Source organism: Arthrobacter sp. 10N418 (genome assembly GCF_056394725.1).
Genome location: NZ_JBFTIK010000008.1, coordinates 1 through 57,263 on the forward strand (window position 1 = coordinate 1; position 57,263 = coordinate 57,263).

The 57,263-nt window shown below is 66.3% G+C and carries 54 protein-coding genes, 1 other RNA gene and 1 riboswitch (1 of these 56 running past the window's edge); of the genes, 28 read left to right on the top strand and 27 right to left on the bottom strand.

The features are described 5' to 3' along the window. Positions 1-410, top strand: a 410-nt coding sequence (locus tag AC1DCZ_RS08125) for an HNH endonuclease (protein WP_476974131.1), incomplete at its 5' end; no start/stop codon positions are given. Here the strand turns inward: AC1DCZ_RS08125 and AC1DCZ_RS08130 are convergent. Next, positions 384-1,256, bottom strand: coding sequence for a sulfurtransferase (locus tag AC1DCZ_RS08130; RefSeq protein WP_476974132.1), 873 nt, complete (start codon positions 1,254-1,256; stop codon positions 384-386). The genes AC1DCZ_RS08125 and AC1DCZ_RS08130 overlap by 27 nt on opposite strands. A gap of 47 nt (positions 1,257-1,303) precedes the next feature. Here AC1DCZ_RS08130 and AC1DCZ_RS08135 point away from each other — a divergent pair, with 47 nt between their 5' ends. Further along, positions 1,304-2,404, top strand: coding sequence for a PLP-dependent cysteine synthase family protein (locus AC1DCZ_RS08135; protein WP_476974133.1), 1,101 nt, complete (start codon positions 1,304-1,306; stop codon positions 2,402-2,404). 4 nt (positions 2,405-2,408) lie between these two features. On the opposite strand, the gene AC1DCZ_RS08140 is transcribed toward AC1DCZ_RS08135, so the two are convergent. Next, complete coding sequence (locus tag AC1DCZ_RS08140; RefSeq protein ID WP_476974134.1) at positions 2,409-3,065, bottom strand: MBL fold metallo-hydrolase; 657 nt, start codon at positions 3,063-3,065, stop codon at positions 2,409-2,411. Positions 3,066-3,170: 105 nt separating this feature from the next. Here AC1DCZ_RS08140 and AC1DCZ_RS08145 point away from each other — a divergent pair, with 105 nt between their 5' ends. Further along, positions 3,171-3,632 carry a Fur family transcriptional regulator gene (locus AC1DCZ_RS08145; RefSeq protein WP_476974264.1) on the top strand — a complete coding sequence of 154 codons (462 nt, stop codon included), beginning with the start codon at positions 3,171-3,173 and terminating at the stop codon, positions 3,630-3,632. A gap of 25 nt (positions 3,633-3,657) precedes the next feature. Here AC1DCZ_RS08145 and AC1DCZ_RS08150 read toward each other — a convergent pair whose 3' ends face one another. The 7 genes from AC1DCZ_RS08150 to AC1DCZ_RS08180 all read right to left on the bottom strand — a co-directional run bounded on the left by AC1DCZ_RS08150 (position 3,658) and on the right by AC1DCZ_RS08180 (position 11,688). Beyond that, entirely contained in the window at positions 3,658-4,563 is a 906-nt protein-coding gene (locus tag AC1DCZ_RS08150; protein WP_476974135.1) for a hypothetical protein, read from the bottom strand. Positions 4,564-4,587: 24 nt separating this feature from the next. Further along, positions 4,588-5,478 carry a metal ABC transporter permease gene (locus AC1DCZ_RS08155; protein ID WP_476974136.1) on the bottom strand — a complete coding sequence of 297 codons (891 nt, stop codon included), beginning with the start codon at positions 5,476-5,478 and terminating at the stop codon, positions 4,588-4,590. 1 nt (position 5,479) lies between these two features. Then, positions 5,480-6,295, bottom strand: a complete 816-nt coding sequence (locus AC1DCZ_RS08160; RefSeq protein ID WP_476974137.1) for a metal ABC transporter ATP-binding protein — start codon at positions 6,293-6,295, stop codon at positions 5,480-5,482. Between the two features lie 101 nt (positions 6,296-6,396). Then, entirely contained in the window at positions 6,397-7,359 is a 963-nt protein-coding gene (locus AC1DCZ_RS08165) for a metal ABC transporter solute-binding protein, Zn/Mn family (RefSeq protein WP_476974138.1), read from the bottom strand. Positions 7,360-7,528: 169 nt separating this feature from the next. After that, on the bottom strand, positions 7,529-8,593 hold the full coding sequence (locus tag AC1DCZ_RS08170) for a hemolysin family protein (protein WP_476974139.1): 1,065 nt from the start codon (positions 8,591-8,593) through the stop codon (positions 7,529-7,531). Beyond that, positions 8,590-9,927 carry a hemolysin family protein gene (locus tag AC1DCZ_RS08175; RefSeq protein WP_476974140.1) on the bottom strand — a complete coding sequence of 446 codons (1,338 nt, stop codon included), beginning with the start codon at positions 9,925-9,927 and terminating at the stop codon, positions 8,590-8,592. Before AC1DCZ_RS08175 ends, AC1DCZ_RS08170 begins: the two co-directional genes overlap by 4 nt. A gap of 309 nt (positions 9,928-10,236) precedes the next feature. Beyond that, on the bottom strand, positions 10,237-11,688 hold the full coding sequence (locus AC1DCZ_RS08180) for a GuaB1 family IMP dehydrogenase-related protein (RefSeq protein WP_476974141.1): 1,452 nt from the start codon (positions 11,686-11,688) through the stop codon (positions 10,237-10,239). Positions 11,689-12,001: 313 nt separating this feature from the next. Here AC1DCZ_RS08180 and AC1DCZ_RS08185 point away from each other — a divergent pair, with 313 nt between their 5' ends. From AC1DCZ_RS08185 to AC1DCZ_RS08205, 5 genes are all read left to right on the top strand, one after another. Beyond that, positions 12,002-15,817 (top strand): multifunctional oxoglutarate decarboxylase/oxoglutarate dehydrogenase thiamine pyrophosphate-binding subunit/dihydrolipoyllysine-residue succinyltransferase subunit, encoded by a 3,816-nt coding sequence (locus AC1DCZ_RS08185; RefSeq protein WP_476974142.1) that lies wholly within the window; start codon positions 12,002-12,004, stop codon positions 15,815-15,817. An 87-nt stretch (positions 15,818-15,904) separates the two neighbouring features. Beyond that, complete coding sequence (locus AC1DCZ_RS08190) at positions 15,905-16,504, top strand: GDSL-type esterase/lipase family protein (RefSeq protein ID WP_476974143.1); 600 nt, start codon at positions 15,905-15,907, stop codon at positions 16,502-16,504. 169 nt (positions 16,505-16,673) lie between these two features. Then, positions 16,674-17,501: a DUF4097 family beta strand repeat-containing protein gene (locus AC1DCZ_RS08195; protein ID WP_476974144.1), complete on the top strand. Its 828-nt coding sequence runs from the start codon at positions 16,674-16,676 to the stop codon at positions 17,499-17,501. Next, entirely contained in the window at positions 17,501-18,124 is a 624-nt protein-coding gene (locus AC1DCZ_RS08200; protein ID WP_476974145.1) for a PadR family transcriptional regulator, read from the top strand. The genes AC1DCZ_RS08195 and AC1DCZ_RS08200 overlap by 1 nt, the downstream gene beginning before the upstream one ends. 96 nt (positions 18,125-18,220) lie before the next feature. Then, positions 18,221-18,295, top strand: a complete 75-nt coding sequence (locus tag AC1DCZ_RS08205; protein WP_104061284.1) for a 50S ribosomal protein bL37 — start codon at positions 18,221-18,223, stop codon at positions 18,293-18,295. A gap of 79 nt (positions 18,296-18,374) precedes the next feature. Here the strand turns inward: AC1DCZ_RS08205 and rsrA are convergent, their stop codons facing one another. Next, positions 18,375-18,635 (bottom strand): mycothiol system anti-sigma-R factor, encoded by a 261-nt coding sequence (gene rsrA / locus AC1DCZ_RS08210; RefSeq protein WP_476974146.1) that lies wholly within the window; start codon positions 18,633-18,635, stop codon positions 18,375-18,377. Continuing rightward, entirely contained in the window at positions 18,632-19,384 is a 753-nt protein-coding gene (locus tag AC1DCZ_RS08215) for a sigma-70 family RNA polymerase sigma factor (RefSeq protein ID WP_476895325.1), read from the bottom strand. Before AC1DCZ_RS08215 ends, rsrA begins: the two co-directional genes overlap by 4 nt. Before the next feature lie 373 nt (positions 19,385-19,757). On the opposite strand from AC1DCZ_RS08215, the gene AC1DCZ_RS08220 reads away from it, so the two are divergent. The 10 genes from AC1DCZ_RS08220 to AC1DCZ_RS08265 all read left to right on the top strand — a co-directional run bounded on the left by AC1DCZ_RS08220 (position 19,758) and on the right by AC1DCZ_RS08265 (position 29,314). Beyond that, positions 19,758-20,306: a DoxX family protein gene (locus tag AC1DCZ_RS08220; protein WP_476974147.1), complete on the top strand. Its 549-nt coding sequence runs from the start codon at positions 19,758-19,760 to the stop codon at positions 20,304-20,306. 7 nt (positions 20,307-20,313) lie between these two features. Continuing rightward, complete coding sequence (gene aroA, locus AC1DCZ_RS08225) at positions 20,314-21,735, top strand: 3-phosphoshikimate 1-carboxyvinyltransferase (protein WP_476974148.1); 1,422 nt, start codon at positions 20,314-20,316, stop codon at positions 21,733-21,735. Next, positions 21,719-22,834, top strand: coding sequence for a ribosome small subunit-dependent GTPase A (gene rsgA / locus AC1DCZ_RS08230; protein WP_476974149.1), 1,116 nt, complete (start codon positions 21,719-21,721; stop codon positions 22,832-22,834). The genes aroA and rsgA overlap by 17 nt, the downstream gene beginning before the upstream one ends. Positions 22,835-22,923: 89 nt before the next feature. Beyond that, positions 22,924-23,736 (top strand): histidinol-phosphatase, encoded by an 813-nt coding sequence (gene hisN / locus AC1DCZ_RS08235; RefSeq protein ID WP_476895294.1) that lies wholly within the window; start codon positions 22,924-22,926, stop codon positions 23,734-23,736. 79 nt (positions 23,737-23,815) lie between these two features. Continuing rightward, positions 23,816-23,929: riboswitch (SAM riboswitch) on the top strand. Positions 23,930-23,963: 34 nt separating this feature from the next. Then, positions 23,964-25,433, top strand: a complete 1,470-nt coding sequence (locus tag AC1DCZ_RS08240) for an aminotransferase class V-fold PLP-dependent enzyme (RefSeq protein WP_476974150.1) — start codon at positions 23,964-23,966, stop codon at positions 25,431-25,433. A 76-nt stretch (positions 25,434-25,509) separates the two neighbouring features. Continuing rightward, the gene (locus AC1DCZ_RS08245; RefSeq protein ID WP_476974151.1) at positions 25,510-26,286 is read left to right on the top strand and encodes a class I SAM-dependent methyltransferase; all 777 of its coding nucleotides are present in this window, start codon (positions 25,510-25,512) and stop codon (positions 26,284-26,286) included. A gap of 232 nt (positions 26,287-26,518) precedes the next feature. Further along, positions 26,519-27,766 (top strand): Nramp family divalent metal transporter, encoded by a 1,248-nt coding sequence (locus AC1DCZ_RS08250; protein WP_476974265.1) that lies wholly within the window; start codon positions 26,519-26,521, stop codon positions 27,764-27,766. A 16-nt stretch (positions 27,767-27,782) separates the two neighbouring features. Continuing rightward, on the top strand, positions 27,783-28,496 hold the full coding sequence (locus AC1DCZ_RS08255; protein ID WP_476974152.1) for a metal-dependent transcriptional regulator: 714 nt from the start codon (positions 27,783-27,785) through the stop codon (positions 28,494-28,496). Then, positions 28,497-28,946 (top strand): fluoride efflux transporter FluC, encoded by a 450-nt coding sequence (locus tag AC1DCZ_RS08260; RefSeq protein WP_476974153.1) that lies wholly within the window; start codon positions 28,497-28,499, stop codon positions 28,944-28,946. Next, entirely contained in the window at positions 28,946-29,314 is a 369-nt protein-coding gene (locus AC1DCZ_RS08265; RefSeq protein WP_476974266.1) for a fluoride efflux transporter FluC, read from the top strand. The genes AC1DCZ_RS08260 and AC1DCZ_RS08265 overlap by 1 nt, the downstream gene beginning before the upstream one ends. Before the next feature lie 15 nt (positions 29,315-29,329). On the opposite strand, the gene AC1DCZ_RS08270 is transcribed toward AC1DCZ_RS08265, so the two are convergent. Then, positions 29,330-30,727 (bottom strand): MFS transporter, encoded by a 1,398-nt coding sequence (locus AC1DCZ_RS08270; protein WP_476974154.1) that lies wholly within the window; start codon positions 30,725-30,727, stop codon positions 29,330-29,332. Between the two features lie 154 nt (positions 30,728-30,881). On the opposite strand from AC1DCZ_RS08270, the gene AC1DCZ_RS08275 reads away from it, so the two are divergent. Both AC1DCZ_RS08275 and AC1DCZ_RS08280 read left to right on the top strand, forming a co-directional pair. Then, positions 30,882-31,253: a hypothetical protein gene (locus tag AC1DCZ_RS08275; RefSeq protein ID WP_476974155.1), complete on the top strand. Its 372-nt coding sequence runs from the start codon at positions 30,882-30,884 to the stop codon at positions 31,251-31,253. A 49-nt stretch (positions 31,254-31,302) separates the two neighbouring features. After that, positions 31,303-31,437: a hypothetical protein gene (locus AC1DCZ_RS08280; RefSeq protein WP_476895286.1), complete on the top strand. Its 135-nt coding sequence runs from the start codon at positions 31,303-31,305 to the stop codon at positions 31,435-31,437. A 217-nt stretch (positions 31,438-31,654) separates the two neighbouring features. Here AC1DCZ_RS08280 and ssrA read toward each other — a convergent pair. The 13 genes from ssrA to AC1DCZ_RS08345 all read right to left on the bottom strand — a co-directional run bounded on the left by ssrA (position 31,655) and on the right by AC1DCZ_RS08345 (position 42,145). After that, positions 31,655-32,023, bottom strand: a transfer-messenger RNA (tmRNA) gene (ssrA, locus tag AC1DCZ_RS08285). Between the two features lie 114 nt (positions 32,024-32,137). Further along, entirely contained in the window at positions 32,138-32,608 is a 471-nt protein-coding gene (smpB, locus tag AC1DCZ_RS08290; RefSeq protein WP_024367797.1) for an SsrA-binding protein SmpB, read from the bottom strand. A gap of 104 nt (positions 32,609-32,712) precedes the next feature. Next, entirely contained in the window at positions 32,713-34,095 is a 1,383-nt protein-coding gene (locus tag AC1DCZ_RS08295) for a peptidoglycan DD-metalloendopeptidase family protein (RefSeq protein WP_476974267.1), read from the bottom strand. Positions 34,096-34,129: 34 nt separating this feature from the next. Further along, entirely contained in the window at positions 34,130-35,044 is a 915-nt protein-coding gene (gene ftsX / locus AC1DCZ_RS08300; protein ID WP_476974156.1) for a permease-like cell division protein FtsX, read from the bottom strand. Beyond that, complete coding sequence (ftsE, locus tag AC1DCZ_RS08305) at positions 35,041-35,859, bottom strand: cell division ATP-binding protein FtsE (RefSeq protein ID WP_476974157.1); 819 nt, start codon at positions 35,857-35,859, stop codon at positions 35,041-35,043. Before ftsE ends, ftsX begins: the two co-directional genes overlap by 4 nt. Positions 35,860-36,040: 181 nt before the next feature. After that, complete coding sequence (gene prfB / locus AC1DCZ_RS08310) at positions 36,041-37,156, bottom strand: peptide chain release factor 2 (protein ID WP_476895283.1); 1,116 nt, start codon at positions 37,154-37,156, stop codon at positions 36,041-36,043. Between the two features lie 87 nt (positions 37,157-37,243). Further along, positions 37,244-37,780 (bottom strand): pilus assembly protein TadG-related protein, encoded by a 537-nt coding sequence (locus AC1DCZ_RS08315; protein WP_476974158.1) that lies wholly within the window; start codon positions 37,778-37,780, stop codon positions 37,244-37,246. Continuing rightward, complete coding sequence (locus AC1DCZ_RS08320; RefSeq protein ID WP_476974159.1) at positions 37,777-38,343, bottom strand: TadE/TadG family type IV pilus assembly protein; 567 nt, start codon at positions 38,341-38,343, stop codon at positions 37,777-37,779. The genes AC1DCZ_RS08315 and AC1DCZ_RS08320 overlap by 4 nt, the downstream gene beginning before the upstream one ends. Beyond that, a complete protein-coding gene (locus tag AC1DCZ_RS08325; RefSeq protein ID WP_476974160.1) occupies positions 38,324-38,704 on the bottom strand; it encodes a TadE family protein in 381 nt (126 codons plus the stop codon). Before AC1DCZ_RS08325 ends, AC1DCZ_RS08320 begins: the two co-directional genes overlap by 20 nt. Positions 38,705-38,792: 88 nt before the next feature. Next, positions 38,793-38,993, bottom strand: a complete 201-nt coding sequence (locus AC1DCZ_RS08330) for a hypothetical protein (RefSeq protein WP_476974268.1) — start codon at positions 38,991-38,993, stop codon at positions 38,793-38,795. A 136-nt stretch (positions 38,994-39,129) separates the two neighbouring features. Then, a complete protein-coding gene (locus tag AC1DCZ_RS08335; protein WP_476974161.1) occupies positions 39,130-40,071 on the bottom strand; it encodes a type II secretion system F family protein in 942 nt (313 codons plus the stop codon). Further along, the gene (locus tag AC1DCZ_RS08340; protein ID WP_476974162.1) at positions 40,068-40,922 is read right to left on the bottom strand and encodes a type II secretion system F family protein; all 855 of its coding nucleotides are present in this window, start codon (positions 40,920-40,922) and stop codon (positions 40,068-40,070) included. The genes AC1DCZ_RS08335 and AC1DCZ_RS08340 overlap by 4 nt, the downstream gene beginning before the upstream one ends. After that, the gene (locus tag AC1DCZ_RS08345; RefSeq protein ID WP_476974163.1) at positions 40,922-42,145 is read right to left on the bottom strand and encodes a CpaF family protein; all 1,224 of its coding nucleotides are present in this window, start codon (positions 42,143-42,145) and stop codon (positions 40,922-40,924) included. The genes AC1DCZ_RS08340 and AC1DCZ_RS08345 overlap by 1 nt, the downstream gene beginning before the upstream one ends. Before the next feature lie 295 nt (positions 42,146-42,440). Here AC1DCZ_RS08345 and AC1DCZ_RS08350 point away from each other — a divergent pair, with 295 nt between their 5' ends. From AC1DCZ_RS08350 to AC1DCZ_RS08370, 5 genes are all read left to right on the top strand, one after another. Further along, positions 42,441-45,218: a GH25 family lysozyme gene (locus AC1DCZ_RS08350; protein ID WP_476974164.1), complete on the top strand. Its 2,778-nt coding sequence runs from the start codon at positions 42,441-42,443 to the stop codon at positions 45,216-45,218. Between the two features lie 606 nt (positions 45,219-45,824). Further along, positions 45,825-47,480, top strand: a complete 1,656-nt coding sequence (locus AC1DCZ_RS08355; RefSeq protein WP_476974165.1) for a L,D-transpeptidase family protein — start codon at positions 45,825-45,827, stop codon at positions 47,478-47,480. A 415-nt stretch (positions 47,481-47,895) separates the two neighbouring features. Beyond that, positions 47,896-48,099: a hypothetical protein gene (locus tag AC1DCZ_RS08360; protein ID WP_476974166.1), complete on the top strand. Its 204-nt coding sequence runs from the start codon at positions 47,896-47,898 to the stop codon at positions 48,097-48,099. 269 nt (positions 48,100-48,368) lie between these two features. Next, positions 48,369-51,422: a M43 family zinc metalloprotease gene (locus AC1DCZ_RS08365; protein WP_476974167.1), complete on the top strand. Its 3,054-nt coding sequence runs from the start codon at positions 48,369-48,371 to the stop codon at positions 51,420-51,422. A 104-nt stretch (positions 51,423-51,526) separates the two neighbouring features. Further along, complete coding sequence (locus AC1DCZ_RS08370; protein ID WP_476974168.1) at positions 51,527-52,801, top strand: hypothetical protein; 1,275 nt, start codon at positions 51,527-51,529, stop codon at positions 52,799-52,801. Between the two features lie 175 nt (positions 52,802-52,976). Here the strand turns inward: AC1DCZ_RS08370 and AC1DCZ_RS08375 are convergent, their stop codons facing one another. Next, positions 52,977-54,212, bottom strand: a complete 1,236-nt coding sequence (locus AC1DCZ_RS08375) for a glycosyltransferase family 4 protein (RefSeq protein ID WP_476974169.1) — start codon at positions 54,210-54,212, stop codon at positions 52,977-52,979. A 2-nt stretch (positions 54,213-54,214) separates the two neighbouring features. Beyond that, complete coding sequence (locus AC1DCZ_RS08380; RefSeq protein WP_476895271.1) at positions 54,215-55,240, bottom strand: polysaccharide biosynthesis protein; 1,026 nt, start codon at positions 55,238-55,240, stop codon at positions 54,215-54,217. A 162-nt stretch (positions 55,241-55,402) separates the two neighbouring features. Between AC1DCZ_RS08380 and AC1DCZ_RS08385 the strand changes: the two genes are divergently transcribed. The 3 genes from AC1DCZ_RS08385 to AC1DCZ_RS08395 all read left to right on the top strand — a co-directional run. After that, entirely contained in the window at positions 55,403-56,143 is a 741-nt protein-coding gene (locus AC1DCZ_RS08385) for a glycosyltransferase family 2 protein (protein WP_476974170.1), read from the top strand. Further along, positions 56,143-56,565 (top strand): DUF2304 domain-containing protein, encoded by a 423-nt coding sequence (locus AC1DCZ_RS08390; RefSeq protein WP_476974171.1) that lies wholly within the window; start codon positions 56,143-56,145, stop codon positions 56,563-56,565. Before AC1DCZ_RS08385 ends, AC1DCZ_RS08390 begins: the two co-directional genes overlap by 1 nt. A 162-nt stretch (positions 56,566-56,727) precedes the next feature. After that, positions 56,728-57,263, top strand: the beginning of a protein-coding gene (locus AC1DCZ_RS08395) for a hypothetical protein (RefSeq protein ID WP_476974172.1). Its footprint extends 1,486 nt past the window's final position; the window shows 536 of its 2,022 coding nt (coding positions 1-536); the start codon lies at positions 56,728-56,730; its stop codon lies beyond the right edge, outside the window.

Here is a 57,263-nt window from a genome sequence, read left to right on the forward strand (position 1 = left end):
CCTGCCGCACCCCCTACTGCGACGCCCCCATCCGCCACCTGGACCACATCATCCCCTGGCACAACAACGGCCCCACCACCCACACCAACGGCCAAGGACTCTGCGAAGCCTGCAACCACACCAAAGAAACCCCCGGATGGAGCAACAGAACGGCAATCAATCCGGGTGCCACCGGCAGCACCAGACACACCGTCCAGATACAAACCCCCACCGGCCACACCTACCACTCCACCGCACCACCCCTGCCCGGAACACCAGGGCTGCCATGCCACGGCGGAAGGGCAACAGAACCGATGGACGGGCATAACCGCCGAGAACAGCGGCATCGCATGAAGGCACGGAAGCGGCATCACGTGGCGGGAATGTCGGCCGCCACGAGGCCCCTAGTCCCGGGAGGGGTCGCTGCCTGACGGCGCGGCGCCTGTTGCAACGTCGTTTGAAGGATTGTTGGACCATTCCGAAAACGAACCCGGGTACAGTGCCGCGGAAAAGCCGGCGATCTCCAGCGCCGCGATTTCGTGGGCTGCCGTCACGCCGGAACCGCAGTACACCGCGAGGGGCACGCCGGACCGGACACCGAGCAGCCCGAAGCGCTCCCGAAGCTCCGCCGGCGGCAGGAAATGCCCATCCGACGCCAGATTCCCGGTGGTGGGCGCGCTCAGCGCGCCGGGAATGTGCCCGGCGCGGGGATCCACGGGTTCAATCTCGCCGCGGTACCGCTCCCCTGCCCGGGCGTCGAGCAGCACTCCGCGGCGGCCCCACGCCGCTGCCTGCCCGGCGTCGATCACGGGCATGGCACCATCAGCGAGAGTCACATTCCCCGGTGCCGGCTGCTCAGGCCCGTCCGCGAGTTCGTACCCGGCGGCACGCCAGGCGGCCAGGCCGCCGTCGAGCAGGAACACGTCCACGAACCCGGCGTTGCGCAGCATCCACCACAGCCTTGCGGCTGCCATATTGCCGCTGTCGTCGTAGGCCACCACCACGTCCCCGCTCCGGAGGCCCCAGCTGCGCGCAGACTGCTGGAACTGCTCCGGCGGAGGAAGGGGATGGCGTCCGCGGCCGGAATCGGCCGGGCCGGCGAGCTCAGTGGCGAGATCGACGAAGACCGCTCCGGGGATGTGTCCGCGCAAATAGTGGTCGTGACCGTGCGGGTCACCCAGCGCCCAGCGCACGTCCAGCAAAACCGTGCGCCGGCCAGCTTCGCGCGCGCCGTCCAGTTGGTCCTTCAGGGCAGCTGCATCGATGAGGGTGTCCATGCGCCCACTCTATCTTCGGGGTCCCTCCGCCCCGGTAGGCTGAAGCGGTGAACACCGCGCGCAAGCAGGACCGGGCCTGGGCGGACGAAGCCGTCCGCAGGATCAGCGCCGAGAACAACCGGTCCGCCGACACCCACCTCTATTCCGTGCCGCTCCCGGACCATTGGGGGGTGCAGCTGTACCTGAAGGACGAGTCCACGCACCGCACGGGCAGCCTGAAGCACCGGCTGGCACGTTCGCTGTTCCTGTTCGGTCTGGTCAACGGCTGGATCCGGGAGGGCACCACCATCGTGGAGGCCTCCAGCGGCAGCACGGCTGTCTCGGAGGCCTACTTTGCGCAACTGTTGGGGCTGCCGTTCATCGCCGTCATGACGCGGACCACCAGCAGGGAGAAGATCGCCCTGATCGAACAGTTCGGCGGATCCTGCCTGCTGGTGGAGCACGCCTCCGAGGTCTACGAGGCTGCCGCCGAACTGGCCAGGAGCAGCAACGGCCACTACATGGACCAGTTCACGTACGCCGAGCGGGCCACCGACTGGCGCGGCAACAACAACATCGCCGAGTCGATTTTCGGCCAGCTGGCATTTGAAGAGCATCCGGTCCCCGAATGGATCGTGGTGGGCGCCGGCACCGGAGGCACCAGCGCCACGATCGGCCGCTACCTCCGGTACCACCGCCACGGCACGCGCCTCGCCGTGGTGGATCCGGAGAACTCGGCGTTCTACCCGGGCTGGCTGGACGCCCGCGACGCCGGTGCTGCCGCCTCTGGTGCCGCGCGGGGCCTGCCCTCCCGGATCGAGGGCATCGGCCGGCCGCGGATGGAGCCGAGCTTCGTTCCGGCCGTGATCGACCACATGATCCAGGTCCCGGACGCGGCATCGGTAGCGGCGATGCGGCACCTGCAGGAGCACGCCGGGCTGCACGCCGGCCCGTCGACCGGCACCAACCTGTGGGGCGTGTGGCAACTCATCGCCGGGATGATCGCCGAGGGCCGCCGCGGCAGTGTCGTCTCACTGATGTGCGACGGCGGCGACCGCTACGCAGGCAACTACTACCACCCGGAGTGGCTACGTGCCCAGGGGCTGGATCCCGGACCGCATGAGGCGACCCTCGGCAGGTTCTTCGCAACCGGCGCCTGGCCGGACTAGCTCCCTACACCTCGACGGAATCGCCGCTGGAAAGGTGCTGGTACTCCGTTCCGTACCTGGCGCCGATCCGGGTCACGTGGGCCTCGATAAGCCCAAGGCCGGCCTGGTTGAGGAGCGCATCGTGGATCGGGAAGGCCCTGGGTGCGCGGACACCGATCACAAAGTCCACCACTTCGCCCACCTTGTTCCACGGGGCGTGGATGGGTACCAGCAATGTGCGGACATCGATGCCGTCGGGAATCGCAAAGGAGTCGCCCGGGTGGTAGACATTGGAATCCACCAGGTAGCCGACGTTGGCCACCACCGGAATCTGCGGGTGGATCAAGGCGTGCTGGCCGCCGAAACTCCGGATTGAGAACCCTGCAGCCTCAAAGTCCTCGCCAGCTGCCACGGTATGGATCCGGTCGGCAGCATCGCCCGCCTTTCCCCGCAGCGTTCCCGCCACTGCCTCGGGTGCGAAAAGCTGCAGCGAGCTGTTGCCCAGCAGTGCTGCGACGACGGCATCGACATCCACGTGATCCCCATGCTCATGGGTGATGAGCACCGCATCTGCGCCGGCAAGCGCCTGGTCGGTCTCGGAGAAGGTCCCCGGGTCGAACACCAGGACACTGCCGCCCTTTTCGAGGCGGACACAGGCATGGGCGAATTTCGTCAGCTTCATCCGGCCAGCCTAGGCACTCGTCGCCGCAGTGTCCACGAAGCCCGGCTGGTAATCTTGGACATTGCCACCCCCTTGGCGAGACCCACCAGCGAAGCGAGTTCCACGATGTCCCAGGGCGCCCCCGCCGGCAGCAGCCCGACTCCGGCCACGGCACCCGCGGCCGGCAAGGAGCAGCGCGTCACGAAGCAGCGCCTCGCGGTCAGTGCCGCCCTGGACGAACTGGCGGACTTCGTCAGCACCCAGGAGCTGCACCGGATCCTGCAGGAGCGCGGAACCGCCGTATCCCTCGCCACCTCCTACCGGATCCTTCAGTCCCTCGCCGACGACGGGCTCGTGGATGTGCTGCGGAACGCCGACGGCGAGGCCGTGTACCGGCGCTGCGCTGTCACCGGACACCACCACCACCTGCTGTGCCGCAGCTGCGGCAAGACCGTAGAAGTGGAAGCACCCGCCGTCGAGGCCTGGGCAGCCCGGATCGCGAAAGAGCACGGCTTCACGGCCGTGGAACATACTGTGGAGATCTTCGGGCTCTGCCGCGAGTGCACGGCCCTGCAGGGCGGCGCTTAGCCGGAGTTGTGCCGACCGGTCCGCCCTAGTCCCGATTGAACCTGATCCGGCCCAGCTCGTTGGCGAGCACCAGCGACTGCGCGTCCAGTGTATAGATCGACGGCGCCCTGAAGTAGTCGGTCGTCCAGGTCCGATATCCAGCCTCCGGGCCGGCACATCCGTCAGCCGACTCCGCCATTGCAGCGGGATCAGGAGTCAGCCCGAACGAATCGATGGTGACGGGCACATTCAGCACTCCGCACGGCATCTGCACCACCATGGTCAGCGACCCGCCCAGACGGTTGAAGCTCATGTGCAGCGGCGTGGAGGTCAGCCAGTACAGGTTCTGGCCAGGGGCGTTCGCTGACGTTGAGGTAAACGAGCCGCACTCGAGCGGGCCGGCCGTGCCGCTCTGGCCGTAACCGGCATCGCGGCAGCCCGGCGGGACAGTCCCGGCACCCGTCGCGGGAACAGTCGCCGGCTCCACGAGCGGCGTCTTGAGGTCGGATCCGTTGCCGGGTCCCAGGCCGGCGCCTCCCGTCGGTCGATTTTTTGAGGTTCCGATGACCAGGCCCCAGCGCTCATTGCTCCAGGAGATCATGTAGTCGACAGTGGCTGCGTGGCCCTTTCGTGACGCCTCGACGCTGGCCACTTCCGGGAAGTCGTTGCTGAGGCCGATCTGCCAGGAACCCGGCGCCCATCCCCGGGTGGAATCGACCAATTGTTGTGCCTCGGGACGGACGTTGACGCGATCCTCCGGGACCAGCTTTTCGACCTCCTCCACCGAACCGGAGATCGCCGCAGCCAGGACGCTCCGGGCAAAGGCCTCGCGGGCCGACATATCCGGCGGAAGCGGGTCCGCCACGCAGGCCACCAGTGACACCATCGGCACGAGCACCAGTGCAGCGACGCACAGGAATCGCTTCCCCGCCCTCTTCAATCCAATGCCCATGGCTGCACCCTACCGCGCCGCGCCTCAGGCAGCCGACGCCGGGGAAACCCGCAGGACCCGCCCGTTGATTCCCCGCTTCGTCCGGATGCCGCCGACCACCCGGCACACCACGTAGATCAGGAAGGACAGCGTGGTCACATAGGGGCTGATTGGAAGCCGGCCGCCGAGGGCCAGCAGGATGCCGCCGACCGTCGCGGTCATGGCGAAGACCACGCTCAGGCTCACCACCAGCCGCGGGGAGGACGTCACCCTCAGGGCGGCCGCCGCCGGAGTGATGAGCAGCGCCAGCACCAGGAGTGCGCCCACGATCTGGATGGACAGCGCCACGCTCACGCCGAGCAGCACCATGAAGCCGATCGCGAGGGCCCGGACCGGCACGCCGCGGGCCGTCGCGACGTCTGGGTCCACACTGGCGAAGGTGAGCGGCCGCCAGATGGCGACGAGCGCCAGCATGACCAGCACGGCGACGGCGGCCAGCACCTGCAGCTGGACGGTTCCGACAGACACGATCTGCCCCGTGAGCAGGCCGAACTTGTTGGCCGCCCGGCCCTCGTAGAGCGAGAGGAAGAGGATGCCCAGGCCAAGCCCGAACGGCATGATGACGCCGATGATCGAGTTCTTGTCCCGTGCACGCACGCCCATCACGCCGAGCACCAGGGCAGCCGTCACGGATCCCGCCAGAGAGCCCACGATGATGTCCGCACCGATCAGCAGCGCGAAGGCCGCCCCGGCGAACGAGAGCTCGGAGATACCGTGGACGGCGAAGGCCAGGTCCCGCTTCATCACGAAGGTTCCCATCAGGCCACCCAGCAGGCCGAGCACGGCTCCGGCCCAGATGGAGTTCTGCACGAGGACCAGCAGTTCGCCATAGTTCTCGAAGTTGAAGATTGAATTCAGCACGGCACCCAGATCCATGTCAGCCCATCTCCCCCGCCACCGCGTGCGCGTCCTCATGGTGGTGCGTCGTGGCGTCCGGGAGCCCCACCACGATCAGGCGGCCGTTCGCCTGGACCACTTCCACATGGCTGCCGTACAGATCGGAGAGGACCTCCGTCGTCATGACCTCGGCGGGCGTTCCGACGCGGAACCGGCCGCCGGCCAGGTACAGGACCCGGTCCACGTAGTCCATGATCGGGTTGATCTCATGCGTGACGAAGACGACCGCGCTGTCGGCCTCGTGGCACTGTTTGTCAATCAGCGAGCTGACGGCCTGCTGGTGCTGCAGGTCCAGGGACAGCAGCGGTTCGTCGCACAGCAACACCTTGGGGCCGGTCGCGAGGGCCTGGGCCACCCGCAGGCGCTGCTGCTCGCCGCCGGACAACTGGCCCACCGGTACCTTGGCATATTCCTCTGCACCCACGAGTTCCAGCAGTTCATCGATTTTGCGGTTCACTTTCGCGGCACCGATCCGGATGCCCCAGCGGTGGCCGTCTACGCCCAGGCCCACGAGGTCGCGGGCGCGCAGCGGCGTATCGGGATCGAAAGACTTCTGCTGCGGGATGTAGCCGATGGCCCGGCTTCCCCGTTCAACCGGCCTGCCGTCAAGCACGGCCGTGCCGGCGCTCAGCTCCTGCAGTCCGAGGAGGACCTTGAGGAAGGTGGTCTTGCCGCTGCCGTTGGGCCCGAGCACAGCAAAGAATTCGCCCGGGTTGATGTCGAGGTCCAGGCCCTCCCACAGGGTCCGCCTGCCGAACGCGAGAGCGGCACCACGGAGGCTCACTACTGGTGTCAAAGGAGGTTTCCTCGATTTCCTGCGGAGCCGACTGCTCACGCTGTTGCGATTATCTTAGGCCCGGGCCGGCTGGTGAGGACCGGTTTGCGGCCTGGTTGCCGCTAGGCCAGGGCCTTGCTGATGCTGTCCACGTTGCCGCCCATCCACTGCAGGTATGACTGGCCTTCGGGCAGGGTTTCGCTGAAGTTCAGCACCGGAACGCCCGCAGCCTGGGCGGCCTTCTTCACCGCCAGGGTCTGCGGTCCTTCGGTCTGCGGGTTGTAGGCCAGGAACCGGATTCCGCCTGAACCGACGAGATCTACGGCAGCCTTGAGGACGGAGGGCGGGACATCGGCACCTTCTTCGATCGCCGTGGTGTACCCGGCCGGAGTTTTGTTTTCCAGACCGGCGGTTTCGAGCAGGTACAACGGTACGGGCTCGGTGATGGCCACCGCCGCGTGGCCCGCTGACGCCTTGATGGCCGAGAGCCTGGCCGACAGGGCGCCGAGCGAGTCCTTGAACGCCGCCGCGTTGGTCCGGAAGATCGCCGCGGAGGAAGGTTCCAGGCTGCCGAGCTTGTCGGCGATGGTGTCGGCCAGGCGCGTCATGGCGGGCAGGCTGTACCAGACATGCTCATTGAAGCCGGCCTTCCCGCCGCCGGCGGCATCGGAGGCGGCCGATGGCCCGGCAGCGCCCTGGGGAGCGAGCCCGGAGACTGCCACGGCGCTCAGGACGTTATTGCCGTCGAGCCCGGTGTCATCGGCGAGCTTGCGGATGAAGTCGTCGTAGCCGCCGCCGTTCTCGACCACGAGTTCGGCCTTGGAGACGGCCAGCTTGTCCTGGGTGGTGGCCTCGTAGGAGTGCGGATCCTGGCTCGTGCGCGTGATGATGGAGCTGACATGAACCTTGTCCCCGCCGATGCTGCGGACGATGTCCCCATAGACGCTGGTGGAGGCCACGACGTTGACGACGCCGTCCCCGGGCGTGCCCCGGGATCTCCCCTGCATGGGTCCGCCGCAGGCTGTGAGCAGTATGGCGGCGCCGGCAAGGGCGGCCGCCATGGCACGGGCAGCGGGACGGCGCACGGGAGACCTCGGATCTGTTATTGAGAATCAGGAGCATTAGCAACAGCTCGAGTGTATCCCTAAATAGGAATCATTCCTATTTAGGGATACCCGGCGCCGAAGCTACCGGTCGGGGCTACCCGGCGCAGCTACCGGTCGGGGCGACCCGGCGCCGAAGCTACCGCGATGGCTACTGATCCTGCCCGAGCCTCCGGTAGCCCGTGGCCTGCGTCGCGTCCCGTATCTCGCCGACGAGCTGCTCGATCACGTCCTCGAGGAACAGCACGCCCTGGGTCAGTCCGTCCGGGCCAATCACGCGGGCCAGATGCGATCCGGTCCGCTGCATGACGGACATGGCTTTCTCGATCTCGTCGTCCATGGCCAGGTTCGCCAGGGACCGGATGTGGCTCTCCGCAATCGGCGTGTGGTAGCCGGCCTCCGGGATGGAGAGCACATCCTTGATGTGGAGGTAGCCCGAAAGCATGCCGTCGTCATCGAGCATCGGAAAGCGGGAGAACCCGGTCCGGCTCACGGCCTTCTCGAATTCCGCCGGCGTGGTGGCCGCTTTGAGCATCACGAGCTTGTCCAGCGGGACCATCACGTGGGACGCGGCGTGTTCGGAGAACTCCAGCGCACCGGTGATCAGCCCGGCGTCGTCATCCACCAGCCCGTGACGCGTGGATTCCTGCACAATCGACTGGACCTCCTCGAGTGTGAACGAGGACGTGACCTCATCCTTCGGCTCGATCCGCAGGAGCCGGAGGATGTGGTTCGCGGACCAGTTCAGGGCCACGATGGCCGGCTTCAGCATCCGGGCAATGAAGATCAGCGGCGGAGCGAGCAAGAGTGCCGCCTTGTCCGCAACCGAGACGGAGATGTTTTTCGGCACCATCTCGCCAAAGGTCACGTGCAGGAACGTGACAGCCAGGAGTGCCACGGCGAACGCCGCGATATCCGCAATTTCCGTCGGAACGCCTACCGCCCCGAGCGGCACCGCCAGGAGGTGGTGGATCGCGGGTTCCGCAACCTGCAGGATCAGGAGGGAGCACACCGTGATGCCGAGCTGCGCGCAGGCAAGCATCAGCGAGACGTTTTCCATGGCGCGCAGCGTCGTCTGTGCGCGCACGGATCCGGCCTCGGCCAGCGGCTCGATCTGGCTCCGGCGCGCGGACATGACCGCGAATTCTGCGGCCACGAAGAAGGCGTTGCCGACCAGGAGGACGGCAAGCCAGAGAATTCCTACCCAGTCGCTCATGCGGCACCCGCCTGGCCGGCTGGGTGGTCAACGCCGGGAACCCGGACGGGCCGGAAGCAGATCCGGTCGATCCTGCGCCCGTCCATCCGGGTCACGCTCAGCGTCCCGCCGCCGACGGCGACGGTGTCCCCCACCATGGCGATGCGGCCGAGCTCGCTCATCACATACCCGCCCACTGTTTCGTAGGCAGCTTCGTCTGGCACGGAAAGGCCCGGGATCTGTTCGGAGAGTTCATCGGGGCGGAGCAGGCCAGGGAAGTACCAGTCACCCGAGGCGCTCTGGAGCAGCCCGGGCCGGACCTTGTCGTGTTCATCGGCGACTTCCCCGACGATTTCTTCGACAAGGTCCTCAAGCGTGGCCACGCCAGCTGTTCCGCCGTATTCGTCCAGGACCACGGCCAGCTGCAGGTTGCCTTCGCGAAGCTCGGCGAGCAGGGCGTCGAGGTGGATGGTTTCGGGCACGCGCAGGACATCGGTCATGATGGCGCCGGCCTGGAGGTTTGCACGCCGGTCCGAGGGGACGGCGATCGCTTTCTTGATATGCACCACTCCGCGGATGTCGTCCGAGGATTCGCCGATCACCGGGAACCGGGAGTAGCCGGTGCGTTTGGCCGCCTCCACGATGTCCGAGACCGGCTGGTCGGCGTCGATCGTCTCGACCCGGATCCGCGGGGTCATGACGTCGGCTGCCGTACGCCCGGAGAACTTAAGTGTGCGCGCGACGAAGTTGGCGGTCCCGACGTCGAGGGTGCCCATCGCCGCGGACCGGCGCACGAGTGAGGCCAGCTCGGCGGGGGTCCGGGCACCGGAGATCTCCTCCTTGGCCTCGAGGCCAAAGATGTTGAGGACCTTGTTGGAGAACCCGTTGAGGACCACGATGGCCGGCTTGAAGACGGCGGTGAAGACCAGCTGCGGCCGGGCAAGGGCCTTGCCGATCGGAAAGGACAGCGCGATTGCCATGTTCTTGGGCACCAGCTCGCCGATCAGCATGGACAGTAGCGTCGCAATGATCATCGCGATGACCAGTGAGACGGAGACGGCGGCTGCCACGGGAACCCCGACGGCGGTCAGGGGGCCTTCGAGCAGCTGGCCGACGGAAGGTTCCATGACGTAACCGGTCAGGAGGGTGGTCATGGTGATGCCGAGCTGGCAGCTGGAAAGCTGGGTGGAGAGGGACTTGAGGCACCTGAGCAAGGGCGCGGCGGCGGTATCGCCGCTGTCCACGGCGCGCTGGACAGTGGACTGGTCAAGGGCGACCAGGGAAAATTCGACGGCCACGAAGAAGCCTGTGCCGAGAATGAGCAGGAGGCCTGCCGCAAGGAGGATCCACTCCATTAGCGGCCTGCTTCCGGCGCGGCGCACTGGTGCAGGCTGGAGTGCTGGAGCAGTGTGCTCCGGCAGCGTGATCGCTGGAGCTTTCGCCCCGGCGGAGGATGGTCAGCGGAGGCCGACCCTGTTTCCTGGAAGACTCCGGCGTGGTGCCCTGCCGGAGAATGATGGGCACGTGTTCGGGGTTTGCCGGCTCTGCGGGTGGGCTGTGCGGGAACGGCGGGCGTTCTGCGCTGACAGCCCCCAGGCCGGCACCTAGATTTACTGTCCATAAGAATGCCAGTCTACAGGAGCAGCCACCGCCGGCCGCCGGAATTACCAGCTCTGCGGGACCGGACGGCCTTCCTCGTAGCCTGCCGCGGACTGGATCCCCGCCACGGCACGTTCCCGGAAGGTGGCGAGGTCGGCCGCACCGGCGTAGCTCATGGAGCTGCGCAGACCGGCGGTGATCATGTCCAGCAGGTCCTCCACGCCCGGCCGGGCGGCGTCCACGTACATCCGGGACGTGGAAATGCCCTCCTCGAACAGGGCTTTCCGGTCTCTCTCGAAGGCGCCCTCGCGCTGGTTGCGGTTCTGGACAGCCCTGGCCGAAGCCATGCCGAAGCTCTCCTTGTATTGCCTCCCGTTGGCGTCCAGCTGAAGGTCACCCGGGCTTTCGTGCGTGCCGGCAAACCAGGAACCGATCATGACCTGGCTGGCGCCTGCGGCCAGGGCCAGGGCGACGTCGCGCGGGTAGCGGACCCCGCCGTCGGCCCACACCCTGCCGCCGGCATCCCTGGCCGCGGCGGAACACTCGAGAACGGCCGAGAACTGCGGGCGCCCCACGGCCGTCATCATGCGGGTGGTGCACATGGCGCCAGGGCCGACGCCGACCTTGACGATGTCCGCCCCGGCCTCGATCAGCTCGCGCGTCGCCCCGGCTGTGACGACGTTGCCGGCCACCACAGGCACGCCGGGATTGAGGCCCTTCACGGCGGCCAGGGCTTCGAACATCTTCTGCTGGTGTCCGTGCGCGGTATCAAGGACGAGCACGTTAACGCCGGCGGCCAGCAGTTCGGCGGCCCGCCCGGCAACGTCACCGTTGATCCCGACGGCGGCAGCCACCTTGAGCTTGCCGTCCCCATCCAGGGACGGGCGGTACAGCGTGGAACGCAGGGCGCCCTTCCTGGTGAGGACGCCGGCCAGGACGCGGGCCTGCTGCACGGGCGCGTAGTCCGTGCCGGCGGCATCCATCGCATCAAAGGCCCGGCGGAGGCCGGCGTCCGAGCCGCCGTCGAGCGTTTCAGCGTCCAGGACCAGCGGCTGGTGGCGGATCACGGAGGCCAGCGAGGCGAAGCGGTCCTGGCCCTCGCAGTCGGCCGCGCGGACGACCCCCGCGACGGCACCGGCTTCGTCCACGACCACCACGGCCCCATGCGGGCGCTTGCCCATGAGGTGGAGGGCATCGATCACCGTGTCCGCGGGAGTCAGGCTGACCGGGGTTTCCAGCACCGGGTGGCGGGTCTTGATCCAGGCCGTGACGTCCCGGATGACATCGAGCGGCACATCCTGCGGCAGGACCGCCAGTCCGCCGCGGCGCGCCATGGTTTCGGCCATCCGCTTGCCTGTCACCGCCGTCATGTTCGCGGCGACCAGCGGAATGGCCGAGCCCGTGCCGTCGTCCGCGGCGAGGTCCACATCGAGCCGCGAGGTGACATCGGAACGGGACGGCACCAGGAAGAGGTCGGAGTAGGTCAGGTCGGTGGTGGGCTCATTCAGGAAACGCACGGTTGCTCCTTTGTAGGCGTACTCAGTGTTAACATGCATTCCCGGCGCCACACGGGTCCTCCCTGCGATTCTAGGCGAGGCCGGCGAGGCCGCGGCGCGGCCCTGCGGAGCCGCCCGGCGGACAATGTCGCGGCGCTGAACTGCGGCGTCCGGACGAGTTCATGATTTGAGTCACGCTTATTGGCGGTTTGGCAAGAATCGTCACTAGACTGGCATGGGTCTGGGTTCACTGGACGCAGAGACTGGTTCGATCGTCGTGCCGCGGCACCGTGGAAACCAGAGGAATCAAACTCATGGAAGAGGCGTATTTCAAGTGCCAGAGCAGCCTAGCCACCGTCTACCAGAGGAATTTGGCGGAAACGAGTGGCTCGTTGACGAACTGTACGAGCGTTACCAGCAGGACAAGAACACGGTTGACGCCAAGTGGTGGCCCCTGTTCGAATCCTTCGACGCCGGTGATGGCTCGTCTGCCAACGGAACGTCAGGCGCAGCACCTGTTGCGCACCCCACGACACGTGAACTTCCCGTTGTAGCGCCTGCTGCCGCGGCTCCGGCAGCGCCGCCGGCAGCGCCTGCAGCACCCGCTCCGGTTCCTGCCCCGGCCGCGACTGCAGCACCGGCTCCTGCTCCCGCCCAGAAGGCCCCCGCCACTGTCGCCCGCGACGGCGGCCGCAGCCAGGACGCCGGGACCGCCGCCCAGCCGATTCCGGCCCAGCTGCCCAAGAACGTCAAGGCCCCTACGGCCCCCGAGGAAGATGTCGTCTCCGTCCTCCGCGGCCCGGCGAAGGCCATCGCCTCCAACATGATCACCAGCCTCGAAGTGCCGACCGCCACAAGCGTCCGTGCCATCCCTGCGAAGCTGCTGATTGACAACCGGGTGGTCATCAACTCCAACCTCGCCCGCGCCCGCGGCGGCAAGGTTTCCTTCACGCACCTGATCGGCTACGCCGTCATCCGCGCCCTCTCCCAGTTTCCGTCGATGAACGTCTACTACGACGTGGTCGACGGCAAGCCCGTGGCCGTGCAGCCGGCCCACGTGAACTTCGGCATTGCCATCGACATGCCCAAGCCGGACGGCACCCGACTGCTCATGGTGCCGAACATCAAGAAGGCGGAGACACTCAACTTTTCCGAGTTCTGGCACACCTACGAGGACCTGATCAAGCGTGCCCGCGCGGGCAAGCTGACGGCTGATGACCACTCCGGTACCACCGTTTCCCTGACCAACCCTGGCGGCATCGGCACCGTGCACTCGGTACCCCGCCTGTCCAAGGGCCAGGCCGCCATCATCGGCGTCGGCGCGCTGGACTACCCCGCGGAATTCCAGGGTGCCAGCGAAAAGATCATCGCGCACAACGCCATCAGCAAGGTCCTCACTCTGACGTCCACCTATGACCACCGCGTCATCCAGGGTGCCGGCAGCGGCGAGTTCCTGAAGCTGGTCCACCAGCTCCTGCTTGGCGCCCAGAACTTCTACGACGAGATCTTCGAGTCCCTCCGCATTCCGTACGAGCCCGTGCGTTGGAGCCCGGACCTGCAGGTGGACCCGGCCGACGAAATCAACAAGGTCGCCAGGATCCAGCAGCTGATCCACGCCTACCGCGTCCGGGGCCACCTCATGGCGGACACCGATCCGCTCGAGTATGTCCAGCGCAAGCACCCGGACCTCGACGTCCTGACCTACGGCCTGACCCTGTGGGACCTGGACCGCGAATGGCCCACGGGCGGTTTCGGCGGCAAGCCGATGCTGAAGTTCCGTGACATCCTCGGCGTCCTCCGCGACGCCTACTGCCGCACGGCCGGCATCGAATACATGCACATCCAGGACCCGGCCGAGCGCAAGTGGTTCCAGGACCAGATCGAGCACCCGTACTCCAAGCCGAGCCGCGATGAGCAGCTGCGCATTGTCTCCAAGCTCAACGCTGCCGAAGCCTTCGAGACGTTCCTGCAGACGAAGTTCGTCGGCCAGAAACGTTTCTCCCTGGAAGGCGGCGAGTCCCTGATTCCGCTGCTCGACGCCATCATCTCCGACGCGGCCGACGACGAGCTCGACGAGGTTGCCATCGGCATGGCCCACCGCGGCCGGCTCAACGTGCTCACCAACATCGCGGGCAAGACCTACGCGCAGGTCTTCCGCGAATTCGAAGGCACGCAGGACCCGCGCTCCGTGCAGGGCTCCGGCGACGTGAAATACCACCTCGGCACCGAAGGCACCTTCACCTCCGACGCCGGCAAGGAGACCAAGGTCTACCTCGCCGCGAACCCGTCCCACCTGGAAGCCGTGGACTCCGTCCTGGAGGGCATCGTCCGCGCCAAGCAGGACCGCCTGGACCAGGGCGAAGCCTTCCCCGTGCTGCCGATCATGGTGCACGGCGACGCTGCTTTCGCGGGCCAGGGCGTCGTTGCGGAAACACTGAACCTTTCCCAGCTGCGCGGCTACCGCACCGGCGGCACCATCCACATCGTAGTGAACAACCAGGTCGGTTTCACCACCGCGCCGTCGTCGTCCCGGTCGTCCACCTACTCCACGGACGTCGCCAAGATGATCCAGGCACCGGTGTTCCACGTGAACGGGGATGATCCGGAGGCCGTGGTCCGGATCGGCCAGCTCGCGTACGAGTTCCGCCAGCGCTTCCACAAGGACGTTGTCATCGACATGGTCTGCTACCGCCGCCGCGGCCACAACGAGGGCGACGACCCCTCGATGACGCAGCCGCTGATGTACAACCTGATCGAAGCCAAGCGTTCGGTCCGCAAGCTGTACACCGAATCGCTGATCGGCCGCGGTGACATCACCGAGGAAGAAGCCGAGCAGCTGCTGCGCGACTACCAGGAACGCCTGGAGCGCGTCTTCGCCGAAACCCATGCCGCACAGACGTCCCCGATTCCGATCATCACGGCCGATTCCGCCGCCGTGTCCGACATCGAGCGCCCCATGGCCCAGCAGTCCGATACCGGCGTCAAGGCCCCGGCGTCGACCGCGATTTCCACGGAAATGCTGGCCCGCATCGGCAAGGCCCACATCGAGATCCCCGAGGGCTTCACCGTCCACGCCAAGCTCAAACAGCTCCTTGAGAAGCGTGAGCTGATGTCCCGTGAAGGCGGCATCGACTGGGGCTTCGGCGAGCTCGCGGCCTTCGGTTCGCTCATCATGGAAGGCGTCCCGGTCCGGCTGGCCGGCCAGGACTCGCGCCGCGGCACGTTCGTGCAGCGCCATGCCGTCTTCCATGACCGCGCCAACGGCGACGAGTGGCTGCCCCTGGCCCACCTCTCGGAGGACCAGGCCAAGCTGTGGATCTACGACTCCCTGCTCTCGGAATACGCTGCCATGGGCTTCGAATACGGCTACTCCGTCGAGCGCCCGGATGCCCTCGTGCTGTGGGAGGCGCAGTTCGGTGACTTCGTCAACGGCGCGCAGACCATCATTGACGAGTTCATTTCCTCGGCCGAGCAGAAGTGGGGCCAGCGCTCCTCGCTCGTGCTGATGCTGCCGCACGGCTACGAAGGCCAGGGACCGGACCACTCCTCCGCCCGCATCGAGCGCTTCCTGCAGATGTGTGCCGAAGAGAACATGATCGTGGCAAACCCGACGACGTCGGCCTCGCACTTCCACCTGCTGCGCCGCCAGGCCTACAGCAGGCCGCGCAAGCCGCTGATCATCTTCACCCCGAAGCAGCTGCTCCGCCTCAAGGCCGCAGCGTCCTCCGTGCAGGACTTCACCACGGGTTCCTTCCTGCCCGTCATCCCCGAGCACGAGCAGCTGCAGCCGGACGCCGTCGAACGCGTCCTGCTGGTCTCCGGCCGCCTGTACTACGATCTCCTGTCCACGCGGCAGAAGACCGAGGACAAGACGACGGCGATCGTCCGCGTTGAGCAGCTGTACCCGCTGCCGGCCGCCGCGATTGCCGCGGAGCTGGCCAAGTACCCCAACGCCGAAGTGGTCTGGGCGCAGGACGAGCCCGCCAACCAGGGTCCGTGGCCGTTCATCGGCCTCAACCTTCCGGACGCGCTGGACCGCCGTGTGCGCCTCGTTTCGCGCCCCGCCTCGGCTTCCACCGCCGCAGGGTCGATGAAGCGCCACGCGGCCGAACAGGACAGCCTGCTCAAGCAGGCGTTCGCCCGTAAATAGTGTCATCGCTGCCCGGCCGGAGACTGAATCACGCAACTCCGGCCGGGCAGCTTTGTTTAATGAACAGCGTGGAGTGAAGAGGTAGTCGTGGAAGATCGAAAGTTGCGCATTGCGGCCGTTGGGGACGAGCTGTTGGCCGGGCTTGGTGATCCACGCGCGCTGGGCTGGTTCGGCCGCGTCCTGGCCCGCACGCCCCAGGACGGCCTGGAACTCGAAAGCTACTCCCTGCCGTGTCCCGAGGAAGGCACGGAGGCACTGGCTGCGCGCTGGTTCGAGGAGGCGGGCCGCCGGTTCGGCCACCACCACGAGAACCGCCTGGTGATCGGCCTGTCCGGCCGCGACATCGAATTCGGCCTCTCCACCGCGCGGAGCCGGCTGAACCTGGCGAACATCCTGGACTCCGCCACGCAGAACAAGATCGAAGTCTTCGTCGTGGGGCCGCCGCCCACCCTGGACCCGACGCAGAACCGCCGGCTCGGCGAGCTCAACACGGCATTCGCCGACGTGACCACGCGCCGGAAGCACCTCTACGTGGACACCTTCTCCCCGCTGCTGAACCACGAACAGTGGCGCCAGGACCTGGCCGCCAACGGCGGGACGCCGGGCCAGGCCGGCTACGGACTCATGGCCTGGCTCGTGCTGCACCGCGGCTGGTTCCAGTGGCTCGGAACTGACGCGCCGGAGTAGGCCTCCGCACCGCGCAACCAGCACATGGCAGTCCGCATTGCGAGGGCCATTCCGCCGGGGAGTATCGCGATATATCTTGACGGGCGGTAGGGCGCGATATATCGTGACTTAAACAGTCGCGATATATCGCAATTCGTCCCGACTCCCGCATCGCTTTCCGGAGGAACCCATGTCAGAGAACACGTGGACCGTCACCGGTCCCCAGACCATCGACGTCGACGGCGTCCGCGCGCTCAAGCTCGGAATCGTGCGCGGCCGTTTCGACGTTGTCACCCATGATGAGGACGTTGCCCGGATCGAAGTCTCCGAAATCAGTGGCGACCCGCTCTCGATCGTCCTGGTCAACGGCCGGCTGGAAGTCCGGCACCAGCTCCACGGCGCGCAGGGCTGGTTCAAGAACCTGATGGGTACCGTCAACAACAACAGCAGCAACTCCGTGGTCATCAGCATCGCCCTGCCTGCCGGCGTCGAGGTTGAAGCGGGAACCGTCAGCGGGGACGGCATGGTGGCCGGAATCAGCGGCCACACGCGCCTGAACACCGTTTCCGGTTCCGTGCTGGCCGACGGCACGTCCGGGGATCTCTCCGTCAATACGGTCAGCGGCGAGGTGATCGCCCGCAACCACCACGGCGTACTGACAGCCAAGAGCGTCTCCGGTGAAGTGACGGCCTCAGGGGAGTTCAGCAACATCCGCGCCAACACCGTCAGCGGCGACCTCAGCTTTGACCTCCACGGCTTCACCCGGGATTTCGGCGCCAACTCGGTCTCGGGCGACGTCACCATCCGGGTCCCGCACGACGTCGGAGTCGACATCATCGCAAAGACGGCCAGCGGCGCCGTCGTCATAGACGACCAGAAGTACGCCCAGCCCGGCGGCACCGTCCAAACGATCGCCGGGCCGGATGAAAAGCTCATGCTGGTCCGCACGAACTCGGTCTCGGGCAAGACCTCGATCTTCCACGGCCAGCCGACCGCGGATCACGAAGCGGGGCTCTGATGCCCCCGGTCTTTGCCCACGGTGCGCTGCGGCTGTACCTGCTGGCGCTGCTCGAGTCCGGCCCCAAACACGGGTACGAGCTCATCAAGGCCCTCAGCGACCGCTTCGGCGGGACCTACTCCCCCAGTGCAGGCACGATCTACCCGCGCCTGGGCAAGCTTGAGGAAGAGGGGCTGGTGGCCACCCAAGCGGAGGGCCGGCGCACCAACTACAGCATCACTGCGGCGGGACTCTTGGAGCTCAACAACCGGCGGGACGAACTCGCGGGAGTGGAGAACGACATCTCCGCGTCGGTGCGCCGGCTCGCCGACAACCTCCGGCAGGACATCAGGGTCAACATGCGCGGCCTCCGGGCTGACCTGGCCGCGACCGCGGAGGCGGCCCGTTCCACCGTCCGTTCCGCGGGAACAGCGCCCGGGACGCAGGCCGGCGCCCGGTACTCCCAGGAGGGCGACCGCCGGCTGAGGGAAGCGGAAATGCTGGTCCAGGGGTTCCGGGACGACATCCGGGTCGAGCTTCGGCGCCATGCCGGCAGCAGGCCCGTCACCGCGGTTACGCTCGAGACGGTCAAGACGGTGCTGGACCAGGCCAGGATCTCCATCCGCAACTCACTGGAGGGCTGAACCCCGGCGCAGGCCGGCTCCCGGTTCGCGGCGCGTGCCGTGATGTGGGAGACTTGAGGGCAGCTCTTTTGAGTACCAAGATTAAGGAGGCCAGCTATGAGCAAGCGTGCACGTAAACGTCGTGACCGTAAGCGTGGCGGCGCGAACCACGGTAAGCGCCCCAACGCCTAAGCCAAGGCTTGGAATAACAGCTTTAAGCGAAAGACCCCGGAAACCTAAGGTTGCCGGGGTCTTTCGCTTAATACTTGTCTCAGGCCTCGACCGACCGGATCGAATGGATCCGGTCCAGGATGGAATTCTTGAGGTTTTCGGGAGCCGCCTCCGTGCACGACCGCTTCACCATCACGCGGATGACACACTCGAGGTCGTACTGCTCAAAGCACTCCGGGCAACTGTTCAGGTGGTCCTTGATCTCAGCGATGTCGTCATGCGTGAGCGCCCCATCCAGGTACTCATAAATGCGTTGCATCCGGGCGTCGTCGCAGTCGCCCAGTCCTTGGCAGTCGCTCATTTCCTGTTCTCCTGTTGGTTGCTCTCGGCCGCCGCGGTGGAATCTGCGGCCCGGAATCCCCGCTCGGCGGCGTAGTCGGCGAGCATATCCCGCAGCATCTTCCGGCCGCGGTGCAGCCGGGACATGACAGTCCCGATCGGGGTGTTCATGATGTCTGAAATCTCTTTGTACGCGAAGCCCTCGACGTCGGCGAAGTAGACGGCGAGCCGGAACTCCTCGGGGATCGACTGCAGGGCGCGCTTCACGTCCGAGTCGGGGAGGTGGTCAAGCGCCTCAGCCTCGGCCGAACGCAGTCCCGACGATGTGTGGGATTCTGCGCGGGCCAGCTGCCAGTCTTCGATCGTGTCCGAATTCGACTGCAGCGGCTCGCGCTGCCGCTTGCGGTACAGGTTGATGTAGGTGTTGGTGAGGATGCGGTACAGCCACGCCTTCAAATTGGTGCCGGGCTTGTACTGGTGGAAGGCTGAAAACGCCTTGGTGTACGCCTCCTGGACGAGGTCCTCCGCGTCCGAGGGATTCCGTGCCATCCTCATGGCCGCGGAATACAACTGGTCCACATACTGCATGGCGTCACGCTCAAAGCGCAGCCGGCGCTCTTCTGTGGTCTCGGTGGCGACGTCCAGCGGCTTCCCGTCGACCAGGGTCTCCTGCACAGCACTTTCCGGGCCGGCAACGGGTGTCTCAGCGGGTTTGGCGTCGTTTCCGGCAACCTCGTGCATGGCCGCAACGGCCGGGTCCATGGTGCTCATTGCCTTCAAGTCTACTGTCACCTTTCTGCGGCCGGCCGAAAACGCCGCCGCAGCGTCTGCCCCGAGGGCCCGCACCGTCATGTCCCAGGCTTCCAGCGCGCCTGCATCCAGCCGCGCGGGTCCCGGCGGGCCGGTCAGCTTTACGCCGTCCTTCACTAGAATCAAACCGTTGCCTCCTTTGACCGCCAATTGCTGGCCCAAGCGTCTCCAGGCCCGTCATTACGGGCCCGACTTGCTCATAACCCGGCCACAAAGCGTGTCGGGGACCTGCAATTCACAACCACCCGCAACAGGCAAATATTCCGCAAAAGTGCAAGACTGGAACCGGTTCTCCCGCACAGCGTCCGCGGCTCGTCCATCCAGGAGGAAATTCATGTCCTTTGTCCGTTTTCTCGCCCGACCCATGCTCGCCTCCAGTTTCGTCCTCGCAGGCATGGACAAGCTAAGGAACGCGGATGACACTGCGGCACAGCTGTCTCCCCTGTTGCGCCGCGCGGCCGAATCGCTGCCGTTCCAGACCAACGAGAAAGTGCTGGCCCGGGTCATTGGCGGCACCCAGATCGGCGCAGGCGCGTGCTTTGCCCTCGGCAAATCGGCCCGCCTTGCCGCCACTGTCCTGGCCGTTATCTCCGCTCTCAACGGCTACGTTGAATGGCGCAGTGCGGACATCTCCTCCAAGCAGGGCCGGGACGCCCGCCGCAAGCAGCTCCTCAAGAACGTCTCGCTCACCGGGGGCGTGCTGCTGGCCTCCGTGGACACAGCCGGCAAACCGAGCCTGGCCTGGCGCGCCGAGCACCTCGCCGCCGACGCCAGAAAGAACGCGGGGCACCTCGCCGCCGATGCCAGGAAGAACACCGGCAAGCGGCTGAAGAAGGCCGACAAAGCAGTGCGCAAGGCCGTAGACCACGCAGTCGGGGCCTAAGACGGCAATGACTGGCGCCACCTCCACCGCACCATCCGGCCCGGCCCCGTCCGGCAGCGGCCTGCATTGGCCGGCCCCGTTCGCCGGTCGGCCGGTCGACGCCACCGTTACGGTCCCGGGGTCCAAGTCCCTGACCAACAGGTACCTGGTGCTGGCAGCCCTCGCAGACGGGCCGTCGCGGTTGCGCGCCCCCCTGCACTCCCGTGATTCGGCCCTCATGATCGACGCCTTGCGCCAACTCGGGGCCACCATCACTGAAGTCCCCGGCGACGGCGCCTTTGGCCCTGACCTGAGCATCACCCCGATCAGCCTCGACGCACCCGCAACCACGGCGTCCATCGACTGCGGCCTGGCCGGCACCGTCATGCGGTTCGTTCCCCCGGTCGCTGCCTTGCGCCAGGGCCTGACACTCTTTGACGGGGACCCACACGCCCGCAAGCGGCCGATGGGAACCATCATCGAGGCCCTCACGGGGCTCGGCGTCGCGGTCGGCAGCCCCGACGGCGGCCCGGCGTCCTCGCTGCCGTTCACCGTGCAGGGCGCCGGCGCAGTGCACGGCGGCCACCTTGTCATCGACGCCAGCGCCTCCTCGCAGTTCGTGTCCGCGCTGCTGCTGGCCGGGGCGCGCTTCGCGGACGGGCTGCACCTGGAGCACGTCGGACCGCCCGTGCCGAGCCTCGACCACATCAATATGACCGTTTCCGTGCTGCGCGGCGTGGGCGTAGACGTGGACGACTCGCGCCCGGACCACTGGATCGTCTCGCCCGGCAGCATCAGGGCTTTCGACCACAGGATCGAACAAGACCTCTCCAACGCCGGCCCGTTCCTGGCGGCGGCCCTGGCCACCCGCGGCACGGTGCGGATCCCGGACTGGCCGTCCGGGACCACCCAGGTCGGCGATCTCTGGCGCAGCATCCTGGCCACCATGGGAGCCGCCGTCACGCTGGAAAACGGCACACTCACCGTCACCGGCGGGCCGGAGATCCGGGGCGCCGACTTCGACGAAACGAGCGAACTCGCCCCCACCGTCGCAGCCCTGTGCGCCCTGGCTACCGGCCCTTCGCGCCTGAGCGGCATCGCGCACCTCAGGGGACACGAGACGGACCGTCTCGCCGCACTGGTAGCCGAAATCAACCGACTCGGCGGCGATGCCGAGGAAACCTCCGACGGCCTGATCATCCGCCCGGCAGCCCTGCACGGGGGCGTCGTCCACAGTTACGCGGACCACCGTATGGCCACGGCAGGCGCCATCCTGGGCCTGGCAGTACCCGGCGTCGAAGTCGACGACATCGGCACCACGGCCAAAACCATGCCGGACTTCCCGCAGCTCTGGACCGCGATGCTGGCCCACGGTGCCCTGCCGGGCTCCGCCACGGAACACGCGGCCCCCGCCGAAGAGAAGGATGCCACTGTTGGCACGCAGCACTGACTCGTGGGATGAATCCGACGTCCGGATCCGCCCCAACAAAAAAGGCACCCGCCCCCGGACCAAGGACCGGCCCAGCTACGACGAGGCGGTCACCGGGCGGATCATCACCGTGGACCGCGGGCGCTACACTGCCGTCGTTGGCGAAGGCACCGACGACGAACGCAAGATCATCGCCGCCAGGGCCCGCGAACTTCGCCGCTCCCCAGTGGTCGCCGGCGATTTCGTCTCCCTGGTCGGAGACGTCAGCGGTGAACCGGACACCCTCGCCCGCCTGGTCAAGATCCAGGACCGCAAGACGCTCCTGCGGCGCAGCGCCGATGACACCGACCCCATTGAACGCGCCGTCGTCGCCAACGCGGACCAGCTCGTGGTGGTGGTCGCTGCGGCCAATCCGGAGCCGCGGACAGGCTTCATCGACCGGGCCCTCGTGGCCGCCTACGATGCCGGCATTGCACCGCTGCTGCTCGTCACAAAGGCTGACGTCAAGGACCCCGCGGAGCTGTTGTCCAACTACCGGCACCTCGACTTCCCGGTGATCATCTCCAAGACGGCGGATTCGGCTGCGTCCGGCATCGACGCCCGCTCGGACGACGGACTCTCCGCGCGGCTGGATAAGGACGCGGTGTCCCAGCTGCGCGGCTACCTCGACGGCAAGGTCACGGTTATGCTGGGCCACTCCGGCGTCGGCAAGTCCACCATGGTCAACGCGCTCACGGGAGCCGAGCGGGCCACCGGCGGCGTCAATGCCGTGACCGGCCGCGGACGCCACACCTCCTCCTCGGCGCTGGCCCTGAAAGTCAACGATGCCCCGGCCGGCAGCTGGATCATCGACACCCCCGGCATCCGGTCCTTCGGCCTGGCCCATGTGGATCCGGACCGGATCCTGCGCTCCTTCCCCGACCTCGAGCCGGGTACCGATGACTGCGAGCGTGGCTGCAAGCACGATTCCACCGCCGTCAACTGCGGGGTCGACGCCTGGGTGGCCGCCGGCCACGCGGGAGGCTCCGGCCCGGCCCGGCTCGCCTCGCTGCGCCGGCTGTTGGGGACTGACCCGCGGATGGAAGCCCCGGACGTCAAGGAACTGGGCACCGTCTCCTAGGGCCTACGGCCGGGCTGCCGGTCCCCCGGCCTGCGGCGCCGCGACGTGGCCTACCGCCTGGCGGCCCGCTTTGGCGGTAGTTTGGAACCATGAGTCAACCCGCTTCGAGCTACAACGATGACCTGCGCCTTGCCCATGTACTGGCAGATTCCGTAGATTCCCAGACCATGAGCCGCTTCAAGGCGCTCGACCTCCGGATCGAGACGAAGCCCGACCTCACGCCTGTGACCGACGCCGACAAATCCGCGGAGGAGGCCATCCGGGGCCAGCTGTCCCGTTCCCGCCCCCGCGACGCCGTCCTCGGCGAGGAATTCGGCAGTTCCGGCCATGGCTCCCGCCGCTGGATCATCGACCCGATCGACGGCACCAAGAACTTTGTCCGGGGCGTCCCGGTCTGGGCCACCCTGATCGCCCTCGTGGACGAGGGCGAACCGGTCGTCGGCGTCGTCAGCGCCCCGGCACTGGGGAAGCGCTGGTGGGCGGCCAAGGGTGCCGGCGCCTACACGGGCCGTTCGCTTGCTGCGGCCACCCGGCTGCGGGTGTCCAACGTCTCCGAGCTCTCGGACGCCTCACTGTCCTACTCGAGCCTGACCGGCTGGAAGCAGCGCGGCAACCTGGACGAGTTCCTGGGCCTCACCGAGGAAGTCTGGCGCACCCGGGCCTACGGCGATTTCTGGTCCTACTGCCTGGTGGCCGAGGGTGCGGTCGACATCGCCTGCGAGCCGGAGCTGAACCTCTACGACATGGCCGCCCTGGTGCCGATCGTGACGGAAGCCGGCGGCCGCTTCACGTCCCTGGAAGGCGAAGACGGCCCGTTCGGCGGCAACGCCCTGGCAACGAACTCGATCCTCCACTCAGAAGTCCTGAAGCGCCTCAACCCGGGCCTGGACGACCTCCTCTAAGCGCCCGTCCCGTAACAAAGCGCTTCACATTGGCGCCCGGCCTTTTCCCCGGCTGCGCGGATGTCCTAGGCTCGAAGCAGGTCACGAGTGCCAGCGCAAAACCCCGGTTTGCTGGCCGGCAACCCTCCATTCGCGGTGGGGTGCCCCGGGTGACGACCTGGCCGGTCCGGTACGGACCCGGCAAGCGCGGATCCCCGGTGCGTGGGGTCCTTTTCGAGCGAGGTCCCATGACAACTTCCACTTTTCCCGCCGCCATCCGTGCCACTGCAGGCTCCCAGGCGGGCCGCCCCGACGTTCTGCTGTCCGGTGCGGACTCCGACGCACGGTTCGCCATCGCCCGCCGGCCGCTCTCCGCGGTAACGGGTGCAGAGATCCAGGCTCCGCTGATCAACGGCGGACACGTCCGCTACGCCAACCTGGACTACGGCGCCTCGGCCCCGGCCCTGTCCGTGGTCTCTGCCTACCTGAACGAGATCCTGCCGTTCTATGCGAGCGTGCACCGCGGCGCTGGCTACGCCTCCCAGATCAGCACGTCAGTATACGAGAACGCCCGGGGCCTCGTGCGGGACTTCGTCGGCGGCCGCGCCGATGACTCCGTCATCTTCACCCGGAACACCACCGACTCCCTCAACCTGCTGGCCGGATGCCTGCCCGTGAGCGGGGGCCGGCACACCGGCGAGGTGCTTTACCTCGACATCGAACACCACGCCAACCTCCTGCCGTGGCAGAGCGTGCCCCACCGCAGCGTCGTCGCGGCCCCCACCCTCACGGCCACAGTGGAGAAGCTGCGCGGGGAACTGGCGCACGGGGGCATCAGCCTGCTTGCCGTGACCGGAGCCTCCAACGTCACCGGGGAAATCCTGCCCATCCGGACACTGGCCGCCCTGGCGCACGAGTTCGGGGCGAGGATCGTCGTCGACGCCGCCCAGCTGGCGCCGCACCGGCGGATCGATATCGCCGCCGACGACGTCGACTACGTCGCCTTCTCCGGCCACAAGCTGTACGCGCCGTTCGGTGCGGGCGTCCTGGTGGGACGCCCCGACTGGCTCGACGCCGGCACCCCGCACCTGGCCGGCGGCGGCGCCGTCCGTGACGCACGGCTCGATTCGGTCAGCTGGACCACCGGCCCCGCACGGCACGAAGGCGGATCCCCCAATGTCCTGGGCGCAGCGACGCTGGCCCGCGCCACGGAAGTGATCGCCGCCCTGGACCAGGAGCAGTGGCACGCCCATGAGAACGCCATCCGCGCTTTCCTTGTCGACGGGCTCCAGGGCATCGACGGCGTGGGCGTCCACCACATCTTCACGGACACCGCCGCAGATGGCGACGGGGAGGGCACCGGCACCATCGGCGTCGTCAATTTCTCGGTCGAAGGATACGACGCCGGCCTTGTGGCCGCCTATCTTTCTGCCGAACACGGCATCGGCCTGCGCGACGGCCGCTTCTGCGCCCACCCGCTGCTCAAGCGGCTCGGCCTGCCCGCCGGCTCCCTGCGGGCCAGCTTCGGCCTCGGCTCACGGCTGGAGGATGCGCAGCGGCTGCTGGCCGGCATCGAACAACTCCGGCAGACCGGACTTGGCTGGGACTACGTGGTGGACGCCGGCCGGTGGGTGCCGGCGAACGACACCCGCAGATACCCGCACTGGGCGCCGAACACACCCGGCACCGCAGGCGCGGCGCCGTGTACTGAAGACTAGGCCCTGGCGGCCAGCGCGAGTGCGGTAAATTCGAAAGGTATCCACAACACCAGGACTTTCCCGAAGGAGATCGCACGTGGCACGCGGCGGCCCCAGGCTCCACAACGGACCCAAACTGCACAGCGGACGGCGCCAGGAGCTCGGGCAAAGCTTCCAGGACGGCGGGGAACACTACGAGCGTGTCCGCCCGGGCTATCCTGGCGAATCGGCAGACTGGCTGATCCCGGCCGGGGCACGGAATGCCGCCGACATCGGCGCCGGAACCGGCAAGTTCACCGCGCTGCTGATCGATCGTGGACTGCACACGGTCGCGGTCGATCCCTCGGCGGACATGCTGGAGCAACTGCGCCGGACGCTTCCGGGGGTCCCCGCCGTCGTGGGAACGGCGGAGGACACCGGACTCGAGGCTGAAGCCTTCGACCTTGTCACGGTGGCCCAGGCCTGGCACTGGTGTGATCCCCTTCCGGCCAGCACGGAGATCGCCCGGGTCCTCCGGCCCCGTGGTGTCCTGGGGCTGGTCTGGAACCAGCTGGACACCTCCGTTCCCTGGGTGCACCGGCTCTCGCGCATCATGCATGCAGGGGACGTCCACAAACCGCACTTTACGCCGCCCGTGGGCCCGGAGTTCACCGGCCTGGCCAGCCAGCTGACCCGCTGGGAAGATTCCGTAACCCCGGAGGACATCAAGGAACTGGCCAAGACCCGCAGCTACTATCTGGCAGCAACGGAGGCCACCCGGTCCAAAGTTATGGGAAACCTGGACTGGTATCTGCAGGAGCATCTGGCCCATGCCCCCGGCGAGGTCCTCAGCCTGCCGTACCTGACGCAGACCTGGCGGGCGGTCCGGGCCTGACACGGCTGCCGCACCGGCGTGGACTATGACCGGGGTCCGCGCCTGCCGCATTGCATGCACCGCGTCCGGGGCTTATTGTTTCGGTATGCCTAACTCTTATTTGTAGGCATGCAAAAACCTGGATTCCGGCCCTGGTGCCGGCCGGAACCACCCGTCGCGTCAACGCGGACGCGACGAATCACGGGAGCTGGCAGTGCTGGACGTAACAGGACACGAACCGTCCGCGCACGGCATACCCGCGCGGAAGCACCCGGGTGCGCGCAGGGCATTGCTTGGACTGCTGGGGCCGGCGTTCGTGGCATCCATCGCCTACGTGGACCCGGGGAATGTCGCGGCCAATCTCACGGCCGGCGCGCAGTACGGCTACCTGCTCGTCTGGGTCCTGGTCGTGGCCAATGTCATGGCCGTGCTGGTCCAGTACCAGTCCGCGAAGCTCGGGATCGTCACCGGCAAGAGCCTGCCGGAAATCCTCGGCCAGCGGCTCAAGCCCCTCTGGCGCCGGGCCTTCTGGCTGCAGGCTGAAATCGTCGCCGCCGCCACCGACCTGGCCGAGGTCGTGGGCGGGGCGATCGCACTGCATCTGCTCTTCGCCCTCCCCCTCCCCCTCGGGGCAGTCATCGTCGGTGCCGTCTCGATGCTGCTCCTCGCGGTCCAAAGCAGGGAAAAGCAGCGGACGTTCGAGTTCATCATCATGTTCCTGCTGGGCATCATCACTATCGGATTTCTGGCCGGCCTGTTCATCAGCCCGCCCGATCCCGGCGGAGCCCTGGCCGGACTCGTACCGGGGTTCCAGGGCCCGGACACGGTCCTGCTGGCGGCAAGCATGCTCGGCGCCACCGTGATGCCGCACGCTATCTACGTCCACTCGGCTCTTTCCCGGGACCGGCACCGCCCGGACGAGCATGAGCACATCACGGTCCCCGCCATCGCGCGCCTTGTCCGGGCCACACGGTTCGACGTCGTGGCCGCCCTCGCCATTGCAGGCATCGTGAACATCGGGATGCTGTTGCTGGCGGCATCGACGCTGGGCGGCGAGGCAGGGACAGACACCATAGAGGGCGCCCACGCGGCCATTTCGGCGAACCTTGGCCCGGTCGTCGGCGTCGTCTTTGCCGTGGGGCTGCTCGCCTCAGGCCTGGCATCAACCTCGGTGGGCTGCTACGCCGGCGGGACCATCATGCAGGGCCTGCTCAAGGTCCGCGTCCCTGTGATGACCCGCCGCGTTGTCACGCTGATCCCGGCCATCGTGCTGTTGGCCGTCGGTTTCGATCCAACGTGGGGACTCATCCTGAGCCAGGTGGTCCTGAGCTTCGGCATCCCCTTTGTCCTCGTTCCCCTGGTTGTCCTGACCAGCAACAAGACCCTGATGGGCAGATTCGCGGACGGTCCGGTCCTTCGGATCGCAGCCATCGTCAGCGTCGTGCTGGTGGTGGCCCTGAATCTGGTCCTGCTCTGGCTCACGTTCGCCGGGCACGGCTGACGGTAGGCTTGGCTCTGTGAAGACCAGTACGCCCTCCTCCTCGATCGAGGACTACGTCAAGGTCATCTACTCCTTCACCGAGTGGCAGGAGAAGCCCATCACCTCCACCCAGCTGGCACAGCGGCTGGGTGTGGCTAACTCCTCCGTTTCCGAGATGGTCCGCAAGCTCAAGGACCAGGGCCTCGTGGACCACAAACCCTACAGCGCCATCACGCTGACGCCCGACGGCGTCCGGCTGGCCCTGTCCATGGTCCGGCGGCACCGGCTGATCGAGACCTTCCTCGTCCGGGAACTGGGCTACCGCTGGGACGAGGTCCACGACGAAGCCGAGCTGCTCGAACACGCCGTCTCGGACACGTTCATCGACAGGATGGCCGGCAAACTGGGAAACCCGGACAGGGACCCCCACGGCGATCCCATCCCCGCCGCGGACGGCTCCGTCCTCATGCCCGCGGCGCACCGCATGAGCGAGCTCGACGACGGCCACACCGGCCGGATCACCCGGATCAGCGACGACAACCCGGAGCTGCTCCGCTACCTGGCGGCAGAGGACATCGACCTGGACGCCGAGGTGGAGATCCTGGGCCGGAGGCCGTTTGGCGGCCCGCTCGTGGTACGGATCGGCTCAAGCGAAGCCCCGCGCGAATGCGACCTCGCCGAGGAAGTCGCGTCCGCCCTCTGGGTCCATAGCGAAGCGACCCATGCCGGCTGCACCATGGAAGAGCACTGAGTGAAGACCGTGCTGGCGGAAGGCCGCACCGCCCGGCGCACCGGCGTGCCGGGCTGGCGGGCCTGGGCTGCCGTCGCTGTCGGCGGCTTCCTCGGGACGGAACTGCGCTTCGGCGCCGGCCTGCTCTTTCCCGAGCCGGCAGGCGCAGTACCGTGGACCACCCTGGTGATCAACGTCGTTGGGAGCTTTGTCCTGGCAACTCTGACCACCCTCTGGATCGCACGGCCCCGGACGGCTTTCTGGCTCCGGGCCGGGATCGGGCCGGGTCTTCTGGGTTCGTTCACGACGTTTTCGGCGCTCGTGATGGCAGTCGACCAGCAGTTCCGCAGCGGCTTTCATGCCACATGGCTGGCCTATCTGGGGCTCTCGCTCGTGCTGGGGCTCGGGGCCGCGGCGGCAGGCTGGAAGACCGGCAAGGCCATTGCCGACGTCGGCGGCGGCGCCCCATGATGACCGCACTCCTGGTGGGAATCTTCGGTGTGGCAGGGGCGTTGCTCAGGTTCGCCGTCGACTCCTGGTTTGCCCACCACCCGGGCCCCCATCCGCACTGGCCGTGGGCCACGCTCGCGGTGAACGTAACCGGCTCCCTCATCATCGGCCTCTCGGTCGGCCTGGCCGGCCACCTGGAGCTGGGCGCAGACTGGCACGCCGGGGTCGCTACCGGCCTGGCCGGCGGACTGACGACGTTCAGCTCCTGGACCACCGCGACAGTGCGGCTGGTGAGCGAGACGCGTTACCGCGCCGCCGCGCTCAATGTCGCGGGCAATCTCCTGGCTGGGCTCACGGCGGCCGCCCTCGGCCTCGTCCTCGCCGGCTAGCAGTCCTTTTCGGCGCTATTCGGCGTCGGGCAGCTCCGCCGCCGGTGCGGGGTTCCGGATGCCGACAGCCGAGAAGGCCGCGCCCGCGACAAACAGCGCTGCCGTGGCGTAGCACACGGCGTGAAGCCCCGACGTCGTCACCGCAGGTCCCGCGATCAGCCCGGCGAAGGAGATCGCAACTAAACCCGCGATACGCGCGACGGCGTTGTTCACGGCCGAGCCGATGCCCGCTTCCTCCGGGGGAACCGCACCAAGTATCGCTGCCGTCAGCGGGGCCACAGTGACCGCGAGGCCGAGGCCGAACACCAGCACTCCCGGGAGCACCTGCGAGGCATAGTCCAGGGGCGTGCGTACGGCAGTCAGGATCACGAAGCCGGCGCCGCACAGCAGCGGACCGCCGGTCATGAACCAGCGGGAACCAAAGCGACCCGCCAGCCGGCCCATTCGCGCGGAGAGAAGCAGGAGGATGAGTGTGGACGGCAGCAGGGCGAACCCCGCCGCCGTCGCGGCCAGGCCGGCGACCTGCTGCAGGTAGAGGCCGAGCACGAAAAACCCGAGCGAGAGTGCGCCGTAAATGACGCTGGTGGCAAGGTTGCCCCAGCCGAAGTTGCGGATACGGAAAAGCCTCAGCGGCATCATCGGGGTGGTGGCACGTGCCTCGTACGTCAGGAATGCCGCGAGGGCCGCGATGCCCACGCTCAAAGGCAACCAGACCTGGGGGCTGTCCCAGCCCAGGCTGCCGCGTTCGATGAAGGCATAGACAACGCCCCCGAGGCCCACGACGGCCAGGGCGGCACCCCGGAAATCAATGTGCCTGCCGGGACCGAGGACCCTGTCCGTGCGCAGCAGGCCGCTGAGCACGGGCCACACTGCGGCCGCGGGAAGGATGTTGATGAAGAAGATGACCCGCCAGGAAAGCAGGTCCACAGACAGTCCGCCGATGAGGGGTGCCGCGACGATGGCTCCGCTGGTCCAGCCGGACCATTTGCCGATCGCGGCGGACTGTTCAGGGCCTTCGAAGTACGTGACGATCAGGGCCAGCGAGCCCGGGACCAGCAGGGCGCCCGCAATGCCCTGGAGCCCGCGGAACAGGATGAGGAATTCCCCGCTCCACGCCAGTCCGCAGAGAACAGACGTGATCGTGAATCCGGCCAGGCCCCAGCGCAGGACCCTTGCACGGCCGAAGGAATCCGAGAGCGAGCCTGCCACCAGAATGAGGGCGCCGAGGGTGAGCAGGTACGAGTCAACGACCCACTGCTGGACCACGAGGCCGCCGCCGAGTTCGCGCTCGAGGGCCGGAAGGGCGAGATTCACCACCGAGCCGTCGAGGAATGCGATGAAGGAGGCAACGATCGCCACGTACAGCACCCGCTTCTGCAATTCCAGGGTGCTTGCCTCGGAGGCGCCGGACATGGCTGCTACCTCCTACGGCTTGGGGCTGCGGAACCTGGGATGAGCCTAACACTGGCGTGTCCGGCGCGGGAGGACTGGTCCAGGCGGATCCGGGCCTCCCCTGAGCACAGTTCCCGGGTCCGGGAGGTGACCTGAAATCCCGTAAAGTTGAAGGATGGTTACCCGACGTGAAGCAGCCCAGATCCTCGACATTCCCCTGGAAATGGCGCACCGTCACGGCATCCCGTCCCGGTTGTCCGACGCCGAGCTCGGCGATCTCCTGGACAATCCCCCGGCCTGGCTGGTCCAGTCCAAGGCCAACCGGACCGGCAAGCGCCCTGTCTGGGTCCAGCTGACGTGCGCCCTCTGCGGGTTCGCCGAAGCCGCCCGCCCCAAAAAATGGTGGCCGGACTTCACCTATGTCTGTTGCGCCCACCATGCACCCTACGAGGTCCCCGCGGTGGCCGCAGGACTCGTCCGCAGCGAGTATGAGGGCGTCGGCAGCCGCTTCATCGGCATCGTGGACGTCGCCGTCCCCGAGGCGTAACTTAAGAAGCAAGGGGCCATTCCGGGCCCCTGCCGTGAGGGAGGGCACAATGCCTGACAAGTCGCCGCACCAGCATCTGACAAAGAAACCGGTGAAGACCATCAAGGAAAAACGGGCCGATAAAAAGGCGAAAAACGTCGCTGACACCCACACCGACCCGGTGGCACACATCAAGAAGCGCTGACCTGCAAGCGCCAGTCCGGAGGCGCCGTCCAGAAGCGCCCGGCAGGCGCCCGGCTGGGCGCCGGACTCCCGGGCACAGAGCGGGCGCAGTGCGGGCGCGGTGCCAGCCGGTTTCCTAATGAACCACAGCAAAAAACAGAAGACCGGAAGCAAGAGCTTCCGGTCTTCTGTTCTGTTCTACTGTTCTACGGGGTGGAGCTCCGTTGCCGGAGCTCCAATGGTGGAGATGGGGGGAATTGAACCCCCGTCCGATGTCGTGTTGTCAGGGCTTCTCCGGGCGCAGTTTGCGTCGGACTTTCTCGGCCCCGGCCATGCTGCAAACAGCTGGCTGATCCGGGCCCAGTCATCTAAGAGTCCCGTTCACCCCGATGACGGAGGTAAACAGCAGTGGCTATCTAAATGACGCCAGGATCCGGGGCAATAGCAACCTCGGGCTGACGGACTGTCTTACTGCTTAGGCAGCGAGAGCGAAGTCAGTGCGTTTTGATTCGGCACTTATTGGTTTGCAGACAGCGTTTACGAGATAATTCTGCATCCTCGGCCCGCTTCACCTGTCGCGACTAACATCGTCGAAACCGATCATCCCCGTATTTTTTTATCAAACCCGGTCCGGATACTTTCGTTTCCTTCGCGGACTACTAATCATAACGCACGCCCTGCCGGAATCATTCCCGCAGGCGGCGGTTGGCCGTACCCGGGCACTACCGCCGGTTGCGTTCGCGCATGACCCGCAGGGCCTCCCGCTTGTCCTGCTGCTCACGCAGTGTCTGGCGCTTGTCGTATTCCTTCTTGCCGCGGGCGACGCCGATCTCGACCTTCGCCCGGCCGTCCAGGAAGTACAGCTGCAGCGGGACGATCGTGAAGCCTGATTCGCGGATCTTGTGCGAGATCTTGGTGAGCTCGTCGCGGTGGAGGAGCAGCTTCCGGCGCCGGCGTGCGGCATGGTTGGTCCAGCTCCCCTGGTGGTACTCGGGGATGTGGATGCCCTCCATCCACAGCTCGTCGTTGTAGAAGGTGCAAAAGCCGTCCACCATGGACGCATGGCCCTCGCGCAGGGACTTCACTTCGGTGCCCATCAGCGCGATGCCGGCCTCATACGTGTCAAGGATGTGGTAGTCGTGCCGGGCCTTGCGGTTGGTGGCCACTACCTTTCGGCCACTTTCTTTGGGCACGGTAGGACTCCTCGAATCTGTGGTGGTTCGCTCCGGCCGTGTGGCGCGGAGCTATTCCAGTTTACGGCAGGGCAGCCAACGCTGCGGATCCCTGCCGGACCGGGTCAGAGCAGGGTCATGGGGTCCACAGCCCGGCCGTTGAGCCAGGTCTCGAAGTGCGCGTGGCATCCGGTGGAGTTTCCGGTGGTCCCGGAGTAGGCGATCAGCTGTCCCTGGCTGACCTGCTGGCCGACGGAAACGACCACTGACGTGTTGTGGTAGTAGATCGTGGTCAGCGAGTTGCCCTGGACGACGCCGTGGGAAATCTTCACCCGGTTGCCGCCGCCGTCGTTTCCCCAACCGGCGGAGAAGACGGTGCCCGCCGCCGCCGCATACACGGGGGTGCCACACGTGGCGCCAAAGTCGATGCCGGTGTGCATGTAGCCGCCGGTGCCGTAGAAGTCGATGGTGCCCGGCGGCGTCGCGCGCCACCCGAATCCGGAAGTGATGGGGATGTTGGAATCGAACGGGTGCCGAAGCCCGAACGCCGACGGCGAGCCCTGGGCCGGCGGGACGTAGGGCTGGACAGCCTGTCCCTGGGCGCGCGCCGCCGCAGCAGCCGCCTCGGCGATGCGGCGCTGTTCCGCTTCCCAGGCCTCACGGAGCTTGCGGTCACGCTCGGAAATTTCGGCGGCCACGGCGTCCTGCTGGGCCTTGACCTGGGCGAGCTGGTTCTGGATGCCGGGCTTTGCCGCCTGGAGTTCGGCGTTGATCCGGGTGGTGTCGGCGATGAGCTTGTCCACCTGGGCCTTCTTGGCTTCGGCTTCGTCGCGGGCCGCCTTTTCCCGCTCCAGCGCCGCATCCGCCTTGACCTTGAGGTCTGTGATTTCCGTTTCCACGGCCGCCAGCCGTGCCTGCGAGTTGACGTTGGTGGCGCTCTGCTGGGTGAGCTTGTCCATCGCCGAGTTCTGGCTTCGCATCGCCTGGTCGGCGAGGTCGATGGTGTCGGTCAGGCTCCCGCCCTTGTTGGAGCCGAAGAACAGCGAAAGGTTGGACGGGACGCCGCCGGACTTGTACGCCTGCGTGGCGATCTGCCCGATCAGCTTCTTGGTGTCCGAAATCTTCTGCTTGTCGGTCTCGAGCTGCTGCGTGATCTTGGCCTTGTTCTGCTGCGCCAGGTCCACGCGGGCAGCCAGTGCTTCCGATTCCTTGACGGCGCCGGCCACGCGGCCCTGGGCATCAAGCAGCGCCTGCTGGGCTCCCGGGAGCTGCCCCTGGTAGACCACCAGATCTGCTGCGGCCTGGGAGATCTTGGCGTCCACGAACTCAAGGGAGTCCTGGACCTGTGCCGCCTGGTCTTTCAGGGCGGCCTGCTGGTCCTCAAGGTTGTCCGCAAATGCAACCGGGGCCGACGCGCCCATGCTTCCCGCCAGGACCAATGCCAGGGTGGCGCTGATCATGCGGCTGCGGCTTCCGACCAGGCGGAGCCGAAGGGTGCGACGGGCCATCGGTGTCATAAGCGTTCCCTTTTCGTTGCGCACTCTAGACCCGCAAGTATCGGCGGAGGGTCAGGAGCGAGGATATTCCGGCCAGGACAACGCCCAGTCCGATCAGGGCAGGCGCCAGGATCAGGGTCTGGCCCGGCGAGATGAAGGCGGTGTCCGGGTAAAGCTTGGAAAGGTAGTCACCGAGGAAGAAGTGGGCGACTGCCCACAACGTGCCCGAGGCAAGGGCAGCCCCGATCACGGCCGCGATGACGCCTTCAAGGATGAAGGGCAGCTGGATGACGGCCTTGGATGCCCCCACCAGGCGCATGATTCCGGTTTCCCGGCGGCGGCTGAAGGCCGAGAGCCGGATCGTCGTCGCGATCAGCAGGATGGCGCAAACGATCATAACGCCGGCAATGCTCACCGCCACGAGCGAGGCGGCATTCATGGCCGAGAACAGTTTCTCCAGGAGCTGGCGCTGGTCGATCACGGTTTCCACGCCGGCCTGGGACGAGAACGTTTCGCTGATGATCTGGTACTTTTCCGGGTCCTTCATGTTGATCCGGAAGGAGGCCGGAAGCTGGTCCGGCGTCACCGAGTCCACGATCGGGGAATTGGAGAACTGCTCCTTGAAGTGCTTGTAAGCGTCGTCCTTGGACTCGAACTGGAAGTCGTTGACGTATTGGGACACCGCCGGCGACTGCAGGAGCTTGCGGAGGTTGTCCTGCTGTTCCGGGGTGGCCGGTCCGGTAGCGCAGCCGGGCGCAGTCGAGCCGTCACTGCACAGGAAGATGGCGACCTGGACTTTGTCGTACCAGTAACCCTTCATCTGGTTGATCTGCAGCTGCAGCATGCCGGCGGCGCCGACGAACGTCAGGGACACGAAGGTCACGAGGATGACGGAGACCACCATGGCCATGTTGCGGCGCAGGCCGCTGCCGATTTCGCCGAGGATGAATGCGAGCCTCACAGCTGGCCCTCCCCGGCGGCTCGGGCACCAGCGCGCGAGTCGGCGCGTGCTTCGCTGCGGGCGGAGGCGACGGGCTCGGGGTCACGGCCGCTGGCGTCCCGCAGTCGGCGGGACTGCCCCACCACCGGAATCATGGACGTGTACAGTGCCTTGGCCTCGTCACGGATCACGACGCCGTTCTTCAGTTCCACGACGCGTTTGCGCATCTCGTTGACGATGTCGTCGTCGTGCGTCGCCATCACCACGGTGGTGCCGTTCTGGTTGATCTTGTCCAGCACCCCCATGATGCCCATGGAGGTGGTGGGGTCGAGGTTTCCCGTTGGCTCGTCGGCCAACAGGATGCCGGGGCGGTTGACGACGGCGCGGGCGATCGCCACGCGCTGCTGCTCGCCGCCGGAAAGTTCATGCGGCAGCCGGTTCTCTTTGCCCTCGAGGCCTACCGTCTTGAGGACCTCCGGCACGGTGTCCCGGATGACGCTGCGGCTCTTACCGATGACCTGCATGGCGAAGGCGACGTTGGCGAAGACCGTCTTCTGCGGCAGCAGCCGGAAGTCCTGGAAGACGACGCCGATGCCCCGGCGCAGCCTGGGAACGCGCCAGCTGGAAATGTTCGCGACGTTTTGGCCGGCAACATAGACGGCGCCGGAGGAGGCCCGGTCCTCCTTGAGGACCAGGCGCAGGAACGTCGACTTGCCGGAGCCTGAGGCGCCGACGAGGAAGGCGAATTCACCACGGTCGATCTCAAGGTTGATCGAGTCCAGCGCGGGACGCGCGTTCTGGTCGTAGACCTTGGTGACATTTTCGAAACGGATCATGGCCCTAAGTACCCTGCAGGACGGGCGTTAGGACCCTGTTCTGCTGCCGGTGCACGGGCTTTCGTTTGGGGGAAGTAGAGCTCCGGCCCCTCGACTATACGCACGGACGCCGGAGGATGGGCCGGAGCGGCAGGGCGTGTCGCGCGATTGCCGGGGACCTCCCAGCTGCGGCGCTCCGGGCCTACTTCTCGGCGTTGCGGTTGTCGGTCCGCCAGCGGATCCCCGCGTCGATGAAGTCGTCGATCTCGCCGTCGAACACGGCCGAGGTGTTGCCGACCTCGTGCTCGGTGCGGAGGTCCTTGACCATCTGGTAGGGGTTGAGGACGTAGGAGCGCATCTGGTCCCCCCACGAGGCCTTGACGTCGCCGGCAAACGCCTTCTTCTCGGCGTCCTCCTGCTCCTTCTTGAGCAGCAGGAGGCGGGACTGGAGAACCCGCAGGGCCGCCGCGCGGTTCTGGAGCTGTGACTTCTCGTTTTGCATGGACACCACGGTTCCGGTGGGGATGTGGGTCAGGCGGACCGCGGAGTCCGTCGTGTTGACCGATTGGCCGCCCGGGCCGGACGAGCGGAAGACGTCCACGCGGATCTCGTTGTCCGGGATGTCGATGGAGTCGGTCTGTTCGATCAGCGGGATCACTTCCACCGCGGCAAACGAGGTCTGCCGACGGCCCTGGTTGTCGAACGGGCTGATCCGGACCAGGCGGTGGGTGCCGGCTTCGACGCTCAGCGTTCCGTAGGCGTACGGCGCCTTGACCTCGAAAGTGGCTGACTTCAGCCCGGCTTCTTCGGCGTAGGAGGTGTCCATGATGGTCGTCGGGTAGCCGTGACGTTCGGCCCAGCGCAGGTACATGCGCAGCAGCATTTCGGCGAAGTCCGCGGCGTCGACGCCGCCGGCGCCGGCACGGATGGTGACCACGGCCTCACGTTCGTCGAACTCGCCGGAGAGCAGCGTCACGACTTCGAGTTCCTTGAGCGCTTTCCTGATCGATTCAAGTTCCGTCGCGGCTTCCCCCATGGAGGCGGCGTCGTCCTCGTCCTGGCCGAGCTCCACGAGGACTTCGAGGTCGTCGATGCGCGAGTTCAGCGAGTTCAGTCGTTCCAGCTCCGACTGCCGGTGCGAGAGCCTGGACGTGATGACCTGCGCGGCCGCGGGATCGTCCCACAGGTTGGGCTCGCCTGCCCGCTCGCTCAGTTCGGCGATGTCTTCCTTGAGCGCCTCGACATTCGAAACGTTCTCGATGGAGGCATAGGTGGCGCGCAGCGCGCGGATTTCAGCGGGAAAATCAATGTTTGCCATGGTTTTTCAAGCCTACGCTATCCCCCGCGCGCCGCCCCGCCGATCGCCCCGGTCCGCCCCGGTTGCGGGGCTCGTACCGGTGCGCGGTCAGCGCGTCAGCCGGGACCGCGCCGTCGACGTCGCCTCGATCCGGATGCCGTCCGGGACCAGGAAGTTGACGATGGGCGGGTGAACTGTGGCGCTCAGCGCCACGACGGCGGTAGAACCGTCGGGGCTCCCTGTCGCCGGGGCGACGGCGAGGTCACTGAACCGCGCAAAGGCGCTATTGCGGCTGAGATAGTCGGCGGCGGTACTGCGCACCCTGCCGGCGCTGAGGATCGCGGTGGGAGCGCCGGAGCCGCTTCCGAGCTGTCCCAAGGTGAAGCTGTCCGCTGCCGCCATCGATGCGCCGTCCGCCATGGACAGCAGTTTCTTGTGCTCGAGGTAGACACTGGATGCAGCCATCACTACGGTTGCGACCAGGAGGGCCACCAGCACGTAGCCGATGATCAGCACCATCAGCTGGCCGTCCTCGCCTCGTGCTTGGGGACTGCGGTCCCGGAGGCTGCGGTCCCGGAGGCTGCGGTCCAGGGGACTGCGGTCCAGGGGGCAGGGCGGCGTGCGGCGGCCGCTGCAGGGACTCATCGGAAGCGTCCCACAATCTGGGTCGCCGAGGCGCTGAGTTGGCTGGCGTTGAGCCGCAGCGAATCACTGAACGGAACGAACGGCAGCGGCACGGTGAGGTGCACGGTGATGGTCACGGCCGACCCGGCGGCGGTGCAGTCCGCGGGTTCGCAACTCGTGTCAACGCTGGCGTTGGCCGCAGGCTGACCATAGTCGGCGAGCGCCAGCTGCACAGCCTGTTCGGCGGCTGCGCGTCCCCTGGCTGCGTCGGGTTGGGCGACGAAGACCTTGGCTGCCTGGTCCGCGGCCCCCACGACGGCGAAGGAACCGCCCTGGATCTGACCCACCGTGATGATGAAGTAGACCAGCGGCACCATCAGCAGCAGGGACAGGAAGACGAACTCGACGACGGCGCTCCCCCGCTCCGCGCCGTCGTCGCCCGTGCCTTCCTCGCCGGGGCGTGCATGGCCAAGGCGGCAGCCGTCGGGGCGGCCCGTACCGGGCCGTGCGTGGCCGGGACGGCCCATGCCGGGGCTGCGCTGATCGGGGCAGGGCACTTCCCGTTCACCGCTGGATGGCCGCATGGCCTGTCACCTCCAGCACTGCGCGGGGACCGATCAGGCCAATGACTGGCAATGGGGCTCGGACCGTCACCTCCAACGTGGGGATGCCCTGATACGTCGATTCGCGCGTCGTCACGTCCTGTGCGAACTCCGGGTTAAGTGCCACGCTGATCAGCTGGGACGTCCGGGACCGCGCGTCCTCGGAGTTCCGGTCCGCGAGCGTGCCGTACCTGGCACCAGATGCTGCCGCATCAATCAGCGTGTTCCGGACATGGAGGACGAGGGTCAGCTGGATGATCGCCAGGAAGAAAAGCGTCACGAGGGCGCCGATCAGCACGAAGTCGACAACCGCCGAGCCGTTTTGCCGCGCACTTCCGGCCAAGGCGGGATATTTGCCGGTACGGCACGCGGGCGCCCGCCCGTCCATCATGTCCCGCATCCAGCCCTTAGATCCGGCGGGTTCCCGCGGACTATTGCCGGACCTTGTCCATAGCCTGGTTGAACAATGCCTCGAGGGCCGGCCCGGCGAGCGCCAGCAGTGCCGCCACAAGGACGGCCGACATCAGCGTGATCATCACCCACCCCGGGACGTCGCCACGTTCGCTGTGCCCCCGGCCATCTTCAGCGGAATTTCTGCTTCCGGTGCGTGGACCGGACCGCCGTAGCAACATGCCAAGCGTGAAGATCAACAGCGCCACGCGGCTTCCGATTTTTGTCACTTTGTCCTCTTTCTCTTGCTTCGTCTCTGTTTCCCTCGTGATATGTTCCTTGCTTCTCCCGTGATACGTGCCGGGGGAATCCGGGGCCCTACAGTCCCAGGCTGATCGCCGCCAGACCCGGGAACACGGCGAATACGACGGTGAGCGGCAAGACTCCGAATACGAGCGGCACCATCATCCCGATTTCCTTCTTCCCAGCCGACTCCATCAGATCCCGCTTCGCTGTATCCCTGACATCCTGGGCCTGTGCCCTCAGCACGTCTGCGAGGGGCGTTCCCCGCTCCACGGCAACGATCATCCCGTCAACAAAGCGGACCAGCGGGCCAAGGTCCGTCCGCGCTGAGAACTCCTGCAGCGCCTCCACGAGGGGCGTCCCGGCGCGTGTCTCGGCCAGAACGCGGGTAAATTCCTTCACCAGTTCCCCCCTGGCACTGCGGCAGACCCTGTCCAGCGCCCCGGTGGCACTTTCGCCGGCACTGACAGCAAGGGCCATGAGCTCAGCGATGCTGGGGAACTCGGCCATCATTCGGGATTCGCGCTTTTTGATGAGCGCACCCAGCAGATAGTCCTTCAGGAGGAATCCGCCCGTGGCGGCGCCAAGCGCGACCAGGACGGCCACAAACGGGCTGAACCGTCCGATCACTCCGGCGAGGACGAGCACACCGACCGCGAGGACGAAACCGCCAAGAGCCCACAGGAGTTGCTCAGCCCGGAAATCCGCCGTCGTCCGGCTGCTGCCCGCGCGGGCAAGCCGGCGGTTCAAGGCCGTCGAGCCAAGGTTGATCCTGCCCGCCGACGCGATGGCATCGCTGATCACAGGGCGAAGAATTCGTTCGAGTGGACCAAAAGGGGTGATGTTTCCGGGCACTGCCCGCAGGAGCCGTGATTCCAGGTTATGGGTCTTCAGTTGCGGCCCGATGCGATCCGCGAACGTTATGGGGCGCATGAACGGGAGCCTCACGAGCAATAGCCAGAGGCCGGAACCGAGGAGAAGCCCGCACGCCGCGGCGCTCGCCATGAGCCCTGTCACCGGAGGACCCGCTCGTCTTCCGGCAGAGCACCGATGCGGAGCATGATGGCGTAGGAAAGCAGTGAGACCCCGAGTCCGCCGAGCAACACGGCAGCGCCGACCGGCGTGTTGTAGGCCGTCACCGCTTCGGGGCGGCTCGCCAGCAGCACCAGAACTACCCACGGAGCGGCAACGGCAAGCCGCGCAGCGTTGACCGTCCAGGATTGCCGGGCCTCAAGCTCACTCCTGGTCCGCGCGCTCTCCCTCAGGAATTCTGCGAGGGTGCCCAAGAGCCGGCCCAAGTCTGAGCCCCCTACCTCCCGGGTGAGTCGGAGGGCTTCCACGATCCTGTCAGCCACCGGATCCGCAAGCCGTTCTTTCAGGCGATTGAGGGACGGGTCAAACCTGCCTCCCGAACGGTAGTCCGAACCAAAGTCGATAAACACCGGACGGAGCTCCACCGGGCCTTTGTGCCCCAGCTGGATCAGCGCCTCGGGCAACGACAGGCCTGCCCTGATGGCCGACCGCAGGTGGTCCACAACGTCAGGCCAGAGCTGGCGCAGGACGGCTGCGCGCTTGCGGGCGCGCCATCGCACGATAGCCATGGGCAGCCAACCGCCGAACAGGCCAAAACATCCAGAGATCGGCCACGACCGGGTCACTGCGAAAAACGTAATAGTCGTGAAAGCCCCGACCCCCAGACAAGAGGTGATCAGTCCCGCCGCGCTGACTCTTTCTATGCCCGCTGTCCGCAGCAGGTCCTCCAGCCTCCCCGCCCGGCGCATGGGCCGGACCGTCCGCGGTTTCTCCCACAAGGACCACCAGATCAACAGCAGTCCCGCCCCGCCGAGCACCCCCAGCAGCGGCGCCATCAGAGCGGCCCCAGCAGCGCCGCGACGTCGTACCCGGACTGCGCGAATTTCTCCGCGGCCGGCATCGAATTGGCCCTGGCACGGAGTTGTCCATCCGTCACAGCGAACACCATGGACGACTCGATGATGCCGTTCTCCACCCTGCGGCCGAGCGACAGGATTTCCGTCACTTGCCGGCGCCCGTTGGCGTGCCTGCTGCAATGGACCACAAGGTCAATACAGGAGGCCACTGTGGGGACCACGAAGGCACTGGAGATGTTCTCCCCAGCGAGTAGCGGAAGGGTGCATATTTTCGTCACCGCGTCGTGCGCCGAATTGGCATGGACAGTGCACATCCCGGGAAGCCCGGAATTCAAGGCGATCAGCATGTCCAGGCTTTCCGCTTCCCGAACCTCGCCGACCACCAGCCGATCCGGCCGCATGCGCAACGCCTCCTTGACCAGTCGGCGCAGGGGGATTTCACCCGCGCCCTCAAGATTGGGCTGCCGGCACTGCAAACCCACAACATCACGGAGCGGAAACTGCAGCTCGAAGATTTCCTCCACTGTGATGACGCGCTCGCGGGTTCCGATGCTCGCGGCGAGGCAGTTCAGCATGGTCGTCTTCCCTGCCTGCGTAGCTCCGGACACGAGGATGTTGAGGCCGCTGGCCACGGCTGCACCGAGGAAGCGTGCGGCCTGCGGAGTGAGCGTGCCCAACTCCACCAAATGCTCAAGCCGGCTGGCTTTGACCACGAATTTGCGGATGTTCACGGCCCAGTGGCGCCGGGTGACATCCGGGATGACTACATGCAGACGGGACCCGTCCGGAAGGGCGGCATCCACAAACGGAGACGACATGTCCAAGCGGCGGCCGGAGCTCTTGAGCATCCGCTCCACCAGGTCCCGGATCTGCTGGCCTGTCAGGGAGACAGAAGTCAGCTCCGATTCCCCGTTGCGCGCCACGTAGATCTCGTCGGGGGAGTTGATCCAGATTTCCTCGATTGACGGATCATCCAGCAACGGCTGCAACGCCCCGAACCCGGCCACTGCGTCGTAGACGAATCTTCGGGCCGACTCCAACGGCCCCAACGGAGGCAGCGGTGCAAGGAGCGCCCGCTCGTCGTAGTCACTGACTGCAGCTTCCACGAGACGCCGGACTTCGCCGGCCTGCCGCTGAGGGTCCAGACCCCGCCGTCGGATCAGCTCGCGGACTTCGTCCTCGACAATGCGCACAGCCTCCATGTGGCCCCCAATATGACTTTCGCCCCTGCCGAGAGGCGGTGCAATTGGGTTAAAAATAGGCGGAGGCCGTCGGCCGGGCAAGAGCCTGCTGCGGGGCTTGTGGACAACTTCTCAGGTTGCGGCATGACAACATTCACACCAGCAACATCCGAATCACTGGTTTCACATTTCTGCCGGTGTTAGGGTGGGCGCGACAAGTCAGACATTCTCTAGCCGGGCCGCTTCTTGGCGCTGGACCCGGCCTTGAGACCCATGTGATGCGGCCTAAGAACGTGTCGCTGTTCCGGAGCGGAAAATGAAGCGGACCCTAACTTCCCCCAATAGTCACCGCGGCCGCCGAGTCGGGGTCATCGCCCTGGCCGCTTCCCTGTTGGCCGGGCTTGGACTCGCCTCGCCGTCCGCCGCCGTCGAGCCGACACCGACGCCGGCCGTTTCCGCAGCGACCACCACCGCGACGGCAGCTGCGACGGCAGCGCCGACGACCACGCCCGCGCCGGCTCCCGCGCCCGCCGCCCAGGCTCCGGCGCCAACGGTGTCCCCCAACTCCGCGCCTCTTGCCGCGGCCGCCGCCCCGACGGCGTCAGTGGGTGCCCCGGCTGCCGGCACGGCGTCGAAGGACAAGGCCGCAATGGCTGCCGCCGTGGGCCCTGGAGGCGCCGAGATGGGCCAGCGCTCCGCCCGGGTTGCCGGACCTTCGCCGTCTCTCAAAACCAGCACGCAGTCCGCAGCGATCGAAACACTGACAACGCAGGGCTCGTGGTCGCCGTCGTTTGGCGTGAAGGGCCTTGACGTCAGCGGCTACCAGTCCGGCGTCGACTGGCCGACGCAATGGAATATGGGTGCCCGCTTCGCCTACGTAAAAGCCAGCGAAGGCAACTACTTCACCAACGATTCCTTTAGCTCCCAGTACGACGGATCACGCAGCGTCGGGATGATCCGGGGTGCCTACCACTTCGCAATTCCTAACTGGTCGTCAGGCGCGGACCAGGCACAATACTTCGTCCAGAATGGTGGCGGGTGGAGTTCGGACGGCTACACCCTTCCGCCCGTACTGGATTTCGAGTACAACCCGTACGCGGGCCGGACCATCAACGGGGTCTATTTCGGCGACACGTGCTACGGCATGTCACCGGCGCAGCTGACGTCCTGGGTGCACGACTTCGGAAACACGATGCTTTCCCTGACCGGCCGCCTGCCGGTCATCTACACGAACTCGTCCTGGTGGAAGCAGTGCACCGGCGATCCGGGTGGCTTTAGCGACTATCCGCTGTGGGTCGCCTACTATCCCGGATCCGCCTCAGACTATGCCGGCCCGATTCCGTCGAGCTGGGACAACTTCAGCATGTGGCAGTACAGCAGCACGGGCCCGTTTGCTGGCGACTCCAACATCTGGAACGGCGACTACGCCAGCCTCCAGCGGTTTGCCACTGGAGTGCCGCCCGCTGCGACTCAGGGGATTGCCGCAACGGCAGCTTCCACCACGTCGCTCGGAGCGCCGGCCTCGGGGATTGTCTGCGGCCAGCCGCAGGGCGGGTGCTACCAGGATTACCAGGGCGGCGCCATCATCTGGTCCCCCGGCACGGGTTCGCACGCCTCCTTCGGGCCGATCCGAACCGAGTGGGCGGCCACCGGGTTCCTCGGCGGCCCGATGGGCTACCCGACTGGCGATGTGACCTGTGGCCAGCCGCAGGGCGGCTGCTACCAGGACTATCAGGGCGGGGCGATCATCTGGAGCCCGGCCACGGGCGCACACACCACGTCCGGATCCGTCCGCACAGCCTGGGGCGCAACCGGCTACCTCACCGGACCGTTGGGCTACCCGACCAGTGAGGTCACTTGCGGGCTCACGCAGGGCGGCTGCTACCAGAACTACCAGGGCGGTGCGGTCATCTGGTCCAGCGGCACCGGCTCCCGGGCCACCTACGGGCCGATCAGGGCCCGCTGGGGCGCGCTGAACTTCGTCGATGGAACAATGGGCTACCCCACCGGTGACGTGTCCTGCGGTTTGCCCTCAGGCGGCTGTTTCCAGGACTACCAGGGCGGGGCAATGATCTGGTCCGCCGGCACCGGCGCCCACGAATCCACCGGTCCCATCCGGACTGCGTGGGGCAAAGCCGGCTCTGTCGACGGCCCGATGGGCTACCCCACCGGCGACCTCGCCTGCGGGCAGCCCGCCGGCGGGTGCTACCAGAACTACCAGGGCGGAACGATTGCCTGGTCCGGCGCAACCGGCGCGCACACGGCGACCGGGTCCGTCCGCACGGCGTGGAACGCATCGGGATTCCTCAGCGGCCCCATGGGCTATCCTGCGGGCGATGTTACGTGCGGGCTCCCCTCCGGCGGCTGCTACCAGGACTACCAGGGCGGCGCGATCATCTGGTCCGCAGCCCTCGGCGCCCACCCCACCTACGGACCCATCCGGGCCCGATGGGCCGCCATGAACTTCGTGGACGGCCCGATGGGCTACCCCATCGGGGACGTGACGTGCGGGCTGCCCTCCGGCGGCTGCTACCAGGACTACCAGGGCGGCGCGATCATCTGGTCCCCGGCGGCCGGCGCGCACGCCTCCACCGGTCCGACCCGAACCGCCTGGGCCAAAACCGGCTTCCTGAACGGACCCCTGGGCTACCCCACGGGCGAAGTCACCTGCGGACTGCCCTCCGGCGGCTGCTACCAGGACTACCAGAACGGTGCGATCATCTGGTCCCCGGCCACCGGCGGCCACGCCTCCGCCGGACCGATCCGTGCAGCCTGGGCCAAAACCGGTTTCCTCGACGGACCGTTGGGCTACCCCACCGGCGACGTCACGTGCGGCCAACCCTCCGGCGGCTGCTACCAGGACTACCAGAACGGCGCGATTATCTGGTCCCCGGCCACCGGCGCCCACCCCTCCACCGGACCGATCCGTGCAGCCTGGGCCAGAACCGGCTTCCTCACCGGCCCACTGGGCTACCCCACCGGCGACGCCACGTGCGGCCAGCCTGCCGGGGCCTGCTACCAGGACTACCAGGGCGGGACCATCACGTGGTCGGCCGCCGCGGGGGCCGTGGTCAAACTCAAGACTGCGCCGTAAAGATGCGCAATTGCGGGCAGCGCTTGGTGATTCACGCCCGCCGGGACGGCGCTGCAAAACGCCCATAGAACTGGCCCGAACCGGAAAACACCGGCTGGGACAACAGATTGCGGCGGCATTTCTCCGGGAAATTCCGAAACAATTCCCATCATTAATGACCCATAAGGTCACCGGGGACTAGCGCCGGCCAACCTGCGCTACCGCCCCGGCCCTGCCGGCTATTGATTTCGGCGCGTCCTCCTTATTACGGGTAAACATCGCGAATAACCGCTATTGTGATTCTTGCAGTCGTGAGGGCCGTTAATTGGGGGATAAATGCACAAAATGAGAACACGCCACAGACCATTCTGGGCCGTCCTGGGTTCACTGACGTTGGCGGCAGCCCTCGGGTCCCCGGCAATTGCAGATTCAACCCCCGCCCCTTCGCCGGTGCCGAGTGCAACTGCCGCGACACCGTCGAACGACGCGACGGCGCTACCTTCAGGCGCACCGGGCGCACCGTCGGAGCCGCGGCCGCCTTCCCAGTCGCCAACCCCGGGTGTCACGTCGGGCCCCACTCCCCCGGCTCCCTCGATCCAGCCGTCGGAGGCGGCGGCGACGCCGCCCGTGGCAGGCGCCCAAGCCCAGGGGGACGCCGGCGTTCCCTTGACCACAGGCGCCCAGGCCATTCTTGATCGCTGGACAAGTCTCGGTGCGCAGACCGGCCTCCTTGGGGCGGCCAAAGCGCCGGCGTCATGCGGGCTGCGCAACGACGGCTGCCTCCAGGAATTTGCCAACGGCAGCATAGCCTGGACCGCCACCACGAAGGCCCAGCCCGTCACTGGCGACATTCTCGCCAAGTGGACCGCGCAAAACCTCGTGGATGGCAAAATGGGCTACCCTACTGCCGCCGCAACCTGCGGGCTCCCCCAAAACGGCTGCTATCAGGACTATGAGGGCGGCGCAATCATCTGGTCTCCCGCCACCGGAGCCCAACCGACCTGGGGTCCCACCCGGGCACGGTGGGCGACACTGAACTTCGTAGATGGCCCCATGCGCTACCCCACAGGAGACGTCACCTGCGGGCTGCCGCAGGGCGGCTGCTACCAGGACTACCAGGGCGGGGCCATCATCTGGTCTGCCGCCACAGGGGCCCAGCCAACGTGGGGGGCCACGCGGACCCGGTGGGCGACACTGAACTTCGTCGACGGTCCGATGGGCTACCCGACGAACGCTGAAACCTGCGGACTGCCGCGGGGAGGCTGCTACCAGGACTACCAGGGCGGCGCCATCATCTGGAGCCCGGCCACCGGAGCCCAACCCACCTGGGGGGCAATCAGGGCCCGATGGGGCACGCTGAACTTCGTCGACGGTCCGATGGGGTACCCGACCAACGCCGAAACGTGCGGACTTACACAGGGAGGGTGCTACCAGGACTACCAGGGCGGCGCCATCATCTGGAGTCCTGGCACCGGAGCCCAGCCCACGTGGGGGGCCACCCGTGCCGAATGGGGAGCACGGAACTTCGACCGCGGCTCGCTTGGTTTTCCCACAGGAGCCGAAACCTGCAGCGGCGGGCAGTGCACCCAGTACTACCAGTTTGGCAAGGTCAGCTGGTCGCCGCAGTCCGGAATCAGCTATTCGCAGTTCCCGGCAAGCTACTGCGAATCGCTGAACCGCGGCACCACGAAGTACCCCGGAGGAACACCCCGGGTGTCCTTCGCGGTTGCCGAGAACTACCCGTCGACCCACATCAGCTTTGTGAACTGCGTCCGTGAGAACGGCGCCTACCGCACGGAATGGAGCACCAGCGGATTTGACGGCGAAAGCGGTTTTGCCCGTCCGGGCGTGGCAACCGGGCCGACCATCAACAAATACTCGCCCACCGGTTCCTTCACGATTTCTGATGCTTTCGGAATCGGAAACCCAGGGACGGCCTTGAACTACATCACCCTGAACCCCTATTCCCGGTGGGGCGGCCGGTTGAACGGCAACTACAACAGGTACTTCGAGTCCAGTGCAGACATTTTTCCGGATGAAAACATGTGGTACTACGCCACGCGCCGGCAGGGCGACTACAGGCAGGGCGCCGTGATCAACTACAACCGGGAACCGGACTCGCCCATCACAATGAATGCCGGCTTCGCCATCTTTCTCCATTCCAATCCTGTAGCCACCTGGGGATGTATTTCATTGAGCGAAAGCGACATCGTGCGTTACCTGCGTACAGCCGCACCCGGCGATCGGCTCATCATGGGGGTAGGCTCCGATGTTTTCCGGTAGGCGCATGGCGGCCGGCTTCGCCGGACTAGTGATACTCGTTGCGGCTTCGTCGTGCTCGTCCGGCGGCCCTTCGTCCGGGAACGGAGCGGGCAGCGACTCCCCTGCGGCGTCACCGAGCAGCAACGCCCCCACGGGGCCCACCATTGGCAGGGATGGACGGACCGTCCTGCCGTCGTCGGACTCGGCTGCTTGCGCCCTGCTGAGCCAAGGTGCCATCCAGGACGCCCTGGGGGATGTCGCGTCCTCGCTGGGTCCCTCCCAGCCGGGTTCCGAAAGGTCGCCCGACGGGACCACCACCGACTCCTGTCTTTATCCATTCGACAAAAGCGGGGTTACGACCAACGGCCTTGTCATCGAAGTCCTGACGTATCCATCGCCACAGGCGGCAATTGCCGCGAATCCATTTGCACTTCTGATGAACGCCGAAGACCTTCCGGGGCTGGCGCACCCAGCGAAATTTGGCGTCAACAAACTGAGCGACTCGACGGAATTTGTGGTGGCCTCGCTTCAGGACTCCCGCCTGTTCAAGCTCGTCGCCGCGACGCCGTCGTCGAAATCGTGGGACTCAGCGACGGGCAGGGCAAATATGAAGAAACTGGCGACGGCGGCCGGTCTTTAGATGCGCCGCGCGCAGACAAAAGACTGCGACGGTCCCGGGCAAGCCGACTCTTATGGGTCCAGGGATGCTACGGATCTCCGCAGGAAACGCCCACCGTTGTCGCAGGATGCGGCGTCGAAACAAAACTACTCCGCAGGTTTGGCCAAATGAACCGCCTTGTCTCCGGGCTGTTCCATAGACTGCTTTGACCTCCCTCCCTCCCTGCTGCCGCCTGGCGGTGGCGAGGGAGGTGCCGCAATTTTAAAAGGGAAACAATGAAGCAAATTCGGATGTTCGCAGCACTACTCACTGCATTGCTGCTATCCGCGGTGTCGATCCCCACTCTCGCCCCGGCACCGGCGCAGGCCGCACCGGCCGCGGCCGCAGTCGCGCAGACCCCGCTGACCATTGCTCCGGCACCGTCACCGGCCCCTTCCGTCGATCAGACGGATACGCCGCCCACGACGGCCGAAACCTTCGAAACTCCTCCGGCTCCCGGGGTCAAAGGCCGCGCCCCCGCCCCCGCAATCACTACCGAATCGTATTCCCTGGCACGGGCGGGCGACATCAAAGTGACACTGGTGACCGTGCAGCTCGCCGACAAATCGCCGGCCGACACCGCAGCAATCTCCCTCCCGGCGGCCAATGCGGCAATCGACGCCGCGAGCCGGTACTGGAAGACCATGTCCAATAACCGGTTGTCCCTTTCCGTCGCCGCCACCCGCACCGGAGTGAAGTCCGCGGCCACTTCAAGCCAGTCATACACCCAGATCATGGACACCGTCACCCGCGAACTCAACTGGGTCACCAATCCTTACACCGCTTTGGTCGTCTTCATCCCCACACCCCTTCTGTCGTCAAACGCCTACGGCGCCGGGTGGAGCGCTTCCGGGATAAGCGGGCGCGTGCTGATGCCGCTGCCGGGCAACCTCACCAACAGTGTCATCACCCACGAGTTCGGCCACGTGTTCGGCCTCATGCACTCCGACAGCCTGCAGTGCACCGACGGGGCTTCGGATGTCGCCAGCAACACCGACGGGTCGTTTGCCGACTCCAGCTGCTCGATCCGTGAGTACGGCAACACGGGCGACCTCATGGGCGTCTCCCAGCTCAGCCAGCCGACGATCAGCTCAAGCCTTTGGCAGTACGGCGGGTTCGGCCGCGGGGATGAGATCCTCGACGCCGGCAGGATCGCCGACAGCAGGAGCTTCACCCTCACCGCCTGGGCCGGCACGGCGCCCAACCGGGCCGTGAAGTTCACCGACCCCATGAGTGGCGAGGTCTACTACCTGGAGCTGCGGCTTCCCGTCGGATACGACGCAGCGACCGCGGTCGGCGGCAACCGGGGCGTGAACATCGTCCAGAACGGCGGCCTCACCGTAGCCAGTTCGATCATCCTGATGCCCAGCACCCAACCTTATGCCGGCTACTACAGCCGGAATTCCGCGTGGCAGGCAGGCCAGGCGTTCACGACGCACGCGGGGACGCGCGTGTCCATCGACTGGATTTCCGACACGGCCGCCGGAGTGACCATCGAATCGACGGCGGCTGTTGCGAGCCGGGCGATTGCACCGGTGGCCTCGGCGACGACTTCCCTGGGCAGCGCCACATCAGGCGTCGTCTGTGGGCTGCGAAACGGGGGCTGCTACCAGAACTACCAGGGCGGGGCCGTCATTTGGAGCCCGGCCACCGGCGCCCAGCCCTCTACCGGCGCGGTTCGGTCCCTATGGGGCGCGCTGAACTTCGTCGATGGCCCCATGGGCTACCCCACGTCTGCCGAAATCTGCGGACTGCCGCAGGGGGGCTGCTACCAGGACTACCAGGGCGGCGCGATCATCTGGTCCCCGACCACCGGCGCCCACGCCTCCACCGGCCCGACCCGCGCAGCATGGGCCAAAACAGGATTCCTCGACGGACCCCTCGGCTACCCCACCAGTGAAGTGACGTGCGGCCAGCCCTCCGGCGGCTGCTACCAGGATTACCAGGGCGGCGCGATCATCTGGTCCCCGGCCACCGGCGCCCACCCCTCCACCGGTCCGATCCGCGCGGCATGGGCCGGATCCGGATTCCTCACCGGACCGATGGGCTATCCTGCGGGCGATGTAACCTGCGGGCTCGCCTCCGGCGGCTGCTACCAGGACTACCAGGGCGGCGCGATCATCTGGTCCCCGACCACCGGCGCCCGGACCACCTACGGCCCGATCAGGGCACGATGGGGCGCACTCAACTTCGTGGACGGCCCGATGGGGTATCCCACGGGCGACATGACGTGCGGGCTGCCCTCCGGCGGCTGCTACCAGGACTACCAGGGCGGCGCGATCATCTGGTCCCCGGCCACAGGCGCCCACGCCTCCACCGGCCCGATCCGGGCTAGCTGGGCGGCCACTGGCTTTCTCGACGGCCAGCTGGGATATCCCGCAGGCGAGGTGACCTGCGGGCTGCCCTCCGGCGGCTGCTACCAGGACTACCAGGGCGGCGCGATCATCTGGTCCCCAGGAACCGGCGCCCACGTCTCGACCGGCCCCATCCGCTCGGCCTGGGCCAAAACGGGCTTCCTCGACGGGCCCCTCGGCTACCCCTCTGACGAGGTGACCTGCGGCCAGCCTTCGGGCGGCTGCTTCCAGAACTACCAGAACGGGATCATCGCCTGGACCCCGACGACCGGGGCGCACGCCGTGAGCGGGGCCGTACGCACTGCCTGGACCGCAAGCGGATCCGTTACCGGACCGCTGGGCTACCCCACCGGCGACGTCACCTGCGGGCTGCCGCAGGGAGGCTGCTACCAGGACTACCAAGGCGGCGCCATCATCTGGTCCCCTGCCACAGGCGCCCGACCGACATTCGGGGCGATCAGGGCACGCTGGGCATCGATGAACTTTGTGGATGGAACCATGGGCTACCCGACGGGGGATGTTACGTGCGGCCAGCCCTCGGGCGGCTGCTACCAGGACTACCAGGGCGGTGTCATTTCCTGGTCCGCTGCCAGCGGCGCCCACGCTGCCGCGGAACCAATCCGCTCGGCCTGGACCCGCGCGGGCTTCCTCACCGGATCGATGGGGTACGCGACCGGCGAGCAGTCCTGCGGCCAGCCTGCCGGTGGCTGCTACCAGGACTACCAGGGTGGAGCAATCATCTGGTCCCCGGCCACAGGCGCCCACCCCACAACCGGTCCGATCCGATCCGCCTGGGCAGCCACAGGGTTCCTCACGGGCCCCCTCGCCTACCCCACCGGCGACGTCACCTGCGGCCAGCCTAACGGTGGCTGCTTCCAGGAGTATCAAGGCGGGACCATCACGTGGTCCCCCACCCAGGGAACGTCCGTCACCCCCAGGAAGGCGCCCTAGGCATAGCCGGCTGAAGACGACGCCAGGCTGCCCTGCGTCTGCTACAAGGTACTCTTGGAACTTGCATCCACTGTGCTGTAGAAACCGGAGACCACGCTAAACGTATGGCCGCATCAAAAGACGTCACGACGAACCCCGGTCAAAGCTTTGGCGGTCGTTCTGCCTCGGCAGTGGCCATTGGATCCGCTGTTTCGGCCGGGTCCGGCATCCTGATCCTGTTCATCGCCAGTCATTCCCTGTCCAAAGAGGATAACTCGGAGTTCCTCGCGTTCTGGGCCGGCCTCTTCTTCGTTTACGGCGTTCTGGGCGGCGTTCAAACGGAGTCAACGCGTGCCGCGTCCACGGTTTCGGCCCGGGGTGGCCACAACGAAGCCCGCCACCCCCGGCTCATTACGGCTGGGCTGATCAGCGGAGGCGTGGTCGCGGCATTGATCGCGGTCCTCTCCCCCCTGCTGACGACATTCAATTTCTTCCACAATTCACAGATCATTTCACTGGGCCTGATCCTCACGGCGATCCTCTATTCCGGTCACTGCGCGTTGGCCGGAACCCTGCAGGGAAGCGGCCGGTGGTCCGTCTTTGGCCGTTTTTTGATTCTCGATGCTTTTCTCCGGCTTGCCTGTGTCGGTGCCGCCGCGGCCTGGGCGCTCGGGCTCTTGGGACTCGAGGTCGCTTGTTTTTGCGCCTTGGCTGCGTGGCTGCTTCTGCTCGCTACCTCCCGGGCCGCCCGCCGATCGCTGCAAGTGCGTGCAGACGTTCCACTGGGAAAGCTCCTGGGGCAGATATTTCACGCGGTGATTTCCTCAATCTCATCAGCCGCCCTGATTGTCGCCTTCCCGCTCCTCCTCAAGTTGACCACTGCGTCGGCGGTGTACGAGCAGTCGGCTCCTCTCCTGCTGGCCATTTCCATGACCAGAGCCCCGATCATGGTGCCGCTTCAGGCCTTCCAAGGGGTAGCCATCGCCCACGTCGTCAGGGCGGGTTCCGAGGGCTGGCGCGCGCTGCGCAAGCCGATTCTCCTTCTGGTGGCAGTCGGCGGAACCGGAGCCGTCCTGGCCTACCTGATCGGGCCCAGCCTCATGCTGCTCTTCGGGAAAGGCTACGACGTCGGCGGCATGACGCTCGCGCTGCTGACGCTGGCGTCTGTAGTCATGGCCGTCCTGACGTTGACCGGAACAGCCACCTTGTCCATGGGACATCACCGGGCGTTTTCTACAGGCTGGGTCGCGGCGACCGCTGTCGCTATCGCGGTGCTGCTGCTCCCGTTGCCGTTGGAAGCCCGCTGCATCCTTTCGCTGACGCTTGGCCCGGCAGTGGGCATAGCGGTTCATGTCTTCTCCCTGGGGCTGGCGTCCAAGGCTGCCGAGGCCGCTGTCTAGAACACGGCCCCGGCCACGGCCACTGCCCGGCGAGCCGCGCCTGGCTGGCAGCAGTGCACACCAAAAAAAGGACCCCCCGGCGTAGTGCAGCTCACGCTGAGCTCCACGCGCGACCCGGGAGGTCCTTCTGCCGCTCACGACCGGTCCCGCCCACAGACTTCCGGGCCGGAACCCTTTAGGCCTCGTGCAGGATGAAATCCTTCAGGCGTCCCAACACAATACTTCTTTCGAGATTGGCGAAGTGGTAGGCCTTCCCCCTCGTTCCAAGGTCCCGCCTCTGTGCGGCGGTCACGGCATGCAGTGACCGTATGTTCCCCGCCAGGGCGGCAGAATCACCGGCCGGCCCCACGAGTCCGCACTGCGCCTGGTCCTCGACCAGAGTCCGGACTTCCCCATCCATGGCCAGCGCGAGGGGACGGCCGGAGGCGATGTAGGACATCACTTTCGCGGGGATAGTGGCTTCCAGAAGATCGCTTTTCACCAGGCACCCCACCAGGACGTCTGCAAGTGTCGTGTACTTCGGGACATCGGCAACCGGGTGGTGGCCCTCAAACCGGAAAACATCCCCAAGGCCGCGCCGGGTGACCTCGCTTTCGACGTCGCTGCGGCTCATGCCATCACCGACGATGACCCAGGAAATATCCGTGAGCCCCTCTGACTTGAGAGTCTGCGCCGCATCAATGATGGTCTCGAAGGACTGAGCCGGGCTGATGTTGCCCGTGAAGACGACCTTGAAGCCCCCGCCGAGCCGCTGCGCCAGTTCGGGATCATGGATCTCCTGCTCATAAAGACTCTCGCAGGCCTGGGGCACCACCGTGATCTTTTCGTCCGGCAGGCCGGTGATGCTCTGGATCTTCCCGCGCATCTGTTCGGACAGCACGACGATCTTGTCCGCCTGGCGGTAATGCCAGTGGGACACCTTTTCGGCAAGGCGGCGAAAGAATTTGTTCTGTATGTTCAAAACCGAGAACAGGTTTTCCGGCCAGAGGTCCAGCACGTACATAGTCGATTCTATTTTACGGACCTTCGACAGGATCAGGCCGGTAATCGACATCATGACGGGCGACAGCTGATAAAGAAAAATCTTGTCGTACTTGCCGAACATCAAGCGGGGAAGATGGATCAGGCTGGCTATGGGAAAAGAAACATAATTCAAGAAAATGCGCAGGCTTGAATTATCACCGCGCGGTATCTCCGGAGCCCGGAACACGTTCATTCCCTTGTGCTGCTCTTTGAAGGGGCCGCGCCATGTGTAGCCGGGAAAAAACTCGCCCTTGGGGTAGTTCGGCAGCCCGCACAGCACTTCGACATCCACGTCTTTTTCGACCAGGTAGTCGCAGATATCATTGATCCGAAACCCCTCGGGCCAGAAGTGCTGGCTTACTACCAGGACTTTTGCGTTGCCCCCCACTGCTAGGAGGCTGTCGGGATCGACGGCAGGAGTTCCTGGATGTAGTCCGTGGTCTTGATTTTTTCGATGATCTGGTCGATGGTCAGCTGGTGGGTGTTGTGTGAGGTGTATTCCTCCAGCGTCTCACTGACGGTATCTCCGGCATCGAAGAACTTCTCATAGTTGAGGTCCCTGGTGTCCGCGGGCACCCGGAAGTAATCTCCGAGGTCCTCGGACTTTGCCCGCTCTTCCCTCGTGAGCAGGGTCTCATGCGCCTTTTCACCGTGTCGTGTACCGATGACGTTGATCTCGGAGTCGGACCGGAAAAGTTGCTTCATCGCAATCGCCAGATCCCCCACAGAGGACGCGTCGGCCTTCTGCACGAACAAGTCGCCCTGGTTGGCGTGCTCGAACGCAAAGAGAACCAGCTTGACGGCTTCGTCGAGGTTCATCAGGAAACGGGTCATGTGTGGGTCCGTCACGGTCAGGGGCTTTCCGGCCAGGATCTGATCGGCGAACAAGGGGATCACCGAGCCACGCGAGGCCATGACGTTTCCGTACCGCGTGCAGGAGATGAGAGTCTCGGTGGCATCGACGTTGCGAGACTTCGCGATGACGATTTTCTCCATCATGGCTTTGGATGTGCCCATGGCGTTGATCGGATAGGCAGCCTTGTCGGTCGACAGGCAGACAACCTTCTTGACGCCCGCGTCAATCGCCGCAGTGAGGACGTTGTCGGTACCAAGGACGTTGGTCCGGACAGCCTCCATCGGGAAGAATTCGCACGACGGCACCTGCTTGAGTGCGGCAGCGTGGAAGATGTAGTCCACTCCGCGCACCGCTTCGCGGACGCTGTCAATGTTGCGGACGTCACCGATATAGAACTTCAGCTTGTCGTTGCTGTAGGCCTTGCGCATGTCGTCCTGTTTCTTCTCATCGCGGGAGAAGATCCGGATCTCGCCTATATCTGTGTGCAGGAAGTGCTTCAGAACAGTGTTTCCGAAGGAGCCGGTGCCTCCGGTAATCAAAAGGGTCTTGTTCTTGAACAACTTGTCTCCTTGGTCAGCAGATATATAGGGCTGCGAGTGTGGCTGCAACCGTTAGATGATATCAGCGGGGCGCCCTCACCCGGTTTTGGCGGGATGAGCGGCGGCGACGGATAGACGGTCGCCAAATTCGGGTTAACCGGGTTTCGGCGTAGAATCGCAATCATGCCTAGCCCAGACACACGCCGAGTTCTCGTGATCATGCCGGCCTGGAACGAGGGCGAAACCGTCGGCAGCACGGTGGCCGAGGTGCTGGACCTGAACGAAGGATACGACGTCCTGGTCGTCGACGACGGCTCAAGCGATGACACTGCCCCGGCCGCGGCGGCCGCTGGCGCGACGGTCCTCCGGCTCCCTTTCAACATGGGGGTCGGAGGAGCCATGCGCACTGGTTTCAAGTACGCGGACCGCTACGGCTACGACGCCGTCATCCAAGTCGATGCCGACGGCCAGCACGATCCCCGCGAAATCGCAGCGGTGCTGAAGGGACTGGAGTCGGCGGATATCTCGATCGGAGCGCGTTTCGCGGCCAAGGGTGACTACAAGGTCTCCGGACCCCGCCGCTGGGCCATGGTGTTCCTGGCTGCCGTGATCTCCGCCCTGGCGCACACAAAGCTGACGGACGTGACGTCCGGATTCAGGGCCGGCAACAGGCGCGCCATTGCACAGTACCTGGATCACTACCCGGCAGAATATCTCGGCGACACCATCGATTCGCTGGTCGTCGCGATCAAATCAGGCTGCAGGGTCACGCAGATACCCGTCGCCATGCGGCCCCGACAAGGGGGCACGCCGAGTCACAACCCAGCCAAATCCGCTATCTACCTGCTGCGGTCCGTGTTCGCATTGCTCTTTGCCGTGACCCGGAGCCGCTCGAGAATCGCAGTACAGGAAGGCCCCGCCTAATGGGAAACACTCTGGCCGCATTCATTTTCGCCTTGGTCATGGTGGGGATTGTGCTTGAACTGGTCCGCCGCAAAGTCTTCCGTGAAAAATACGCGGCGCTCTGGCTGATTATCGGCGCTAGCGCCCTCGTGCTGGCGGGGTGGCCGGGCCTGTTGCCCTCCGTCAGCAAACTTCTCGGCGTGCAGGTTGCCTCCAACCTGCTCTTCGCACTGTGCATCATCTTGCTGCTGGGTGTGTGCCTTCACCTGTCCTGGGAACTGTCGGTGGTCGAAGACGAGAACCGCACGCTGGCCGAAGAAGTGGCCATCCTGCGCTCGGCAGTCGAACGCGTGGAAACGGGCCTCAGCCAGCTGGAACGGCGCCCGGAGGCGCCCGCGGAAACTGCGTGGTCTCCCAGCGAACAGTCCCCCGCCGGAGAATGACGGCGGCCTGCCGGCCGTCCGACCCCTAGCACGGCCTCCAGTAGAATTCAATGGTCCATCTTTGTTATTCCGCGGGAAGCGGCGCACGCGCTCGGACCGGGGATCTACGACTGTGAGGAACGACGGGGGAAGATCCCGCGGACCACGGTCACCTAGGAAGTCGTGACCAGCCCCGATTTAGACATTCCAGACGTCGTCCTCCGCCGGACGCTGCGGACGCCTGCGGACCGCGCCCGTCGCCGGCCCGCCGGCCCCGTCACCTCGTGGATAGCGGTAATCCTCGCCTGCTCCGCGGCGTTTGTTGCAGTCGTGGCTTTCCGTGCGGCCGGCGGCCTGACAGGCTGGCGCTACCTTGTGGTTCTGGCACTGGTCATGGTGATCACGCCGATCGGCCGGAATCTGTCCCAGCGAATCCTGTTCTCGGTTGTCGCGCTGGCAGGCATCTCCCCCTTCATGTGGTGGTTCAGTGCTGACGTGCCCTACCTTGACCGCGGAACGGTCTTGCTCGCGCTGGCTGCCGCGGGCCTGCTTGGCTCGGTCACGTTTGCAGTCGTCCGCCGGTTGTCGTTCCGGCGCTTCGTGCCACGGTTCCAGGCCGTAGATGCCCTGCCGGCCGTAGCCGGCGTCGCCTCGGGCTGGGTTGTCCAGAACTTCCTGTTCGCACAATCCTTCGAGTCAACGCTGCTGCTCCTCACGCG

What these genes read in the sequence shown, in the direction of transcription:
- AC1DCZ_RS08130 (WP_476974132.1), bottom strand. Translation starts at nt 1,256, where the DNA reads ATGGACACCCTCATCGATGCAGCTGCCCTGAAGGACCAACTGGACGGC.
- AC1DCZ_RS08200 (WP_476974145.1), top strand. Translation starts at nt 17,501, where the DNA reads ATGCCCCCGGTCTTTGCCCACGGTGCGCTGCGGCTGTACCTGCTGGCG.
- AC1DCZ_RS08360 (WP_476974166.1), top strand. Translation starts at nt 47,896, where the DNA reads ATGAACGCCGAAGACCTTCCGGGGCTGGCGCACCCAGCGAAATTTGGC.
- AC1DCZ_RS08215 (WP_476895325.1), bottom strand. Translation starts at nt 19,384, where the DNA reads ATGAGCACCATGGACCCGGCCGTTGCGGCCATGCACGAGGTTGCCGGA.
- AC1DCZ_RS08140 (WP_476974134.1), bottom strand. Translation starts at nt 3,065, where the DNA reads ATGAAGCTGACGAAATTCGCCCATGCCTGTGTCCGCCTCGAAAAGGGC.
- AC1DCZ_RS08170 (WP_476974139.1), bottom strand. Translation starts at nt 8,593, where the DNA reads ATGAGCGACTGGGTAGGAATTCTCTGGCTTGCCGTCCTCCTGGTCGGC.
- AC1DCZ_RS08220 (WP_476974147.1), top strand. Translation starts at nt 19,758, where the DNA reads ATGTCCTTTGTCCGTTTTCTCGCCCGACCCATGCTCGCCTCCAGTTTC.
- hisN (WP_476895294.1), top strand. Translation starts at nt 22,924, where the DNA reads ATGAGTCAACCCGCTTCGAGCTACAACGATGACCTGCGCCTTGCCCAT.
- AC1DCZ_RS08175 (WP_476974140.1), bottom strand. Translation starts at nt 9,927, where the DNA reads ATGGAGTGGATCCTCCTTGCGGCAGGCCTCCTGCTCATTCTCGGCACA.
- AC1DCZ_RS08295 (WP_476974267.1), bottom strand. Translation starts at nt 34,095, where the DNA reads ATGGCCCGTCGCACCCTTCGGCTCCGCCTGGTCGGAAGCCGCAGCCGC.
- prfB (WP_476895283.1), bottom strand. Translation starts at nt 37,156, where the DNA reads ATGGCAAACATTGATTTTCCCGCTGAAATCCGCGCGCTGCGCGCCACC.
- AC1DCZ_RS08340 (WP_476974162.1), bottom strand. Translation starts at nt 40,922, where the DNA reads ATGGCGCCGCTGCTGGGGGTGCTCGGCGGGGCGGGACTGCTGTTGATC.
- AC1DCZ_RS08345 (WP_476974163.1), bottom strand. Translation starts at nt 42,145, where the DNA reads ATGGAGGCTGTGCGCATTGTCGAGGACGAAGTCCGCGAGCTGATCCGA.
- AC1DCZ_RS08365 (WP_476974167.1), top strand. Translation starts at nt 48,369, where the DNA reads ATGTTCGCAGCACTACTCACTGCATTGCTGCTATCCGCGGTGTCGATC.
- AC1DCZ_RS08350 (WP_476974164.1), top strand. Translation starts at nt 42,441, where the DNA reads ATGAAGCGGACCCTAACTTCCCCCAATAGTCACCGCGGCCGCCGAGTC.
- AC1DCZ_RS08370 (WP_476974168.1), top strand. Translation starts at nt 51,527, where the DNA reads ATGGCCGCATCAAAAGACGTCACGACGAACCCCGGTCAAAGCTTTGGC.
- AC1DCZ_RS08315 (WP_476974158.1), bottom strand. Translation starts at nt 37,780, where the DNA reads ATGAGTCCCTGCAGCGGCCGCCGCACGCCGCCCTGCCCCCTGGACCGC.
- AC1DCZ_RS08330 (WP_476974268.1), bottom strand. Translation starts at nt 38,993, where the DNA reads ATGTTGCTACGGCGGTCCGGTCCACGCACCGGAAGCAGAAATTCCGCT.
- AC1DCZ_RS08270 (WP_476974154.1), bottom strand. Translation starts at nt 30,727, where the DNA reads ATGTCCGGCGCCTCCGAGGCAAGCACCCTGGAATTGCAGAAGCGGGTG.
- rsrA (WP_476974146.1), bottom strand. Translation starts at nt 18,635, where the DNA reads ATGAGCGACTGCCAAGGACTGGGCGACTGCGACGACGCCCGGATGCAA.
- aroA (WP_476974148.1), top strand. Translation starts at nt 20,314, where the DNA reads ATGACTGGCGCCACCTCCACCGCACCATCCGGCCCGGCCCCGTCCGGC.
- AC1DCZ_RS08320 (WP_476974159.1), bottom strand. Translation starts at nt 38,343, where the DNA reads ATGCGGCCATCCAGCGGTGAACGGGAAGTGCCCTGCCCCGATCAGCGC.
- AC1DCZ_RS08155 (WP_476974136.1), bottom strand. Translation starts at nt 5,478, where the DNA reads ATGGATCTGGGTGCCGTGCTGAATTCAATCTTCAACTTCGAGAACTAT.
- AC1DCZ_RS08280 (WP_476895286.1), top strand. Translation starts at nt 31,303, where the DNA reads ATGCCTGACAAGTCGCCGCACCAGCATCTGACAAAGAAACCGGTGAAG.
- AC1DCZ_RS08275 (WP_476974155.1), top strand. Translation starts at nt 30,882, where the DNA reads ATGGTTACCCGACGTGAAGCAGCCCAGATCCTCGACATTCCCCTGGAA.
- AC1DCZ_RS08265 (WP_476974266.1), top strand. Translation starts at nt 28,946, where the DNA reads ATGACCGCACTCCTGGTGGGAATCTTCGGTGTGGCAGGGGCGTTGCTC.
- AC1DCZ_RS08385 (WP_476974170.1), top strand. Translation starts at nt 55,403, where the DNA reads ATGCCTAGCCCAGACACACGCCGAGTTCTCGTGATCATGCCGGCCTGG.
- AC1DCZ_RS08150 (WP_476974135.1), bottom strand. Translation starts at nt 4,563, where the DNA reads ATGGGCATTGGATTGAAGAGGGCGGGGAAGCGATTCCTGTGCGTCGCT.
- AC1DCZ_RS08145 (WP_476974264.1), top strand. Translation starts at nt 3,171, where the DNA reads ATGTCCCAGGGCGCCCCCGCCGGCAGCAGCCCGACTCCGGCCACGGCA.
- AC1DCZ_RS08390 (WP_476974171.1), top strand. Translation starts at nt 56,143, where the DNA reads ATGGGAAACACTCTGGCCGCATTCATTTTCGCCTTGGTCATGGTGGGG.
- AC1DCZ_RS08195 (WP_476974144.1), top strand. Translation starts at nt 16,674, where the DNA reads ATGTCAGAGAACACGTGGACCGTCACCGGTCCCCAGACCATCGACGTC.
- AC1DCZ_RS08240 (WP_476974150.1), top strand. Translation starts at nt 23,964, where the DNA reads ATGACAACTTCCACTTTTCCCGCCGCCATCCGTGCCACTGCAGGCTCC.
- ftsE (WP_476974157.1), bottom strand. Translation starts at nt 35,859, where the DNA reads ATGATCCGTTTCGAAAATGTCACCAAGGTCTACGACCAGAACGCGCGT.